The 56643-nt window shown below is 72.3% G+C and carries 51 protein-coding genes and 1 pseudogene (1 of these 52 running past the window's edge); 37 read left to right on the top strand and 15 right to left on the bottom strand.

The features are described 5' to 3' along the window. The 3 genes from ACYVOO_RS12615 to ACYVOO_RS12605 all read left to right on the top strand — a co-directional run. Nucleotides 1-42 carry the final stretch of a TetR/AcrR family transcriptional regulator gene (locus ACYVOO_RS12615; RefSeq protein ID WP_461015745.1) on the top strand. 498 nt of this gene lie to the left of the window's left edge, so only the last 42 of its 540 coding nucleotides appear in the window; its start codon lies beyond the left edge, outside the window; the stop codon is at nt 40-42. 137 nt (nt 43-179) lie between these two features. Next, nucleotides 180-1169, top strand: a complete 990-nt coding sequence (gene dapD, locus ACYVOO_RS12610; RefSeq protein ID WP_461015744.1) for a 2,3,4,5-tetrahydropyridine-2,6-dicarboxylate N-succinyltransferase — start codon at nt 180-182, stop codon at nt 1167-1169. Between the two features lie 96 nt (nt 1170-1265). Then, nucleotides 1266-2120, top strand: coding sequence for an EI24 domain-containing protein (locus ACYVOO_RS12605; RefSeq protein ID WP_461015743.1), 855 nt, complete (start codon nt 1266-1268; stop codon nt 2118-2120). A 56-nt stretch (nt 2121-2176) separates the two neighbouring features. On the opposite strand, the gene ACYVOO_RS12600 is transcribed toward ACYVOO_RS12605, so the two are convergent. Both ACYVOO_RS12600 and ACYVOO_RS12595 read right to left on the bottom strand, forming a co-directional pair. Then, nucleotides 2177-2878 carry a response regulator gene (locus tag ACYVOO_RS12600; protein WP_461015885.1) on the bottom strand — a complete coding sequence of 234 codons (702 nt, stop codon included), beginning with the start codon at nt 2876-2878 and terminating at the stop codon, nt 2177-2179. Between the two features lie 122 nt (nt 2879-3000). Next, complete coding sequence (locus tag ACYVOO_RS12595) at nt 3001-4200, bottom strand: sensor histidine kinase (RefSeq protein ID WP_461015742.1); 1200 nt, start codon at nt 4198-4200, stop codon at nt 3001-3003. A 204-nt stretch (nt 4201-4404) separates the two neighbouring features. On the opposite strand from ACYVOO_RS12595, the gene ACYVOO_RS12590 reads away from it, so the two are divergent. Both ACYVOO_RS12590 and ACYVOO_RS12585 read left to right on the top strand, forming a co-directional pair. After that, nucleotides 4405-5346 carry an ABC transporter ATP-binding protein gene (locus ACYVOO_RS12590; RefSeq protein ID WP_461015741.1) on the top strand — a complete coding sequence of 314 codons (942 nt, stop codon included), beginning with the start codon at nt 4405-4407 and terminating at the stop codon, nt 5344-5346. A 1-nt stretch (nt 5347) separates the two neighbouring features. After that, entirely contained in the window at nt 5348-6127 is a 780-nt protein-coding gene (locus tag ACYVOO_RS12585) for an ABC transporter permease subunit (RefSeq protein ID WP_461015740.1), read from the top strand. A 102-nt stretch (nt 6128-6229) separates the two neighbouring features. Here the strand turns inward: ACYVOO_RS12585 and ACYVOO_RS12580 are convergent, their stop codons facing one another. After that, complete coding sequence (locus ACYVOO_RS12580; RefSeq protein WP_461015739.1) at nt 6230-8128, bottom strand: endonuclease/exonuclease/phosphatase family protein; 1899 nt, start codon at nt 8126-8128, stop codon at nt 6230-6232. Between the two features lie 178 nt (nt 8129-8306). Here ACYVOO_RS12580 and ACYVOO_RS12575 point away from each other — a divergent pair, with 178 nt between their 5' ends. Beyond that, nucleotides 8307-9851, top strand: coding sequence for a hypothetical protein (locus tag ACYVOO_RS12575; RefSeq protein ID WP_461015884.1), 1545 nt, complete (start codon nt 8307-8309; stop codon nt 9849-9851). Nucleotides 9852-10006: 155 nt separating this feature from the next. On the opposite strand, the gene ACYVOO_RS12570 is transcribed toward ACYVOO_RS12575, so the two are convergent. Both ACYVOO_RS12570 and ACYVOO_RS12565 read right to left on the bottom strand, forming a co-directional pair. Continuing rightward, complete coding sequence (locus ACYVOO_RS12570) at nt 10007-10468, bottom strand: hypothetical protein (protein WP_461015738.1); 462 nt, start codon at nt 10466-10468, stop codon at nt 10007-10009. A 74-nt stretch (nt 10469-10542) separates the two neighbouring features. Next, entirely contained in the window at nt 10543-11724 is a 1182-nt protein-coding gene (locus ACYVOO_RS12565; RefSeq protein ID WP_461015737.1) for a chymotrypsin family serine protease, read from the bottom strand. Between the two features lie 474 nt (nt 11725-12198). Between ACYVOO_RS12565 and ACYVOO_RS12560 the strand changes: the two genes are divergently transcribed. Beyond that, complete coding sequence (locus ACYVOO_RS12560) at nt 12199-13689, top strand: alkaline phosphatase PhoX (protein WP_461015736.1); 1491 nt, start codon at nt 12199-12201, stop codon at nt 13687-13689. A 45-nt stretch (nt 13690-13734) separates the two neighbouring features. Here ACYVOO_RS12560 and ACYVOO_RS12555 read toward each other — a convergent pair whose 3' ends face one another. Then, the gene (locus tag ACYVOO_RS12555; protein ID WP_461015735.1) at nt 13735-14376 is read right to left on the bottom strand and encodes a chorismate mutase; all 642 of its coding nucleotides are present in this window, start codon (nt 14374-14376) and stop codon (nt 13735-13737) included. 90 nt (nt 14377-14466) lie between these two features. Beyond that, the gene (locus ACYVOO_RS12550; RefSeq protein WP_461015734.1) at nt 14467-16221 is read right to left on the bottom strand and encodes an amidohydrolase; all 1755 of its coding nucleotides are present in this window, start codon (nt 16219-16221) and stop codon (nt 14467-14469) included. A gap of 154 nt (nt 16222-16375) precedes the next feature. Here ACYVOO_RS12550 and ACYVOO_RS12545 point away from each other — a divergent pair, with 154 nt between their 5' ends. Further along, nucleotides 16376-16603 (top strand): putative leader peptide, encoded by a 228-nt coding sequence (locus ACYVOO_RS12545; protein ID WP_461015733.1) that lies wholly within the window; start codon nt 16376-16378, stop codon nt 16601-16603. A gap of 209 nt (nt 16604-16812) precedes the next feature. Continuing rightward, complete coding sequence (locus tag ACYVOO_RS12540) at nt 16813-18264, top strand: sulfatase family protein (RefSeq protein ID WP_461015732.1); 1452 nt, start codon at nt 16813-16815, stop codon at nt 18262-18264. 112 nt (nt 18265-18376) lie between these two features. On the opposite strand, the gene ACYVOO_RS12535 is transcribed toward ACYVOO_RS12540, so the two are convergent. Further along, a complete protein-coding gene (locus ACYVOO_RS12535; RefSeq protein ID WP_461015883.1) occupies nt 18377-19201 on the bottom strand; it encodes a crotonase/enoyl-CoA hydratase family protein in 825 nt (274 codons plus the stop codon). Nucleotides 19202-19603: 402 nt separating this feature from the next. Here ACYVOO_RS12535 and ACYVOO_RS12530 point away from each other — a divergent pair, with 402 nt between their 5' ends. The 9 genes from ACYVOO_RS12530 to ACYVOO_RS12490 all read left to right on the top strand — a co-directional run bounded on the left by ACYVOO_RS12530 (nt 19604) and on the right by ACYVOO_RS12490 (nt 25719). After that, nucleotides 19604-20884, top strand: coding sequence for a YeeE/YedE family protein (locus ACYVOO_RS12530; protein ID WP_461015731.1), 1281 nt, complete (start codon nt 19604-19606; stop codon nt 20882-20884). 222 nt (nt 20885-21106) lie between these two features. After that, a complete protein-coding gene (locus tag ACYVOO_RS12525) occupies nt 21107-21736 on the top strand; it encodes a dihydrofolate reductase family protein (RefSeq protein WP_461015730.1) in 630 nt (209 codons plus the stop codon). Nucleotides 21737-22106: 370 nt separating this feature from the next. Then, nucleotides 22107-22649, top strand: a complete 543-nt coding sequence (locus ACYVOO_RS12520; protein WP_461015729.1) for a hypothetical protein — start codon at nt 22107-22109, stop codon at nt 22647-22649. A gap of 191 nt (nt 22650-22840) precedes the next feature. Then, nucleotides 22841-24025, top strand: a complete 1185-nt coding sequence (locus tag ACYVOO_RS12515; protein WP_461015728.1) for a helix-turn-helix domain-containing protein — start codon at nt 22841-22843, stop codon at nt 24023-24025. 202 nt (nt 24026-24227) lie between these two features. Further along, nucleotides 24228-24563: a hypothetical protein gene (locus ACYVOO_RS12510; protein ID WP_461015727.1), complete on the top strand. Its 336-nt coding sequence runs from the start codon at nt 24228-24230 to the stop codon at nt 24561-24563. Nucleotides 24564-24589: 26 nt separating this feature from the next. After that, on the top strand, nt 24590-24754 hold the full coding sequence (locus ACYVOO_RS12505; RefSeq protein WP_461015726.1) for a hypothetical protein: 165 nt from the start codon (nt 24590-24592) through the stop codon (nt 24752-24754). Beyond that, the gene (locus tag ACYVOO_RS12500; protein WP_461015725.1) at nt 24751-25029 is read left to right on the top strand and encodes a hypothetical protein; all 279 of its coding nucleotides are present in this window, start codon (nt 24751-24753) and stop codon (nt 25027-25029) included. Before ACYVOO_RS12505 ends, ACYVOO_RS12500 begins: the two co-directional genes overlap by 4 nt. After that, a complete protein-coding gene (locus ACYVOO_RS12495) occupies nt 25026-25214 on the top strand; it encodes a hypothetical protein (protein WP_461015724.1) in 189 nt (62 codons plus the stop codon). Before ACYVOO_RS12500 ends, ACYVOO_RS12495 begins: the two co-directional genes overlap by 4 nt. 16 nt (nt 25215-25230) lie before the next feature. Then, entirely contained in the window at nt 25231-25719 is a 489-nt protein-coding gene (locus ACYVOO_RS12490) for a hypothetical protein (protein ID WP_461015723.1), read from the top strand. A gap of 166 nt (nt 25720-25885) precedes the next feature. Here the strand turns inward: ACYVOO_RS12490 and ACYVOO_RS12485 are convergent, their stop codons facing one another. Both ACYVOO_RS12485 and ACYVOO_RS12480 read right to left on the bottom strand, forming a co-directional pair. After that, entirely contained in the window at nt 25886-27136 is a 1251-nt protein-coding gene (locus ACYVOO_RS12485; RefSeq protein ID WP_461015882.1) for a TerD family protein, read from the bottom strand. After that, the gene (locus ACYVOO_RS12480) at nt 27087-28163 is read right to left on the bottom strand and encodes a DMT family transporter (RefSeq protein ID WP_461015722.1); all 1077 of its coding nucleotides are present in this window, start codon (nt 28161-28163) and stop codon (nt 27087-27089) included. Before ACYVOO_RS12480 ends, ACYVOO_RS12485 begins: the two co-directional genes overlap by 50 nt. 145 nt (nt 28164-28308) lie before the next feature. Here ACYVOO_RS12480 and ACYVOO_RS12475 point away from each other — a divergent pair, with 145 nt between their 5' ends. Beyond that, the gene (locus ACYVOO_RS12475; RefSeq protein ID WP_461015721.1) at nt 28309-28917 is read left to right on the top strand and encodes a TetR/AcrR family transcriptional regulator; all 609 of its coding nucleotides are present in this window, start codon (nt 28309-28311) and stop codon (nt 28915-28917) included. A 75-nt stretch (nt 28918-28992) separates the two neighbouring features. On the opposite strand, the gene ACYVOO_RS12470 is transcribed toward ACYVOO_RS12475, so the two are convergent. Further along, nucleotides 28993-29604 carry a TetR/AcrR family transcriptional regulator gene (locus ACYVOO_RS12470; RefSeq protein WP_461015720.1) on the bottom strand — a complete coding sequence of 204 codons (612 nt, stop codon included), beginning with the start codon at nt 29602-29604 and terminating at the stop codon, nt 28993-28995. Nucleotides 29605-29701: 97 nt separating this feature from the next. Between ACYVOO_RS12470 and ACYVOO_RS12465 the strand changes: the two genes are divergently transcribed. Then, nucleotides 29702-30634, top strand: a complete 933-nt coding sequence (locus ACYVOO_RS12465) for a zinc-binding dehydrogenase (protein WP_461015719.1) — start codon at nt 29702-29704, stop codon at nt 30632-30634. A 57-nt stretch (nt 30635-30691) separates the two neighbouring features. Here the strand turns inward: ACYVOO_RS12465 and ACYVOO_RS12460 are convergent, their stop codons facing one another. Next, on the bottom strand, nt 30692-30964 hold the full coding sequence (locus ACYVOO_RS12460; RefSeq protein WP_461015881.1) for a GlsB/YeaQ/YmgE family stress response membrane protein: 273 nt from the start codon (nt 30962-30964) through the stop codon (nt 30692-30694). 172 nt (nt 30965-31136) lie between these two features. Next, nucleotides 31137-31946, bottom strand: a complete 810-nt coding sequence (locus ACYVOO_RS12455; RefSeq protein WP_461015718.1) for an NAD-dependent epimerase/dehydratase family protein — start codon at nt 31944-31946, stop codon at nt 31137-31139. A gap of 359 nt (nt 31947-32305) precedes the next feature. On the opposite strand from ACYVOO_RS12455, the gene ACYVOO_RS12450 reads away from it, so the two are divergent. From ACYVOO_RS12450 to ACYVOO_RS12385, 14 genes and pseudogenes are all read left to right on the top strand, one after another. Next, the gene (locus ACYVOO_RS12450; protein ID WP_461015717.1) at nt 32306-33343 is read left to right on the top strand and encodes a 5-dehydro-4-deoxyglucarate dehydratase; all 1038 of its coding nucleotides are present in this window, start codon (nt 32306-32308) and stop codon (nt 33341-33343) included. Continuing rightward, entirely contained in the window at nt 33343-34581 is a 1239-nt protein-coding gene (locus ACYVOO_RS12445; protein WP_461015716.1) for a hypothetical protein, read from the top strand. Before ACYVOO_RS12450 ends, ACYVOO_RS12445 begins: the two co-directional genes overlap by 1 nt. A gap of 308 nt (nt 34582-34889) precedes the next feature. After that, nucleotides 34890-35669 (top strand): GntR family transcriptional regulator, encoded by a 780-nt coding sequence (locus ACYVOO_RS12440; protein ID WP_461015715.1) that lies wholly within the window; start codon nt 34890-34892, stop codon nt 35667-35669. Beyond that, nucleotides 35666-36592, top strand: a complete 927-nt coding sequence (locus ACYVOO_RS12435; protein WP_461015714.1) for a dihydrodipicolinate synthase family protein — start codon at nt 35666-35668, stop codon at nt 36590-36592. The genes ACYVOO_RS12440 and ACYVOO_RS12435 overlap by 4 nt, the downstream gene beginning before the upstream one ends. Beyond that, on the top strand, nt 36589-38391 hold the full coding sequence (araD, locus tag ACYVOO_RS12430) for an L-arabinonate dehydratase (protein ID WP_461015713.1): 1803 nt from the start codon (nt 36589-36591) through the stop codon (nt 38389-38391). The genes ACYVOO_RS12435 and araD overlap by 4 nt, the downstream gene beginning before the upstream one ends. Nucleotides 38392-38647: 256 nt before the next feature. Further along, nucleotides 38648-39601, top strand: coding sequence for a carbohydrate ABC transporter permease (locus ACYVOO_RS12425; RefSeq protein ID WP_453345138.1), 954 nt, complete (start codon nt 38648-38650; stop codon nt 39599-39601). A gap of 41 nt (nt 39602-39642) precedes the next feature. Continuing rightward, entirely contained in the window at nt 39643-40509 is an 867-nt protein-coding gene (locus tag ACYVOO_RS12420) for a carbohydrate ABC transporter permease (protein WP_453345311.1), read from the top strand. Further along, entirely contained in the window at nt 40509-41783 is a 1275-nt protein-coding gene (locus ACYVOO_RS12415) for a Gfo/Idh/MocA family protein (protein WP_461015712.1), read from the top strand. Before ACYVOO_RS12420 ends, ACYVOO_RS12415 begins: the two co-directional genes overlap by 1 nt. Nucleotides 41784-41914: 131 nt before the next feature. Beyond that, nucleotides 41915-42754, top strand: a pseudogene (locus ACYVOO_RS12410) (DUF6807 domain-containing protein); the annotation flags it as partial. Between the two features lie 137 nt (nt 42755-42891). Further along, nucleotides 42892-44601 carry a glycoside hydrolase family 43 protein gene (locus tag ACYVOO_RS12405; RefSeq protein ID WP_461015711.1) on the top strand — a complete coding sequence of 570 codons (1710 nt, stop codon included), beginning with the start codon at nt 42892-42894 and terminating at the stop codon, nt 44599-44601. After that, nucleotides 44598-45938 carry an ABC transporter substrate-binding protein gene (locus tag ACYVOO_RS12400; protein ID WP_461015710.1) on the top strand — a complete coding sequence of 447 codons (1341 nt, stop codon included), beginning with the start codon at nt 44598-44600 and terminating at the stop codon, nt 45936-45938. The genes ACYVOO_RS12405 and ACYVOO_RS12400 overlap by 4 nt, the downstream gene beginning before the upstream one ends. A gap of 179 nt (nt 45939-46117) precedes the next feature. Continuing rightward, nucleotides 46118-46936 carry a rhamnogalacturonan acetylesterase gene (locus ACYVOO_RS12395; protein ID WP_461015709.1) on the top strand — a complete coding sequence of 273 codons (819 nt, stop codon included), beginning with the start codon at nt 46118-46120 and terminating at the stop codon, nt 46934-46936. A gap of 89 nt (nt 46937-47025) precedes the next feature. After that, nucleotides 47026-48330 (top strand): pectate lyase family protein, encoded by a 1305-nt coding sequence (locus tag ACYVOO_RS12390; protein ID WP_461015708.1) that lies wholly within the window; start codon nt 47026-47028, stop codon nt 48328-48330. A gap of 125 nt (nt 48331-48455) precedes the next feature. Then, nucleotides 48456-49631: a serine hydrolase domain-containing protein gene (locus ACYVOO_RS12385; protein ID WP_461015707.1), complete on the top strand. Its 1176-nt coding sequence runs from the start codon at nt 48456-48458 to the stop codon at nt 49629-49631. A gap of 73 nt (nt 49632-49704) precedes the next feature. Here ACYVOO_RS12385 and ACYVOO_RS12380 read toward each other — a convergent pair whose 3' ends face one another. Continuing rightward, entirely contained in the window at nt 49705-51156 is a 1452-nt protein-coding gene (locus ACYVOO_RS12380) for a peptidoglycan D,D-transpeptidase FtsI family protein (RefSeq protein WP_461015706.1), read from the bottom strand. A 234-nt stretch (nt 51157-51390) separates the two neighbouring features. On the opposite strand from ACYVOO_RS12380, the gene ACYVOO_RS12375 reads away from it, so the two are divergent. After that, on the top strand, nt 51391-51744 hold the full coding sequence (locus ACYVOO_RS12375; protein WP_461015705.1) for a DUF4333 domain-containing protein: 354 nt from the start codon (nt 51391-51393) through the stop codon (nt 51742-51744). A gap of 129 nt (nt 51745-51873) precedes the next feature. Here ACYVOO_RS12375 and ACYVOO_RS12370 read toward each other — a convergent pair whose 3' ends face one another. Continuing rightward, nucleotides 51874-52644, bottom strand: a complete 771-nt coding sequence (locus ACYVOO_RS12370) for an IclR family transcriptional regulator (protein ID WP_461015704.1) — start codon at nt 52642-52644, stop codon at nt 51874-51876. 123 nt (nt 52645-52767) lie between these two features. Here ACYVOO_RS12370 and ACYVOO_RS12365 point away from each other — a divergent pair, with 123 nt between their 5' ends. After that, the gene (locus ACYVOO_RS12365; protein ID WP_461015703.1) at nt 52768-54300 is read left to right on the top strand and encodes an aldehyde dehydrogenase (NADP(+)); all 1533 of its coding nucleotides are present in this window, start codon (nt 52768-52770) and stop codon (nt 54298-54300) included. A gap of 205 nt (nt 54301-54505) precedes the next feature. Then, the gene (locus ACYVOO_RS12360) at nt 54506-56314 is read left to right on the top strand and encodes a CocE/NonD family hydrolase (protein WP_461015702.1); all 1809 of its coding nucleotides are present in this window, start codon (nt 54506-54508) and stop codon (nt 56312-56314) included. Nucleotides 56315-56643 lie beyond the last annotated feature (329 nt).

Here is a 56643-nt window from a genome sequence, read left to right as displayed (position 1 = left end):
CCCGAGGAGGTCAGGGCCGCGCTCGCCCGCGTCATCGGCTGAGGGGTGGGCGGGGTTGCGGGGGTTGGTCGACGGGGGTGGCCCGGGGCCCGAGGGCGGCTCGGGCCGAGGTGGGGGCGGGTGCCCGCATGGCAGGACCGGTTCGTCATCGCGGCGCGAATCCGGATAGCGTTCGACGTATGACCGAAGCACCCAGCACTCGTACCACCGGCGCAGTCGCCGCCGGGCTCGCCACCGTCGCCGCCGACGGTACCGTCCTCGACACCTGGTTCCCCGCGCCCGAGCTGGCCGCCGAAGCCGGTCCCGCCGGTACCGAGCGGCTGAGCCCCGAGCGGGCCGCCGAGCTGCTGGGGGAGGCGGCGCCCAAGGCGCTGGGTCCCGACCCGGTGCGCGGGGTGGAGATCGTGGCCGTACGGACGGTCATCGCCTCCCTCGACGACAAGCCGCTGGACACCCACGACGTCTACCTGCGGCTCCACCTGCTCAGCCACCGCCTGGTGAAGCCGCACGGGCTGAGCCTGGAGGGCCAGTTCGCGCTGCTCGCGAACGTGGCCTGGACCACGCTCGGGCCTGTCGCCGTGGACCAGATCGAGCAGGTGCGGCTGGCCGCGCGCGCCGCGGGCAAGCAGGTGAACGTCACCAGCGTCGACAAGTTCCCGCGCATGACCGACTACGTCGCGCCCAAGGGCGTGCGCATCGGCGACGCCGACCGCGTCCGCCTCGGCGCGCACCTGGCCGAGGGCACCACGGTCATGCACGAGGGCTTCTGCAACTTCAACGCGGGCACCCTCGGCACCTCCATGGTCGAGGGCCGCATCAGCGCGGGCGTCGTCGTCGGCGACGGCTCCGACATCGGCGGCGGCGCGTCGATCATGGGCACCCTCTCCGGCGGCGGCAAGCAGACCGTCTCCATCGGCGAGCGCTGCCTCCTCGGCGCCGAGGCGGGCATCGGCATCTCGCTCGGCGACGACTGCATCGTCGAGGCGGGCCTCTACGTCACCGCGGGCACGCGCGTCTCGCTGCCCGACGGCAAGATCGTCAAGGCGGCCGAGCTGAACGGCGCGAGCAACCTGCTCTTCCGCCGCAACTCCACCTCCGGCAAGGTCGAGGTGCTTCAGCGCACCGGCTCCTGGGGCGGCCTGAACGAGGCGCTGCACAGCAACAACTGACGCACTCCCCGGAGTTCTCGCCGAGGTTCGCGGGAACTCGCGCCCCGGCAGGGGTTCCCGCCACCGCGCATGCCCGTAGGCCATAGGCTTACGGGCATGCGCGATCTTGCAGCGGGAGTACGGTACTTGGGCCGCGGACAGCGGTGGGTCCTGAGCCACGGGCGCTGGTTCGGCTTCGGGCTGCTGCCCGCGCTGGTCACGCTCGTGTTGTACGGGGTGGTGCTCACCGTCCTCGCCTTCTGGACCGACAACATCGCCGCATGGGCCACGCCCTTCGCCGACGACTGGTCCGAGGGCTGGCGCACCACCCTCCGCGCCCTGTTCGCCGTGCTGCTGTGGGCGGGCGGACTGCTGCTGTCGGTGCTCACCTTCACCGCCGTGACGCTGCTCGTCGGTGACCCCTTCTACGAGAAGCTGTCCGAGCAGGTCGAGGAGTCCGAGGGCGGCTGCCCGGAGGGTGTCGACCGGCCGCTGGCCAGCGAACTGTGGATCTCCCTGCGCGACAGCCTCTATGTCCTGTGGCGCGCGATGCTCCTCGGCGTACCCCTCTTCTTCCTCGGCTTTGTGCCCGTGATCGGGCAGACCGTGATCCCGGTGCTCGGGTTCTGCGTCTCCGGGTTCTTCCTCACCCTGGAGCTGACGTCCGTCGCGATGCAGCGCCGCGAGATCCCGGTGCGGGAAAGGCTGCGGGTACTGCGTGGCCGCAAGGCCCTCGCGCTCGGATTCGGGGTGCCCCTGGTGCTGTGCTTCCTGGTGCCCTTTGTCGCGGTGCTGCTGATGCCCGGCGCGGTGGCAGGCGCGGCACTCCTGGTCCGCGACGTGACGGGACACGACGACACACCGAGGCACGACGGTATGGCGAACCCCGGCGGTGTGACAGGGCACGACGGTGCGACGGGCCCAGGCGGTCCGGCAGGGCAGGGCGGCGTGACGGGGCCCGGCGTCTACTGACCATGCCGGGCCGATGGTGGCTCCCCCACTCCATCCGACCCCACCACGACGGGGCATCACGGCAAGGCGGTCGGTGCGGACGGACCCGCCGCCTTCACCAGGCCGTTCTCGTAGGCGACGATCACCAACTGCGCGCGGTCGCGGACTCCGAGCTTCGTGAGCAGGTGGCTCACATGCGTCTTCACGGTCGCTACCCCGAGATACAGGCGCTTGGCGATCTGGCTGTTGGACAGGCCACGGGCAACGAGTGTCAGCACCTCCCGTTCGCGTTCGGTCACGCCGTCCAGGTCCTTGCCCAGCAGAGGAGAGGGCTCCGGGCGACGGGCGAACTCCGCGATCAAGCGCCGTGTCACGGCGGGAGCCAGCAGCGCGTCACCCGCGGCGACGACGCGGAGGGCGGCCAGCAACTCGCCCGGCGGAGTGTCTTTGAGCAGAAAGCCGCTGGCACCGGCGCGCAGCGCCGCGTACACATAGTCGTCCAGGTCGAACATGGTCAGGATGAGCACCCGAGTGTCCGGCGTCTCAGGCGCGCCGCAGATCTGCCGGGTCGCCTCGATGCCGTCCATGTCGGGCATCCGTACGTCCATGAGGACGACGTCCGGTGGGTCCTGACGGGCCAGCCGCACCGCTTCCTCGCCCGTCGCGGCCTCCCCCGTGACGGCGAGTCCGGGCTCGGCGTCGACCAGGACCCGCAGACTGCCACGCAACAGCGCCTGATCGTCGGCCAGCAGGACGCGGGTCGGCACGGGAGCGGACATCGGCGCGGAGCTGGACGCCAAGGCGGGTGCTGGGCCTGCCTCTGGACCTGGACCCGACTCGGGACCGAGACCGGAGCCTGGACCGGGTGCGGGGTCGTTGTCGGCCGACGCGTCCGCGTCGTTCACTGCGCCTCCTTGTACGGCAGGGTGGCGGTCACCGCGAAGCCGCCTTCGGGGCGCGGTCCCGCGGTGAACGTACCGCCGTATGCCGCGACCCGCTCCCGCATCCCGAGAATGCCGTGGCCACCGACGGGTTCGGACTGCTGCGCCGACCGCGCCGGGCAACGGCCGTCGTCAGTCACCTGGATGCGCACCTCGCGCCCGCTCCCTTCGACCACCACGCGGCAGGGCGTCCCCGGCGCCGCGTGTCTGGCCACATTGGTGAGTGCCTCCTGCACGATCCGGTGAACGGTGAGCCCTATCCCCTCCGGGAGCCCTTCCACTCCGCGTATGGACAGTTCCGCGCCTGCCCGCTCCGCCAGTTCAGGCAGCGTGTCGGGGCCGGGCGCCGGGCCGAGCGCGGACGGGGGCAGCCGTGCGCCGTCCGTCTCGGAGCGCAGGACGCCGAGCATCCGCCGCATGTCGGCGAGCGCCTCACGGCTGGTGGTCTCGATGACGCGCAGCGCGTCGTACGCCTCCTCGGGACGTGTGCGTATGACGTGGTTGGCGACACCCGCCTTGACCGCGATCAGGCCCATGCTGTGAGTCACCACGTCGTGCAGCTCGCGGGCGATGCGCAGCCGTTCCTCGGTGACGGCCCGCTGCGTGAGGTGCTCGGCCGTACGCGCCGCGTCCGCGCGCCGCTGCCGGACAGCACGCCCCAGCTCCCACGCACCGAGCAGCGCCGCGAAGCCGAGCAGCAGCAGACCGGGGCCGCCCGCCCACCAGTACGCCGGCTCCGCGCGCACCGGCCCCAGCGCCGCGGCGACGCAGAGCAGCGCGATGGCGAGGGCGCGGAGCCACCGCTCCCACCAGCGGCGCAGTGAACTCGTGAGCGCGACGGTATAGAGCGCGAAGGCCGCGGGGAGAAGGGGATCCCACATCGCGTCCCTGGCCACCGCCAGCGCGGTCACCAGGACCACGGCGATGAACACCGGCAGCGGCCGGACCCGCCTGAGGGTGAGCGGCACGGTGGCCGCGACCATCAGCACGAGCTGCTCCCACGGCGGGGCCCCGCCAGACACCGGGCCGGATCCGGGCGTGGTCTCGGCTGGGCCGGTGGCAAGCAGCACTGCCGTGTACCCGGACACGATCACGCCGTCCACCACGATCAGCCGACGCCTGTTCAGCCATCGGGCCAAAATGGGGTATTGCTCTTCCACGTCCATTTTTCTCCCCCTGTTCACCGCAAGACCGTAGTCGCAGCGGGCTGACCGCCGCTTCCGTCTCCGGGCTGTCCTCCCGGCTCCTCCTCGGGACGGATACGCGGGCCGCTTCGACGGGGTCGCTCAGCCTCTGGGTGGAGCTGTTTCGCTCCGGCTGTGGACTGATGTGCCGGGTCCGGTCGGTGCGGGATCGTCATCGGCATGATCGAAGTCTGCGAACTGACCAAGCGCTTCGGCCGGATCACCGCGGTCGACGGACTGTCCTTCCAGGTACGTCCGGAGCGGGTGACCGGCTTTCTCGGGCCGAACGGCGCGGGCAAGTCCACCGCGATGCGCATGATGCTGGATCTGGACAGGCCGACCAGCGGCCATGTCCGCATCGAGGGCCTGCCCTATCGCCAACTGCGGGAACCGCTGCGCACCGTGGGTGCCCTGCTGGACGCCGGATCGGTGCACGGAGGGCGGTCGGCGCGCGCCCATCTGCGCTGGCTGGCGCGCAGTAATCGGATAGCCGGGCGCCGGGTCAGCGAAGTCGTCGAGCTGACCGGGCTGGAGAGCGCGATCAGTCGGCGGGCGGGGAAGTTCTCGCTCGGCATGAGACAGCGGCTCGGCATCGCCGCGGCACTGCTGGGTGATCCGCGGGTGCTGCTGCTGGACGAGCCGGTCAACGGCCTCGATCCGGAAGGCATCCTCTGGTTCCGGGGCCTTATGAAGGCCCTGGCAGCCGAAGGGCGGACGGTTCTCGTCTCCAGCCACCTGATGAGCGAGGCGGCACTGACCGTGGACCACCTCGTCGTCATAGGCCGAGGACGGCTGCTCGCCGACACCAGCACCGCCGAGTTCATCGACCGCCATACGCGCTCCTGCGTGCGCGCCCGCACACCTGAACCCGAGCGGTTACGCGAGGTACTGACCGGCGCCGGCATCCGCGTCGAGGAGGGGCCCCACGGCAGTCTGGAGGCCATCGGCGCGGAGCCGGCACGAATAGGCGAGCTGAGCGCGGCACATGGAGTGACGGTGCACGAGGTGGCGCGGCAGGCGGCCTCGCTCGAAGAAGCCTTCATACGGATCACCGGCGAGTCCGTGGACTACCGGGGCACGGACTGCCGCAGCAGCGACCACGGCAACGGGGAGGTGAGATGACATGCGGGACGACATGGCATTCGGACGGGCAGTGCTCGCCGCCGAGTGGATAAAGATCCGGAGCGTGCGGTCGACGGTCTGGGCCCTGGGGCTGGCCCTGGTCCTCAGCGCAGGTCTCGGCGCGCTGATCGCACGCAGCTTCCGCGCCGACATCGAGGATGTCGTGAACTTCCATCCGGTCGTCGCCGGGCTGTACAGCGTGACGATCGGACAGCTCGCCCTCGTGGTGTTCGGGGTGCTCCTCGTCGGCTCCGAGTACTCCTCCGGGACGATACGGGCCTCGCTGGCAGCGGTGCCGATACGTGGAGCGTTCTTCGGCGGCAAGGTGCTGGCGGGCGGGGTGGTGGCGCTCGGCGTCTCGGTGGTCACCGTGCCGGTCACGTTTCTCGTGGCGCAGGCGGCACTCGGGCCGTACGGCACCACGCTCGGCGCGGACGGAGTGCTGCCCTCGCTGGTGGGCGCCTGCGTCTATCTGACGCTCATATGCGTGTTCTCCATAGGGGTGGCGACGCTGCTGCGCAGCTCGGTGGTGTCGCTGGGGATCCTGCTGCCGCTGCTCTTCCTCGGCTCCCAGGGGCTCGGGAACGTCCCGGTGCTGAAGAGCGTCCTCCAGTACTTTCCTGACCAGGCAGGCATGGTGCTCATGCGCATCGGAGGCCCGCAGGAGGACCCACGCTTCGGCCAGGACTACGGCCCATGGGGTGCGCTGGCGCTCTTGGTGGCGTGGACGTCCGTCGCACTTCTCGCCGGTTACGTGACGCTGCGCCGCCGTGACACCTGACCCCTTCGCGGCCGGCCTACCCGCGGCGGGGGGATGAGAGAGCGTGCTCCGTCACCTCCCCCGCCTCGGGTCGTGCCCCTTGGGCTACGCCCCGCAGTCGGGTCAGGAGAGGGGGAGACGGACCACCGACGGGTCGTGGTCGCTGGACTGGTCGTGGAATTCCGCGTTGATGTGGACGACGTCGTAGTCCACCCGGCCCGCGCCGGGGCTGGTCAGCACATGGTCCAGAGACTGCGAGTTCCCGTTGAACACATAGCCGTACCGCTCGTTCGCGGGCAGCCGGTTCATCGGGCTGGTCAGTGCGCGGCCCGCGCGCAGTGCGTCGAGAGTGGGGGAGAAATTGAAGTCATTGAAGTCGCCCGCGGCGACGACCACCGCCTTGGGGTCGATCGCGCGCAGATCCTTCACGAAGGAGTTCACCAGCTTTCCCTGCTCGATGCGCTGCGGCTCGGAGTACCGGTTGGGCGGCTGGATGCGCCCCTCCAGCGGCTGGTCGCCCTCCAGGTCGCCACCGCCCTTCGAGCTGAAGTGGTTGGCGATCACGAAGACGGGGCGCCCACGGAAGCGGAACTCGCCCGCCAGCGGCTTGCGGCTCGCCTCCCATGCCGCGTCCTGCGGCGCGATGCGGCCGGGGGAGGCGGACAGGGCGGGGGCGCCGTCCCGCTCGACGGCCTGGACGGGGGTGGTCGCGTCGCCGCCCGGGCGGTCGGTGAAGGAGACCCGCTGGGGGTTGTAGAGGAAGGCGACGCGGATGTTGCCGCCAGGCTGGCCGCCGTCGGCGTTGTCGGCCGGGTTGATCTGGCGCCACTCGTACGCGGGCCCGCCCGCGTCCTTGATGGCGGCGGTCAGCTTCTCCAGCGTCGCGTCGGCGGCCACGGTGCCGTCGTCGGCCGGGCCCGTGTTGTCCTGGACCTCTTCCACGGTCACGATGTCGGGGGAGGCCAGGTTGGTGACGAGGGCTTCGGCGAGGCGCGTGAACTTGGCGGGGTCCGTCTTGGGGGAGAGGTTCTCCACGTTGTAGGTGGCGACGGAGAGTTCGTCCTCGCGCTGGGGGCGGGTCTTCTCGCGGGCGAGGCCGCGGTCCTTCAGCTCACCGAGTGTGGTCGCGCGTACCGCGTAGCCGCCGAACTGGTCGTAGTCCAGGGGGCCCGCGGTGGTGCCCTTCAGCGCGTCGCCGACGTTCGCCTCAGGGAAGGGGCGCTCGGAGAAGGGGATGAGGGAGGAGACCTTCATCCGGGCACCGTTCTGCTGGGTGTACGAGCCGTAGAGGGTGCCGCCGCGCGGGGTGCGGTTCTCATGGGGGTCGGCGGTCACCCACAGCTCGTTGTACTGGGTCGTGGGGCCGGTGACCGGCGCGTTCCTGACGGAGGTGCGCATGCCTTCGAGGGACTCGTACAGGTCCAGTGCGTAGCTGCGGGGGCGCAGGGTGAGGGGTTCGATGTTTCCGTCGTCGTTCTTGGCGCGCGGCGCGTATCTGCCGGGGACGCGGTCGGCGTCGAGGTGTTCGGCACGGGGCAGCCGGTTGCCGTGGGACTCCACGGTCCAGGTCGCCTTGGAGAGCTGGGTGAGGGACTGGCCCCCGGAGCCCGCGCCGCCGGGGTAGAACTCGCTGACGTCGCCCGTGACGCGCAGCGCGTCGCCGACCGAGACATCGGGGGTGGTTCCGCCGGTGTAGACGAAGATCCCCTCACTGGTCGACGGGTCGTCGTCCGGTGAGGGGTCCTGGAGCCAGAAGCCGCGGGCCGAGCCGAAGCCGCGTATCGCGGTGACGACGCCGGGTACGTCCGTCACCCGCTCGCCCTTGAGGGGCGAGACGCGGGTGGGGCCCTGGATGTCGTGGACGCGGGTGCCCTCACCGGCTCCGCTCGCGGCGGCCGACGAGGCGGAGGAGGGAAGGACGAAGAGCGTGGAACACAGCGCGGCGAGGGTGAGCGCGCAGGTACGTGCGAGGCGAGACGACAACGGTCCCTCCGAGGGGGTGACGGACGTGGTGCCGGGCATTCTCTACGCGCGTAAAGTCTGCTGGCGAAACGGGAGTTGTCAAGGACGTGACGTATCTTCGGGTCCGGGCGGCCGGAGCGGGTCATTGGTAAGTGCACGATTCGGGCAGCGGGGGACAGATCCCGTCTACCCTGGGGGCCTTGCACCGTCCGTACCCCTGTAGGAGATGAACGCGCAGATGACCGGTGACGACCGTCCCACGATGCCGCCCGTACGGCTGCCTTCCGAGGCCGAGCTGGCACGGGACGCGCTCGCCGCGCCGCTCTTCGCGCGGGCCGCGAGGCTCGCGCGCTGGGCGGAGGCAGGGGTCCCCGTCGGTGCGGGCGGAGAACTGCTCTCCGACCAGCTCAAGGCCGCCGTGGAACATCTCGGCATCGACGACGACGCGGAGGCGCCCGCGCTGGCGGCCGAGGCGTGGAACCTCGCCGTGGACACCGGGCTGCTGGAGGTCGACGAGGACGAGGAGAGCGGGAACCCGGAGTCGGGGGACGGGGGCGGGGACAGGCCCGTGCTGTCCACGGACGAGCCCGTGGGCACCGCGACAGCGGGCGAGGAGCTGGAGCTGCTGACGGGCAAGGGCACCCCGGCCGAGGTGCTCGACCTGTGGCAGGGCGGCCTGGAGACCGTGCTCGCCGACGCGGCGACGCCCAGCTTCGAGGAACTGCTCGGCGGCCTGGAGAGCGCGGTCGGCGAGGACGGGCAGATCGACCCCGACTCCATCGACCTCGACTCCATGGACTGGAACCCCGAGGAGGAGGCCGACTTCCTCGACAGCGCCCTGGGCAACCTCTATCTGCTGACGGTCACCGACAGCGCCGTCGCCGGGGGCGCGATGGTGCCGCTGCCCGTCCTCGCCGCCTCGATGATCGTGCCCGAGGACATGGACGAGCCGACCGACGACATCCTCGAAGAGGTCTCGGCGGCGATGATGAAGCTCGACGAGCAGTTCCGCATCCTGGAGCCGACGGGCCTGCTCGCGTACCAGCCCGTCGACGAGGCGCTGACGCAGGAGGCCGAGGAGGGCGGCGAGCTGCCGGAGGAGCTGGACGAAGAGGACGTCTCGCGCTACGGCATGGTGCGGCTGACCCCGCTGGGCCTGCACGGGGTGCGGGTGCGGATGCGCGACGCGGGGATCGAGGCGCCCGCGGTCGGCGATCTCGCGGAGGCGGACGCGCGGCGGCTGCTCGACGCGCTGCCGCTGTACTCGGAGGCCGACGCGCAGACCGAGAGCGAGACGTGGCTCGCGGCCCGCGCGCCCGTCGACGCGGCACGCGAACTCCTCGCCGCGGCACGCGGCGCCGACGAGGACGCGCCCGCGCGCCGCCTCGGCTGTCAGCAGGCGCTCTCCCTCGCGGGCGCCGAAGCGGAGCCCGCGCTGCGCGAGGTGCTGGACGACAGGGAACTGGGCGGGCTGGCGCGGGTGTGGCTGGCCGAACGCGGCGCGGGGGACGTGCCGCAGCCCGATGAGGAGATGGTCTTCTGGCTGACTGTCGACACCATCGCGGCGCAACTGGCCATGGCGGGCGAGCCCTCCGAGTCGGACGAGCTGCAAGGCTTGGTGCAGGGTCTGGTCGATCAGCACGCGGGGTTCTTCGACAAGGTGTGGAAGGTGGAGCACCCCGCCACGGGCGACGTCCTGGAGGCCATGGGCCGCGTCCACCCCGACAAGCGCACGGCCAAGGAGGCCCGTAAGGCCGCCTTCAAGGCCCGCAGCCGCGCCTGACGGCCCCCAGCACCCCAGCGCAGCGCCCCACCATCCCGCCCCCGTCGCCTCGCCGCCCCCGGGCCTGTCCTCTTCCCGGCCCCGCTCCGGCACGCCTCCGCCGTCCCGGCCCCCGCCGGGGGAGAGGGGGACCGGGGAAGGCCGGAGGGGGGGCGTCAGACGCCGAAGCGCGTCGTGTGGCGGAAGGAGGACGCGGCTCCGTCGAACCCGTACGTGCCGCGGTAGGCGGGCGGATTCTGGTATTCGCCGACGATCACCAGCGTGTCCGCGCAGGACCCCTGTCCTCCGGTCCGCTTCGCGTCCAGGCGCAGTTGCTGGCCGATGGACCCGCCGGTGATCTCCCAGGGCGCGCCGCAGATGCCGCAGGTGATCCGGCCGCCGGTCACCACGTGCGGATACGTGTTGGGGTTGTACGTCACCTCGATGGCGAACGTGACGGCGCCGTTGTGCAGCGCCAGCGTGTTCGTGACCTCCAGCGCCTCGGCCGGGACCTCCGTCTGCGGTGAGGCGAACGCCTCGTCCCGCGTCTTGACCTCCGCACCCTGCGGGTTGATGAAGCGGTGTTCCTTGCGGACGGCTGTGGTGCCGCCCTTCTTCTTCTGCGCGGCCGTGGCCATGGCGCGTCCCCCTTCCGGGACGGGGCGGTACGGGCGGTACGAGCAGTACGGGCGGTACGGGGCCGGGGCGGTGCTCAGGCCAGTTGTTCGGCGATCTCGACGCGCAGCAGGGCGCGCACCGTCTCGATGTGGTTGACGACGGTGACGACGGAGGAGCCCGCGAAGAGGAGCCCGAGGGCCACGTTGTCCGGCGAGGTGACCAGGGAGCCCGAGTCGCCGCCCGCCGAGATGTTGGTGGTCAGGATCTGGTCCTTGAAGCGGGCTGTTCCGGCCGTGCCGTAGTCCACGTCGATGGTCGCGTCGATCGCGATGACGCGGCCGAAGCTGATGTTGGTGGTGCGGCCCGTCTTCTTCACCGGGTCGCCGACGGCCACGTTGGCCTTGCGGCGCCAGCTCAGCGGCGCGCCGCTGAAGTACTGCTCGCGGGTCGCGTCCTGGAAGTCGACGCGCCCGAGCGCCGCGTCGACCACGTTGCTGTGCCGCTCCAGCGGGATCTGCGGCGCGAACTGGATGGTCACGAAGCGGTCCAGCGTCGCGATCCGGTCCACGGGGTCCTGCCCGCCGTCGAACACGCCCGGCTGCACGATGGCGCTGCCGGGCTGGGCGCGGTTGGAGTCGGCGAGGACGTGGTTGTTGGACAGGATGTAGAACCGCGACGGGGAGCCGAGGCCCGGCGCGGGAGGGTCGACGGTGGCGTCGGGCAGCAGGTCGTAGACCACGCTGCCGAGCGTGCCTGCCGTCACCCGTACGTTCCCCACCGAGAAGCCGGAGGGGCAGGGGCGCAGCCTGCGGATCAGGGCCTGCGCGTCCCGCGTCGAGCTGAGGCCGCGGCTGATCTGGCCCAGCTCCTCCAGCAGCGGCGTCGAGACGCCCGACAGCTGCTCGACGACCGAGGCGTCGGGGCGGTATCCGCCGGGCTGGTCGTCGGCCCGCCGCCCGCCAGGGCGGGACTGGCTGGCCTGGCGCTGCGCCGACACCTGGCCGACGGCGACCACGTCCGTGGGGGTGCCGTCGTCCATCACGGGCGGTACGACATCGCGTTCGGCGAGCATCGACTCGGGGACCTTCTGCGTCACGAAGACGAGTACGGCTTGCTCGCCCGTGGGCCGTCCGCCGGTCCACTTCACGCCGTGGCCGAAGCCGACGACGTTCGCGAGCGGTGCCTGGGGGCGCAGGAAGTCCGACGTCGCCTGCTGGCGGGAGGTCTCGCTGACCTTGCCGCCGGTGGGTCCTCGCATCATCTCGGGCTGGCTCACGCCAACCACCTCTTCTCTTCGCCTGGCCGGTCGGCCGGTCCGGGGCATCGGCGCCAGGGCTGCGACGCCGGGGCTGCGGCGCCAGAGCATCGGTTCCGGGGCGCCGGGGCGCCGGGGCGCCGGGGCGCCGGACCCGGGGCATCGGCGTGGAGCGGGACGTGCTGCCTGTCTCCTGCCTGCCTATTGCCGGGCCGCGGGGCGGTCAAGGCGGTACGTCATAAATCATGCTGTTGAGCGGCTCTTGCCGCCGATGACCTTGTTTGCCATGGTTCTTTGCGCAGAGTGTCTTCCAGTGCGTCCGAGCACATCCGCCCCCGCGCCACCCGCCGCGCTTCGGCCCCGCGCCACCCGCCGCGCTCCGGAGAATGCGGGCAAACAGCGCCCGGACTTCGTGCGGTGTTCAGCGACGGTTCGCCGTGGGGCGCGACCGTGTCGGGCGCCATCGCTCAACGGTGCCGCCCATGAGGAGTGAAGATGTCGCTCAGCCGCAGAGACTTCGCCGTGCGTTCCGCGCTCACCGGAGCGGGGGTCGCGATCGTCGGCAGCGCCGGTGTCCTGGCCACGGCCCCCGGCGGGCTCTCCAGCGCGGCGGCCGAGCCGCTGGACGCGGCGGGGAACGGCTCGGGTGCGGGCAACGGCGAGCGCGGCACCCGCGGTTATGGCCCCCTGGTACCGGACCCGGACGGGCTCCTCGCGCTGCCCGCTGGCTTCGCGTACCGCGTGCTGACCCGCAGCGGCGAGACCACCCTGGAGACCGGCGAGTCCACCCCGTCCAACCACGACGGCACCGCTACCTTCGAGGGTCCTCGCGGCAGCGTCCTGCTGGTCAACAACCATGAGCTGAAGGGCCCGCGCGCCAACTGGAAGCACCCCGTCCCCCTGACCGAGGGCCTCGTCTACGACCCCGCGGCCTCCGGCGGCTGCACGGTCGTCGAGGTCGCGGGCGGTGCGGGAAAGGGCGGCGGGCGCGGAGGACACGTCACCGAGTGGGTCGGCATCGCGGGCACCTCCACCAACTGCGCGGGCGGGCGCACACCGTGGGGCACGTGGCTGACCTGCGAGGAGAACACGGACAGGGCCGGCGAGAACGGCATGACCAAGGACCACGGCTACGTCTTCGAGGTCGACCCGTACGACCGTCGCGCCAACCGGAACCCGAAGCCGCTCAAGGCCCTCGGACGCTACGACCACGAGGCCGTCGTCGTGGACCCCAAGCGCGGTCACCTGCTGCTGACCGAGGACGCCTCAGGCCCCAACGGGCTCCTCTACCGCTGGGTCCCGCCGCACGGCTTCCGGCACGGGCGCGGCAAGCTGCGCGGGCTCGCCGACGACGCGGGGGTGCTCCAGGCGATGAAGTGCTCCGACTCCGGCGGCCGTTTCGTCGACGACCTCTCGCGCGCCACCAGGCCGGGCACCGTCTACGGCGTCGACTGGGCCGAGGTCCCCGAGCGCGACGCGCGCGAGACCGACGTGCGCGCGCAGTTCGGGGACGGCGAGGTCACCCGTGCCAGAAAGCTGGAGGGCATGTGGTGGGCCGACGGGGGCGCGTACGTCGTCTCCTCGTACGCCCGTGAGGACGACAGCCCCGGCGCGCCGCACGACGGCCAGGTCTGGTTCTACGACCCGAGGCACCGCACCCTCACCCTCAAGGTGCTGCTCAGCGTCAACGCCGACCCGTCGAAGGACGGCGCGTTCGACGGCCCCGACAACATCACGGTCTCGCCGTACGGCGGGCTCGTCATCGCCGAGGACGGCGAGGGCGTGCAGCACCTCTTCGGCGCGACGGATGATGGCGCGACGTATCCCATCGCCCGCAACGAGCTGAACCTCGGCACGCCGGACGACCCCTCGTACAGCGAGTTCACCGGGGTCGTCTTCTCGCCGGACGGGAAGACGCTCTACGCCAACATCCAGGACCCCGGGATCATGTTCGCGATCACGGGGCCCTGGCGCAGGCAGCGCTGACGGCAGGGCCGCCCACGGGGGTCAGCCCGGTCAGCCCCGTGCGGCTCAGTACTCGCGGACGCAGACGGAGGGCACGGCGCGGGCGAGTCCCGCGCCGTGCAGTGCGTCGAGGCGCTGGGTGAGCGCCGCACGCGCGGAGCCGTGGACGAGGCGGGCGGCGCAGGACGGGGCGTGGCGCGCGTCCTCGGTCTCCTTGAGCCGCTCCAGCAGCCCGGTGGTGATCCGGTCGAGGGCCGGGCGTACCTCCTTGGCCAGGTCGGGCCGCTCGGTGGGCCGCTCCTCGGGGTGTGCCTCCCAGCGGGCGAACAGCCCGCGCTGCACCAGCTTGTTGGCCTCGATCTGGTCCCGGAAGACGGCGGTGGCCTCCGCCGGATCGATGCCCATCCCGGCGGACCGCTCCGCCACGTCCGCCAGCACCTGGCGCTCCCGCGCCGGGTCGTCGATGGGCTGGTCTGTGCCCCACTTCGCCGCCGCGACCTTGTCGGCCAGCCGCACCCGCTCGGCCGAGAGCCCGGCGATGGCCGGGATGCCCTCGGTCGCCGGGGCGGTGGCCGAGGCGGTGACGGGGCCCTGGCCTGGGGCCGGGGCGGCGGCGGACGTGCCCGCGCCGAGCGCGGTCAGCGAGGCCGCCGCGACCGCGACGGTGAGGGCGGCCCCGAGCTTGCGGGGGAACGGGTGAGTGATCATGCGCGCATGTCTACCCCACGTCCCCCCGCGCCCAGTCCAGCCGGTCCAGCCGGTCCGGCACCGGAACGTCCCCGCACCGGAACGTGAACGTCAGGTCTGCGGCTCCAGGTCCGGGCCCAACGAGGAGAACTTCTCCTTGCTGATCACGCGTACGGGCGGCCAGGTGATGTTGTCCGGCGGCCAGCTCTGCCCCGTCTTGCGCAGGAACCAGGCGGGCGGCTCGTACATCGGCGGCTCGTAGCCCTCGGGCAGCGCCGTCTTCCAGTCGACGTCCTTCGTCCGCTCGGCGAACTCCTCCTTGAGGCCCTTGAGCAGCTTCGGCTGCGTCAGCAGATCGACGGCCGTCGCCGCGAGGTACTTGGCCGCGGCCAGCAGCGCCGTGTGCCCCGGCGACGAACCCGCGCAGGAGGCGGTCGACCAGGTGTGCATCTTCGAGCCGACCGGCGCCAGCGCCGTCCCCAGCGAGACGGTGGGCACCTGCCAGCTGATGTCGGCCACATCCGTCGAACCCCCGCCCATGAACACCGGGTTGGGCGGCGTCAGATCCGCGATCTTGTCGTGCAGCCCCTTCTCGGGGAGGCCCAGCGACTTCTGGAGCTGCTTGGCCAGGTTCTGCGCCTCGTCGGAGAACTTCGGCGGGCCGATCTGCCGCATGTTGTCGTGCATCAGCTCGGCGAAGGACTTCGAGGGCAACTGGTTCCAGCAGGCCGACGTGATCTTGTGCCGTACGGACGTCCTGCTGGCCTTGGCCGCGGCCTCGGAGACGGCGATGACCTTGTCCAGCAGCGACTGGACGCGGGCCGGACTGCCCTCGCGCACGTAGTAGGAGATCTCCGAGATCTCGGGGGTGACGTTGGGGATGTCGCCGCCGTTGACGATCGCCCAGTGGAGGCGGGCCGAGGGCGCCATGCTCTCCTCGCGCAGGAACTCCGACATCGTCGCCATCATCACCGTGGCGTCCAGCGCGCTCTTGTTGCCGAGCGGGGTGCCGCCGTGTCCCGCGACGCCGAGGAAGGTGAAGGTGATCGCGGTCATGGCGTTCGTGCTGCCCCAGCCGGTGGCGTTGCCGGTGGAGGGGTGCCAGTCCAGGAAGGCGTCGAGACCGTCGTACACGCCCTCGCTCACCGCGTACGTCTTGCCGATGAGCTGTTCCTCGGCCGTCGAACCGAAGAACTTCACGGTCACGTCGAGCTTGTGCTGCTTCGCCGCGCGCGCGACGGCTGCCGCCGCCGCCGCGGCAGCCGTGCCCAGCGCGCAGTGGCCGCAGCCGTGGCCCGGGCCGTAGCCGGGGGAGAAGGGGTCGTGGACGTAGTCGAGCGGATCGTGCTCGCCGACGCCCTTCTTCTGGGAGAGCCCGGGCAGCGCGTCGTACTCGCCGCTGAAACCGATCACCGGGCCGCCGCTGCCCTGGCTGAAGGTCGCCGTGAACGCGGTCGGGAAACCGGCCGTCCCGAACTCCACCTCGAAACCGGCCTCTCTGAGGAAGTCCGCCTCCGCGATCGAGGACTTCCACTCGCGCAGGCTCAGCTCCGCGTTCTCCCAGATCTCGTCGTTCAACCCGGTGATGCGGGACTCGTGCCGCTCGATCCACGCGAGCGCGGAGCGCTTGGCCGCGGAGTCCTGGGCGAGGCCCTCCGGGGGCTCGTAGCCGCCGTCGCCCGCCACGGAGCCGGTCGCGGCACCGGTCGCGGCCATCACGGGGTCGGCGGCGACGGCGGTCGCGGTCGCGGCGGTCACTCCGGCGGCGCCGAGCAACTGCATGATCTGGCGTCGGCTCATCCCACTCGCGGCCAGGGCCTCTTCGGCCTGCTGAGTGTGCTCGTGATGGTCATGCAGATCGCACACGGGCGCCTCCGGATTCGTGTATGGCTAAACAATCGGCTGCCGTGCGCACTCTGATCTGGTGTTGTTGCCGCGTCAAGAGGTGCGTATGGCGGTCGTGTTACGCGTGGGCCCCAAGCGTTGACGCCGTCACCAGGGCCGACAAGACTCGGCGCCCATGCGGAGACTGACGCGACGGCCCGGAAGAGGGCCCCTCGGGCGACGGGACGCGCGGTGTGCGCGGCCCGGACGGTCCGTGTCCGCCGTGCCCGCTGTGCGACGTCGGCCCGCTGACCGTACCGCCGACCGGCCCGTACGGAGCAGAGGGCGCGTCCTCGTGCGCCGCCGTCATGTCGACCTGCGGCGCGTGGCCAGCGCGGTGTGTCGCCCCGCTCCCACCGTGTGACGTGCGGCGTGTGACGCGTACGGGGTGACGGGCGGCACGCGTTGCCCGTACACGGGCCCGTACCCCTGATCGGCGCCGCGCGCCTCGTCGTCCCGCCTCTCGCAACGCAACGCAACGCGATGCGATGCGACGTGACGCGGCACGCCCGTGCCCGCGCAGAGCAACCCCGTGCCTCAGCACCCTCATCCGACCTCTTCCCGGGGAGAACCATGTCCGCAGCCCTGTCCCGTCGCGCGTTCGGCGGGCTCGTCGGTACGTCGGCGGCCACTGCCGCGATGGGCACATCCGCCGCGACGGCCGCGCCCGCCACCGGAACCGCGGCCCCGCACGCGCCGGAGGAGCGGCCGTTCCGGGCCGGCACCGGGCGCAGGTCCCGGCGCCCCAACATCCTGTTCATCCTCGGCGACGACCTCGGCTGGGCCGACCTCTCCTCCTTCGGCTCCGACCGCATCCGCACCCCGCACCTCGACGCCCTCGCCCGCGAGGGCGTCCGCTTCACCCAGGCGTACGCGGGCTCCGCGACCTGCTCGCCCACCCGCTTCTCCCTCTACACGGGCCGCTATCCGGGCCGTACCCGCGGCGGCCTCGCCGAGCCCATCGCCGACCGGAGCGAGGGGCTGGAGCCCGGCCACCCCACCCTCGCCTCTCTGCTGCGCGACGCGGGGTACGACACCGCGCTGATCGGCAAGTGGCACTGCGGCTACCTCCCCGACTACAGCCCCACCAAGTCCGGCTGGAACTCCTTCTTCGGGAACTTCGGCGGGGCGCTGGAGTACTACTCCAAGCTGGGGCTCGGCGGCGAATACGACCTCTACGAGGGCGACGCCGAGTACAAGGACCTGCGCTACTACACCCGCGTCCTCACCGAGCGCGCCGTCGACCACCTGCGCGGCAAGGGACGTAGCGGCGGCGACGCCGAGGGGGGTGGCGGGCGCGAGGAGCCCTGGCTGCTGAACCTCAACTTCACCACCCCGCACTGGCCCTGGATAGCGGAGGGCGACGAGAAGGACGCGGCACGGATCGCGAAGCGCGTGGCCGCGGGGGACTCGCGCGCGCTGCGGCACGAGGACGGCGGGTCGCTGGAGAAGTACGCCGAGATGGTCGAGGACCTCGACCGCTCGGTGGGGGAGGTGCTGGCGGCGCTGCGCGCCTCGGGCCAGGAGCGCGACACCCTCGTCTTCTTCGCCAGCGACAACGGCGGCGAGCGCTGGTCGTACCAGTGGCCGCTGTCCGGCGCGAAGGCGTCGCTCCAGGAGGGCGGCATCCGGGTCCCTGAGATCGTCCGCTGGCCCGCGCGGCTCGACGGCGGGCAGGTCAGCCACGTCCCCCACTACTCCCCGGACTGGACCGCGACCCTCCTCGAACTCGCGGGCGCGCGCCCCGCGCCTGGACACCCGCTGGACGGCCACAGCCTCGCGGGCTATCTGCTGCGCGGCGAACGGGCGCCGGAGCGCGACCTGTTCTGGCGGGTACGGGGGGAGCGCGCCCTGCGCCGCGGCGACTGGAAGTACTACCGGGGCAAGGACGGCACCGACCACCTCTACGACCTCTCCGCCGACCCCAGAGAGCTGGCCGACAGGGCGGCGGCGCAGCCCGAACGCCTCGCACGGCTGCGCGCGGCCTGGGAGAAGACGGACGCGGGACTGCTGCCGTACGCGTGACGGACGTGACGGGTGCGACGGACGCGGCGGGTGCGGCAACCGCGACGGGCGCGACGGGCGCGTTGAGAGGGCCACCGGCTCCCTCGTCGCACCCGCCCCCCTCGCCCCCCCCTCACCCGTCGCCGAGGTCGCCGAAGTCCCCGTGCCGCCCCGCGCCCGCCGCGAAGCGGGCCGCCCCCTCAGCCGCCTCGGCCAGCGCGGCCCGCCCGTGGCGCAGCTCGGCCGCCATGGCCGCCTCCTCGGAGAGGCCGTCCTGCTCGTGGACGGAGGCGAGGTCGCCGCGCAGGCAGGTCTGCGGGAAGCGGGCCAGCTCCGCGGCCAGCTCCTCCGCCGCCGCGCGGGCGCGGCCCGCAGGGACGAGCCGGTTGGCGAGGCCGATGTCGTGCGCCTCGTGCGCGTGGACGGGGCGGCCGGTGAGGATGAGGTCAGTGGCGCGGCTCGTGCCGATCAGCCGGGGCAGCCGGACCGTACCGCCGTCGATCAGGGGCACGCCCCAGCGGCGGCAGAAGACCCCGAAGACGGCGGTCTCCTCCGCGACGCGCAGATCGCACCAGAGGGCGAGTTCCAGCCCGCCCGCGACCGCGTGCCCGCTGACGGCGGCGATGACGGGCTTGGACAGCCGCAGCCGCGTCGGACCCATCGGACCGTCCCCTTCCGGCTCGACCCTGTTGCCGCGCTCCGTCCCGATCGCCTTGAGGTCGGCACCGGCGCAGAACGTGCCGCCCTCGCCCCACAGCACGGCCACCCGCGCCTCCGGGTCCGCCTCGAAGGCGCGGAAGGCGTCGGCGAGCGCGGTGGCGGTCGGCCCGTCCACGGCGTTGCGGGCCCCGGGCCGTGAGAGGACGACGGTCGTGACCGGGCCGCTGCGCTCGGTGCGCACGGCGGAAGAGGCGGTGGGGGAGGTGGGGGACGTGACGGGAGAGGTGGCGGTGGTCACGGGCTCGGTCACGGGTTCGGTCACGGAAGAACCGACCTCCAGCGGGCGCACGGGGACAGGAGCGGGCCCGACCCTACCGGCGGCTGTCCATTTTCGGTCTCGGTAAATGAGACAGGCCGGGGTGGCCGGAACTCGATGGTCTACCGTGGCACTCATGTTCGGACCCGCACGCCTGCTGGCACTCGCGCTCTTCGCGGCCACGGCGTGGAGCGTCGACGACGCGCTCTGTCGCCGCTGACGGATCTCCCCGTGGCCCCCGCCACCCCGGCGGGTGGCCGCACGGGCCGGTGACCAGGCGCTCCCGCGCGCCGCCCCCGCTCACCCGGCCCCTCACTCCCTTCCCCTCCTCTTCGTAGCGCCGTCGGCACACCCGTGTCCGGCCCCCTTCCCACGGAGACGCCCGTGACCACCGCTCCCCCCGCCGGGGCGCCGCCCCGTACCGTTCTGCTCACCCCCTCGCCCACCCATGTGCCCGCGCCCGAGGCCGCACCGGCGCCGCGCGTGCGCCGTCTGCCGCTCGCCGTCGCCGGGGTGATCGGGGTCGCGCTGACCGCGTATGTGTGGTCGGCGCATGGCGCCAAGCCCGGTGTGCTGCTCCTGCTCGGCATCGGTCTCGGCGTCGCCCTCTTCCACTCCCGCTTCGGCTTCACCTCAGCCTGGCGGCAGCTCATCGCGGTCGGCAACGGCACCGGACTGCGCGCCCACACCCTGCTGCTGGGCACCACGGCTACCCTGTTCGCGCTGATCATCGGCACGGGCAGCGGACTCTTCGGTTCCGTGCCCGCGCCCAGCGCGGGAACCCTCGGCATCGGGCTCCTGGTGGGGGCCTTCCTCTTCGCCGTCGGCATGCAGCTCGGCGGCGCCTGCGCCTCCGGCACGCTCTTCGCCGTCGGCTCGGGCCAGAGCACGATCGTGCTGACCCTCGGCGGCTTCATCGCGGGCTCGACGCTGGCGGCCTGGCAGTACGGGCTGTGGCGCGACCTGCCCGCGATGGACCCGGTCGTCTTCGCCGACCACGTCGGCTGGTTCGGTTCCTGGGTGCTGACGGTGGCGCTGCTCGCGCTCGTCTGGCTGGTCGCCCGCCGGATCCAGGCGCGGCGCACCCCGCCGCCCGTCGGCACGCCGCCGTCCGCGCGGGGCGCGCTGGCCCGCGTCCTGCGCGGCTCCTGGCCGCTGGCCGTCGGCGCGCTGGTACTGGCCGTGCTCGGCGCGGCCGTGCTGCTGGTCTCGGGCGGGGCCTGGGGCGTCACCAGCGCCTTCGCGCTGTGGGGTTCCAAGCTCGTGGGCGCGCTGGGCGGTTCGCCCGAGGCGTGGGCGTTCTGGCAGGAGCCGAAGAACGCGGCGCAGCTCTCCGGGCCCGTGCTGGCGGACAAGACCAGCCTCACCGACATCGGCATCATGGTCGGCGCCGCCGTGGCCGCTGCGGCGGGCGGCGTGTGGAAGCTGCACCGCGGCATGCCGTTGCGCACGGCGGTCGCCGCGGTCCTCGGCGGCGTCCTGATGGGGATCGGCGCCCGCATGGCCGGGGGCTGCAACATCGGCGCCTACCTCGCGGGCATCGCCTCCGGCAGCCTGCACGGCTGGATCTGGGGCGCGGTGGCCCTCGTCGGCACCTGGGCGGGCCTGCGGCTGCGCCCCCTGTTCGGCCTGGGCAACCCCAAGCCGACGGACAGCGTCTGCTGAGCGGTCCCGGCGGGCCCGGGTGCCGGATGGCGTGAATCCGCTGGTCCGCGACGAGTTCCGCGCCGGGCGATGAGTTCGGGGCGCCCGGCGGGTCACCCTCTTGAAGGAACCACGCGTGGCCCGTGCCGTGCCGCGCTGCTCCGCTCAGCTCAGCTGGCACGTCGACGGAGCGGACCGGAACGGCACGGCGCGGGCCACGGACTCCCGAGAGAGGGCCCGGCCATGACGAAGATCACGCTGACCACCTTCCTGACGCTGGACGGCGTCACACAGGGACCCGGTGGCCCGGGCGAGGACCCCAGCGGGGGGTTCGACCTCGGCGGATGGCTGGTCCCCTACGCCGACGAGGACATGGGCCGCGTCATCAGCGGCTGGTTCGAGGCGGCCGACGGCTTTCTGCTGGGCCGCAGGACGTACGAGATCTTCGCAGCGCACTGGCCGCACGTCACCGACGAGAACGACCCCGTCGCGAGCCGCCTCAACTCACTGCCCAAGTACGTGGCCTCCAGGACCCTGCCCTCGGTCGACTGGCACGGCTCGACGCTGCTCTCCGGCGACGTCCCCAAGGCGGTCGCGGAGCTGAAGGCGGAGGGGAGCGGGCCCGGCGGGGAGATCCAGATCCACGGGAGCTGTGTGCTCGCGCAGTCCCTCATGGCGCACGACCTCATCGACGAGTACCGGCTGCTCGTCTACCCCGTCGTCCTCGGCCGGGGCAGGCGGCTGTTCGCGGACGGCACGCTGCCTACGGCGCTGAAGCTGACCGGCTCGCGGACGACGAGCGCGGGGGTCGCGGTGCACACGTACGTGCCGCAGGGGCGGCCGACCTACGGCACGATCGGGACGGAGCCGTAGCCCGGCGCCGTAGTCCTCCGGCCCCTTCGCGGGCCGTGAATCCGCCGCGCGGGGCCGTGAGGTGGGGCGGGGGCCGGTGTGGACGGCGGGGTGGTGACCGCGTGGTAATCCGGACTGCCAGTATTTTTTCGCGAGGGCTCACCACAACCGCCCTTCGTCTGCCACACTATGAGTGAAGGGCCCCGCCGTTCCCCCGTCGGCGGGGCCCTTCTTCATGCCCTGTTGTCTCTATGCCCTGTGTGGTGGGCGTCTTCCCTGCGCACGCGTTACAGGCCTCCTACCCACCAGTCCGACCACGGATTGGCCGCGCCACTCGACCGGGTGATTCCGCGCAAGCTGACGCCGAGCTGCGCGTTACCATCGCCAGGCCATGACCGATTTCGCCGACGAGGCCCGCTCGCGCGAGGCCCGTCTGTTGCGCATGGCGGCTGGCCACACCGATGATCCCGTCGAGGAGGCCCGGCTGCGCGCACAGATCCTGGACTACGCCCAGCACACCCCGGAGCCGCCGAACATGACGCTGCACGGTCTCAGCACGCGGGGCTGCCCGAAGTGCGACCGCACGATGTGGCACCAGAGGTCGGGGAATGATCACTACTGGGTGTGCGCGTCGTGCGGGCATGTCGAGGATCTGGTGATGACCTGCCCGACGTGCGGGGTGCTGATGAAGCCTCCGATCACCTCGTTGGTCGACCGGTGGTCATGCCCCTCGTGTGGGGTCACGGCGGCGAGCGGGGAATCGGCTCAGGAGATTCTGCGCCGCGATGACGAGGTGGAGCGTGCGAAGCGCATGCTGGACGAGGTCATCGCGGAGCGGAATCGGGATCAGGGAGGGGATTGTGGGCCAGAGGATCGCGACGAAGGGCTGCGGGTCGTGCGGCGGGACGATGTACAAGACGATCGAGACGGATGATCAGGGCAACCCGACGGGCGAGTCCCAGTGGGTGTGTTCGAACCCGCAGTGCGGGGCCATGGAGTAGCACGGCTGTGCGTGCCCGGCATGACGAAGGCCCTCACCGGGTGCGGTGAGGGCCAACGACTGTCTCCCGGCGCGGCGCCAGGCGTACGGTTCTGAGTGTCTGACGCTCAGAACGGGAGTCCAGTATGCACGCACTCACGCCGCAGAACACCGGCGCACGTATCGCACGCGCCCGAAAACTCCGCCGTCTGAGCCAGCGCGAGCTGGCCAGCCTCTCAGCCGTCTCCTACTCCACCTTGACGAAAGTGGAGCAGGACCGGCTGCCCGCGAGTCCGAGCGTGCTCGGCGCCCTCGCCCGAGCGCTCTCGATGCCCGTCGAGGACCTCACGGGCCAGCCGTATATAGAAGATCTCCAGGCCGACGCTCTGGACGGGCTGATCCACCCCATCCGCGAGGCGATGAACCTCTATGACGTCGGAGTTGACGTCGAGGTACGGCCCCGTCCGCTCGGCGAACTCGCAGACCAGGCTGAGGCTCTGTGCGCGGAGGTCCGCGCGACCAACATCAAGAAGGTGGCAGCCGAGCTTCCGTCCCTCATCATCGACGCCACGGCCATTGCTCACACCGAGACGTCCGACCGGGCTTGGCAGGTCCTGGCCTCGTCCTACCGCACGGCCTACGACGTGACCGCCAAGTTGGGGTATCTCGATCTGTGCACGGTTGCGCTGGACCGGCTGGACTGGGCGGCGCACCGTGCTTCGGACCCGATCCTGTCCAGCATGCGCCAGTACATGAGGGCCCTGGCTTACCTCCGCTCGGCCGACTACGCAACGGGGAAGCGGCTGATCGCGATGGGCCAGCGGATCCTGGAGCAGGCGCCCGCTGGCCGCGAGAGGGACGTCATCGCCGGGCAGCTACACCTCGGAGCCTCGGTGCTCGCGGGCCGGGACAAGGACAAGGACAAGGCCGAGCACAACCTGTTCGAGGCGGATCGACTGGCCAAAGCGACCGGGCCAGCTGAGAAGGTGCACTGGCTGTCGTTCGGGCCACTCAACGTCGCCGTCCACAAGACCTCGGTGCTGGCCGAACTGGACGACTACCAGGGGGCCGTGGACTCAGGGCAGAAGATCAAGCTGCCCGACACGTGGCCGCGCTCGCGATCCGCTCACCACCATGCGGAGATGGCGCGCTCGCTGATGTGGACAGGGCGCGCGGAGGGTGCGTTCAAGGCGCTTCAAGAGGCTCGGCGGCTGGCACCTCAGCAGACGCGGTACCACCCGACGGTGCGCGAGACGTATGCCCACCTGGACGCCCAGAAGCGCCGTCTACCGGAGACCTTCGCGGGGTACGGGGCGTGGCTGGGGCGATAGCACTGGGTGAAACTGTGGCCCCAACTGTCAGTGAGGACTGATAGTTGGGGCCTATTCGCGCCCCCACGATGTGACGGTCAGCACACGGTCCGTCATGGGGTCTCACATGGGCTTGAACTCCGCTATTGCCGAATACTGGTCACCGCCGTCCGGGGTGGCCGCCGAATTACTGCCCGCTGGGGTCCATTGGGATGGGGTGTGCGTGCCCACATATCTGGGTGACCGCGTCCTGGCCCGGCTCGGGAGAGAGTCGGGCGCGACCATCCGCGACCCCTACGGGCATCGGCTGATCTGGCTGGTTGATCCGCTTGCGACCCGAGGGTGGGTGGTCGCCGCCATCTCGTGCGTGCAATTGCTCAGCGCCACGCAGTACCTGACGGTCCCGCCCGGCTGGTGCACCCGCTCCATGTCCCCCCACTGGCTGAGGCCGTGGGCGGAGCATGGGCTGACCGACGCACGGTTGCTGTACGTGGTGCTGGACGCGGTGATCCGGGCCGAGCACGGGCCTCGCGAGTACGAGAGCGGGGCCGGGCGGTGAGTCCGCGCTGTTTCCGGTGCTGTCGGGTGCCAGGCACGCAGACGGTCCTTGAGCTGTACTCCGGTGACGAGCGGGGCGCGACCCCGCAGACACGTACGCGCATCGTTCCCGTGAAGGTGTGCGACGGGTGCGCGGCCGACATCGCCGCTGAGGACGAGGCCCGCGCCCAGAACCCGGAGGCGGCACCGTGAGCGCGCCGCGTGAGTGCGAGGTGGAGGGCGGCGGCCATGTGGGTCCCGTCATGCGCTACCTGCCCACCGCGCGCTATCCGTGGCACGAGCCGGTGTGGCTGTGCCCCGGGCACGGTGCCTACCTCCCCCTCGCCGCGATCCGCGCAGAGGTCACCGGGGAGACCGTCGCCCGCGCCATCACCGTCTTCACCGGCGCCGGGAAACGGAGCGCCGAACCCGAGCCCGACTCGGAGGCCGAACCGCCGCCCGCCCTGCGGGTGGTGGGTCCGCCGTGAGCGGAGTGTGCGGCCGGTGCGGCTGCTGGACGGCAGAGGGACGCGTCGTCCAGTGGCACAGCCCGGAACAGCCCGTCCTTGCCTGCCCCCTCTGCCCGCCAGGCCGGGCCGAGCAGATCGCCTACGTCGCCGTCCTGCTCGCAATGATCGTTGTCCTCGTCTACGCCACCGCCACCCGCCGCTGAGCCCTGGAGCAGCCCTGTGCCTCGTGACCACACCGTTCTCATCCCCGCCGACCCCGAGGATGTCTTCTACGACCCCCACGGCTGGGCAACAACCTCCGGGTTCCCCGTCGCTGTCCTGGAAGGACAGCAGGCGCGCTTCGTGATGCGCCGCATCCAGGACCGTGCCGTACGGCTGATGTATGAGCTGCCGCAGGGGCCCGCGTTCCTCACCAGCTATCCGCGCCCGATGCCGTCCGGGCAGGTCATCGAGATCATGGAAGGCAACCTCGCGACGCTCCTCACCGGCTACGCGTGCCACGCCCTGCGCCTGCGCGAGAAGGGTGAGCGGATCGCGGTGGACGGCGAACCCCGTGACTGCCTCTCCACCCTGCTCGCACCTCGGCACTGGTGGCAGGCCCGCCACACCCGTATCGGCAAGGCCCTGGAACTCGACGGCCGCACGGTCATCCTCACCGCACCCCTCGTCGGCGGACGCACCCTCCAACTCACCACCGTCGCACCCTGATCGCCCGTCCCCTGGGGAACCGTCGGCAGCGGTCCAGGGGACGGGCCCCGCGTCCGCCTCGGTTGTACGGCGCCCGGCGCCCGGACCCCGCGCCGGGACCGAGGCGGGCACCCCGGCCGTCCGCACCCCCGCCCCGCCCCGGCGCGGACGGCCGGGCTTACTCCCGTTACAGCGCGGCGCCCGCTGGCTTCACCATGCCGCGGACGGTGCGCGAGTCGACGTAGTCGCCGAGCGCCGTCATCTCCCACTCGCCCGAGAACTGGCGGATCAGCTTGCACATCAGGACGCCCGTGCGCGGCTCGGCGTTCGTCAGATCGAAGCGGACCAGCTCCTGGCCCGAACCGCCGTCCAGCAGGCGGCAGTACGCCTTGGCGACCTCGGTGAACTTCTGGCCCGAGAAGGAGTTGACCGTGAAGACCAGCCCGGTGACCTGCGGGGGGATGTCGCCGAGGTGGACGGTGATGACCTCGTCGTCCCCGGCGCCCTCGCCCGTGAGGTTGTCACCGGAGTGCTGGATCACGCCGTTCAGGATCGCGAGCTTGCCGAAATAGCAGGCATCGACCTTCTTGCGGTTGGCGTCGTACGCGATGACGGAGGCGTCGAGATCGATCTCCTTGGCGCGGCGGCCCGCGCGGAAGACGGGCTCCCAGCCGAGGCCCATCCTGACGGAGGTGAGCATCGGCTTGCCGCCCTTGACCAGCGAGACGGTCTGGTGCTTCTGGAGGCTGACCTTGCCCTTGTCGAGGTTGATCTTCCCCGCGCCGGGAGCCGGTGCCGGTGCCGGTGCCGGAGCCGGGGGAGCGGGCGGTGCGGGTGCGGCCTGCGGAGCCGGAGCCGGAGGCGCGGGCGGGGCCGGAGGCGCGGGCGGGGCCGGAGGCGCGGGCGGGGCCGGGGGAGCCTGCGGGGCGGGAGCCGGTGCCGGCGCTGCGGCGGGTTCCTCTACATCGACGCCGAAGTCCGCCGCGATGCCGCCCAGCCCGTTGGCGTAACCCTGGCCCACCGCGCGGACCTTCCACGCCCCGCCCCTGCGATAGACCTCCACTACGACCAGCGCGGTCTCGGCGCCGAGCTGGGGCGGGGTGAAGGTGGCGAGGACGGCGCCCGAGGCGGCGTCGCGGACGGTGGCGGTGGGTTCGGTGCCCGCGAAGGTGCCGCCCGAGGCGTCCAGGCTCGCGGTGACGACGACCTTCTCCACATCGGCGGGCACGGCGGCCGTGTCCACCGTGATGGTGTCGGCCGCGCCGCTGCTGTGGGTCACTCCCTGGCCGCTCGGCTGGTTGTAGAACACGAAATCGGCATCGGAGCGCACCTTCCCTTCGCTGCCGAGCAGCAGACCCGAGACATCGAGCCGGGTGGGTGAGGTGACGTCAACCGCAACGCGGGTCGCGGTCAGGGGAAGGTTCGAGCCAGGAGTCATCGCGGTCATGTCGTTCGTAACGAGCGGGGCTCCTTTGCGGTTCCTTTGCCTCCCCCGTCCGCACCGGCCGACCTGCCGGTTCCGCCTGCCCCGTCCGCGTCGTCGCGGGACTCCGCCGTACGGCCACGACCACGCCCGCCAGCGAGACCGCCATCCCGGCCAGCGCCAGCGGCCCCGGCGCCTCGCCGAACATCGCGTACGCCCACACGGCGGTGGTGGGAGGGGTGAGGTAGATGAGGGCGCTGGTGCGGGTGACGCCGTCGCGGCGGAGGCTGAGCCAGTAGAAGCCGTAGCCGCCGACGGTGGACAGCAGCACCACCCAGGCCACCGCGAGCCAGAAGCCCGCCGTCACCGGAGGGGCCGCGTGCCCAGGACCGGCGGCCAGCGCCACGCCCGTGAAGACCAGCGCGCTCACCAGGCAGTGCAGCGGCAGCGCATCGGTCGCGGGGAGCGGGCGCCGCGCGCGCCGCTCCAGGAAGCTGGCCGCGAGGAGCCCGGCCATCCCGGCGAAGGGCAGCGCGTAAGCCCAGCTCTGCACCGCGGCGGAGGCCGAGAGGTCGTCCCGTACGACCATGGCAACGCCCGCCAGGCCGATGGCGAGCCCCGCCCACTGGCGCCGCGACACCGTCTCGCCGACGAGCCTTCCCGAGAGTGCGCCCGCTGCCAGTGGCTGGAGCGCCGCGATCAGCGCGGAGGTGCCCGGCGGGACGCCGAGGCCGACGGCCCAGACCGTCGAGCCGAGGTAGACGCCCTGGGAGAGCAGCCCGACCACGGACTGCTCCGCCACCGCGCGTGCCGGGAGACGGCGTCGACGCAGCAGCAGCCAGAGGCCGCCGAGCAGCGCCGTCGCGACGAGGAAGCGCCACATCAGGAGGGTGTCGGCGCCCGCGTAGCGGGTGCCGAGCCCGGCGCCTATGAAGCCGGAACTCCACATGACGACGAGACCGGCCGCGACGAAGGTACCGGCAGGGACGACGGCGGCGGCCGGGGCGCGGTCCGCGGGGCCGTGGGGGAGGGCGCCGGGCATCGGGAGGACTCCTCACCGCAGGGCGAGCTGCGTAGGGGCTATCGAGGTAAACCGATCTGTCTACCTCTCGGAGTTGTAGAGTGAACTAGACAGATCGGTTTACCGCAAGGGTGTTTTGCGGACGAGGAGAGGCGGCGGTGCCGGAATGACGGACACGGCGGAGCCGGAGGTGCCGGTGGTCAGGGCCCTGACGCCGGGTGCGCGGAAGATCCTCGACGCGGCCGAGGAACTGTTCTACGGGCGGGGCATCACGGCCGTCGGCGTGGACCTGATCGCGAAGGAGGCGGGGGTCACCAAGAAGACCCTCTACGACCGCTTCGGTTCGAAGGACACGCTGGTCGCGGCGTATCTGAGGGCGCGCGACGAGCGGTGGCGCGAGTGGCTCACGGAGCGGGTGGCCCGGAGCGGTCCGGGCGCGCACGCGCGCACGCTGGCCACCTTCGACGCGCTGGCCGAGTGGATGAGCGAGCGCAATCCGCGCGGCTGCGGCTTCGTCAACGCGGCAGCCGAGCTGCCCGACCCCGGCCATCCGGGACGCAAGGTGATCGCGGAGCAGAAGCGCTGGCTGCGCGGCCTGCTGCGGGGGCTCGCCGAGGAGGCGGGCGCCCGTGATCCAGGGCTGCTCGCGGACGAGCTGGCGCTGCTGCACGAGGGCGCCATGGTGCTGCACGGGCTCGCGGTGGTGGACGACCCCGTACGGGTGGCCCGTTCCATGGCGGAGCCGGCGATGGAACGGGCGGGCTGCGTGCGCTGAGCCTGTCTCTTACGGCTCGATACGGCCCGGGCCGGTTCCGGTGCGCGCGGGCGGGACGGTGCGGTGCGGTGCGGGTCAGGCCGGGAGGGACAGGTCGAGGGCGGCGCTCATGGACGAGCAGGTCCGGCGCAGGAGCGCGGGCAGTTCGCCCGGTGCGCACTCGGGCAGCCACTCGTCCAGGGCGCAGCGCCAGGACGCCACGAAGAACTCGATGAGGAGCCGCAGTTCGAGACCGTCGGGCCCGCTGTGTCCGCCGAGTCTCCGGGTGATCTCGGCCTGGATCTCGGCGCAGTGCCGCAGCGAGTGCCCGTCGAGTGCGGGCGAGCCGTCGATCAGCCGCAGCGTGAGGGGGAAGCGCCGGTACCAGTCCTCGTCCATGCGCTCCAGGGTGGTCAGCATGGCGTCGAGGAAGACGTCGGCCAGCGGCCCGGACTTCTCGGTGCTGTCCAGGACGTCCAGATAGACGTCCCAGAGCTGCTTGACGGCGGTGAGGGCCACGTCCTCCTTGGAGCGGAAGTTGCGGAAGAACGTCCGCCGGGACACCTCCACCCGCTCCAGCAGCGCGTCCAGTGGAGTGCCGTCGAACCCGCGTTCACCGAAGAGCGTGACGGCGGTGTCGGCCAGCGCCTGGCGAGTGCGGAGCTTCTTCCGTTCGCGCAGGCCGACGGGCTGTTCGGAGGGGGTCACCGTCGGCAGTTTAGCAAGCGCGCCGAGACTGCGCATATGCTCTACTGGAGCAAACGCCACACTGTGGCACTTCACGCTTCGTGAAAGAGGTCTTCCCGTGCGCGCACTTGTCGTCGACCACGCCTCGCCCGGACATCTGGCACTGGCGGACGTCCCCGCACCGCGGCCCGCCGCCCACGAGGCGCTGGTGCGGGTCGAGGCGGTGTCGCTGAACTTCGGCGAGGTCCATGAGGCGGTCCGTCCGCAGACGCCGGGCGGCACCGTGCCCGGCTGGGACGCGGCGGGCGTGGTCGTCCAGGCGGCTGCCGACGGCTCGGGCCCGGCCGAGGGGGAGCGGGTCGTCACCCTCGGCGAGAGCGGCTGGGCCGAGCTGCGCGCCGTACCCGAGGCGCTGCTCGGCACCGCACCGCAGGACGCCGACCCCGGCGCACTGAGCACCGTCCCCGTCGCCGGGCTGAGCGCCCTGCACGTGCTGCGCCGGATGGGATCGCTGCTCGGCCGCCGCGTGATGGTCACCGGCGCCTCCGGCGGAGTCGGCCGCTACGCCGTCCAGTTGGCCGCCCGCTCGGGCGCGCACGTCGTCGCCATCAGCCGGAATCCCGCCCAGACGGACGGGCTGCGGGCCCTGGGCGCCGACGAGGTGCACCCGGAGCCTGCCGCCGTGGGGCAGCCCGTGTCCGCCGTTCTCGACAACGTCGGCGGACAGTACCTCGTCGACGCCTTCGCCGCCCTCTCGGCGGGCGGTGTCCTCTACAGCGTGGGCCGCTCCTCCGAGGCCGACGTGGTGCTGCCACCGGATGCCCTGCTGGGCGACGGGGGGCGGCACGACCGGTCGATCCGCACCTTCTTCCTCCTCGGCGACCCCGCCGCCGACTTCTCCGCCGATCTGACCTGGCTGGCCGGAGAGACCGCAGCGGGCCGCCTCGATCCGGGCATCAGCTGGCGCGGCCCCTGGACCCGGCACGCCGAGGCGGTACAGGCCCTGCTCGGCCGTCGGCTGCACGGCAAGGCCGTCCTCGATCTCACGTAACCCGAGTAACGCTCAACCCGGGCAAGGGGCCGCGCGCACTGAGGGGCTGAAGGCGCGTCAGCGGCGGTGGCGTTCGCGGGAGTGGCCGAACAGCAGCCGGTAGGCGATCAGCAGCACCAGCGAGCCCGCGACGGCCGCCACCCACAGGGCGGGGTCGACGAAGTTGTGCTCGACGGGGCGGTCCAGGAACGTCGCGGAGAGCCAGCCCCCGATGAACGCGCCCGCCACGCCTATCAGCGCGGTGCCGACGATGCCGCCGGGGTCGCGCCCCGGGAGGATGACTTTCGCGACGGTGCCCGCGATCAGGCCGAGGATGAGCCAGCTGACGATGCCGGAACCGGCGAGGTCCGAGAGCGCGGAGCCGAGGTCCCCGTCCGTGTCGGCTCCGGCTCCGGATTCGGCGAGGTAGGCGGCGGCGTGCGCGGAGTGCGCGGCGTACATGGTGGAGGGCCCTCCCCGTGGGTGATCGGTTGCCGCTCCATCATGCACGCCGCCTCGCGCGTCAGTGCGGCCAGATGGGCGGGTCCGTGACGAACGTGCCGCCCAGGTAGGCGTGTCCGGGCTCCGAGGGGTCCAGTTCGCCCTGTTCCGCGAGGAGTTTGGCGGCGTACGGCTCGGAGTCGTCCCTTGGCTCGTAGCCCAGCGCGCGGGCCGAGGAGAGGTCCCACCACAGGCGGGTGTTGGCGGACGAGCCGTAGACGACGGTGTGGCCGACGTCCGGCGCGGTGAGCGCGGCGTGGAAGAGGCGGGCTCCGTCGGCGGGACTCATCCAGACCGAGAGCATGCGCACGGTGGTCGGTTCGGGGAAGCAGGAGCCGATGCGTACGGACACGGTTTCGATGCCGTGCTGGTCCCAGTAGAGCTGTGCCAGGTCCTCGCCGAAGCACTTGGAGAGCCCGTAGAAGGTGTCGGGGCGGCGCGGGGTGTCCACGGGGATGAGCGGTTCGCCCTCCTTCGGGTACGGGGTGAAGCCCACCGCGTGGTTCGAGGAGGCGAACACGACGCGCTTGACCCCCTCCTGACGGGCCGCCTCGTAGAGGTGGTACGCGCCCTCGATGTTGGCCCGCAGGATCTTCTCGAACGGGGCTTCCAGCGAGATGCCCGCGAGGTGGATGATCGCGTCCACGCCGCGCACCGCCTCCCTGAGCGCGGCGGCGTCGCCGAGGTCGACGGTGAGCGCTTCGGGCGCCCCCTCGACGGGGCGCATGTCCAGGAGCCGCAGCCCGTACCCGTACGGAGGCAGCAGATCCCGCATCAGGGTGCCGAGGCCACCCGCGGCGCCGGTCAGCAGGACGGTGCGGGGAACAGGCATCGGCGAGTCTCCAAACATGGACGCGATTCATATATGAGGACTTGGACACGCTAGGGAGCGGTCGGGGCCGAGTCAAGGCCCGCGACGGGTGCCGTGCGGGTGCCGCACGGATGCCGTGCGGGTGTCCCGGGAGAGTGCTGACGGGGTTGGGCGCGAGGGGTCAATTCCGGCCGACTGGAGGCGGTTTCGTGCTTGACCGCCCCTGAGTGGCTGTCCTAGCGTGGCGGCGTTCAGAAATATAGACGCAAATCAGAAACGTGCACGTCCGGTCGGGCGGCAGCAGGTGCGGCGGACGCGGCGCGGTGAACAGCGCGGCACAGCGGCCCGGTTCCGTGCCGACCCTCATCAGGGAGCGCTGCATGACCTCACCTTCCTCACCTTCCTCACCCCCTCCGCCTTCCCCGGGCCCGCGCGGGCCCGCGCCGCTCGCGGAGCGCCTCGACGGGCTGCTCTTCTTCCCCGTCACCGCCTACGGGCCCGACGGCGCGCTCGACCTCGACGCCTTCCGCACCCACGTGCGGCGCGGCGTCGAGGCGGGCGCGGGCGCGGTCTTCGTCTGCTGCGGCACGGGTGAGTTCCACGCCCTCGCGCCGGGCGAGTTCCGCGACTGCGTCGCCGCAGCCGTCGAGGAGACGAGGGGTGAGGTGCCGGTCGTCGCGGGCGCCGGTTACGGCACGGCGCTGGCCGTGGAGTTCGCGCGCCTGGCCGAGGAGGCGGGCGCCGACGGGCTGCTCGCGATGCCCCCGTACCTCGTCGTGCCGGGCCAGGACGGGCTGCTGCGCCACTACACCGCGCTCGCCGGGGCGACCGGGCTCGACGTCATCGTCTACCAGCGCGACAACGCGGTCTTCACCCCCGAGACGGTCGTCGAACTGGCCAGGGTGCCCCGCGTCATCGGGCTCAAGGACGGCTACGGCGACCTCGCCCTGATGCAGCGCATCGTCAGCGCGGTCCGCACGGAACTGCCGGGCCGGGACTTCCTCTACTTCAACGGGCTGCCGACGGCCGAGCTGACCGAACCCGCCTACCGCGCCCTCGGCATCACGCTCTACTCCTCCGCCGTCTTCTGCTTCCTGCCCGAGGTCGCCCTCGCCTTCCACCGCGCGCTGACGAGCGGCGACGACGCGACCGTCGACGCGCTCCTCGACGGCTTCTTCCGCCCCCTCGTCGAACTGCGCGACCAGGGGCGCGGCTACGCCGTCTCGCTGGTCAAGGCGGGCGTGCGGCTGCGCGGGCTCGACGTCGGAGAGGTGCGCGCGCCGCTGGCCGAGCCGACGCCCGCGCATGTGAAGGAGCTGGCCGAGCTGATCGAACGGGGCCTGGCGCTCGTCGGGGAGACGGGCCCGCCGCGGCCGGCTCAGTCGGCCCAGTCGGCCCGGGAGAGGGAGGGCGCGTGATGCGGGCCTCCGCCTTCGTCTACCCCTGGGACGTGGTGGGCGACCCGGACGCGCCCGGCCGCCTCGCCGCCCTCGGCGTCCAGCAGGTCACCCTCGCCTCCGCCTATCACTCCACCCGCGCCCTCACCCCCCGCCACCCGCGCCACCGCATCGTCACGGCCCGGCACTCGGCGGTCCTCTACCCGCCTGACCCCGTGCGCTGGGAGGGACGGCGGCTGCGCCCGTACGTGCAGGACTGGGTGGTGAGCGACCACGAGGGCGGGGCCTACGGAGAGGCCGCCGAGGCCCTCGCCGAGGCCGGGCTCGACGTCCACTCGTGGGTCGTGCTGGCGCACAACTCCCGCCTGGGCGCCGAGTTCCCCGAGGTCACCGTCCGCAACGCCTACGGCGACCGCTACCCCTGGGCGCCCTGCGCGGCGCGCGCTGAGGTGCGCGAGTACGCCGTCACGCTCGCCGCCGAGGCGGCCGTCCCACCCGGTGGCCGCACACGGGGCACCGAGCTGGAGTCCTGCGGCTGGTACGGCTTCGCGCATCTGCACGCGCACGACAAGACCGCGGGGGTCGCGCTCGGCGGGGTCGGCCAGTACCTGATGTCGCTGTGCTTCTGCGACGAGTGCAGCGCCGGATACGCGGCGCTGGGCGCGGAGCCCGAGTCGCTGCGGGCCGCCGTGACGGGCGCGCTGGAGCCGCTGTGGGCCGGACGCCGGGATCAGGGTGCCCCCGGGGCCGCCGCCCGTGAGGCGGAGCTGGCCGGGGTCGAGGCGGCGCTCGGCGCCGAGCCGGCGGCCGTCTTCGCGGCCTGGCGCGGCACGGTCGCCGCGCGCTTCCAGCGGGAGGCCGTCGCCGCCGTACGGGCCCGCGCGGGCGCGGACTTCCGGGTGCTGCTGCACGCCGATCCCGCGCCCCACAGGGTCGGCGCCAACGCGGGTGTCGATCCCTCGGACGTGCTGGAGCACGCCGACGGGCTCGTCCTGCCCTGCGCGGGCGGCCAGGGCGAGGGTGCCGCCGCCGAACGCGCCGCCGTGCTGGACCCGTTCGCGCCGCACCGCCGCGAAGGCTCGACGCTCGCGGCCAACTTCACCTTCGTGAAGGGCATGGGCGGCTCGCCCGGCACCCTCGCCGACGACATTCGGCACGCCCGTGAGCACGGCGCGACCGAGGTCAGGCTCTACCACGCGGGGCTGGCCTCGGCGTCGGACTTGAGCGCGGCGGGCGCTGCACTCGCCGCCGTGGGCTGAGCGGGACGGACCGAACGGGCTGAGCGGCGGAGCCCTCCGGGAGCCCTTCGAGCGGGCTCCCGGAGGGTCGCGTAAGACGCCTGGAGAGCGGTCTGTAGTAAGGGCTTGCTGTGCCGCTGGCCTGGTACTTTTCGCGAGTTTTGTCAGATGCGTTGACGAACGCTTGGGGCCGTCCTACTTTTCTGCGCACCGCACCTCGTACGCCATACGCGATACCTCGTACGCGATACGCCGTGCACCGTGCGTCATATATGAGACGCCATATGCGAGATCCGCGAGAGTCACCCAGAGAGACCCTTGAGAGCCGCATGGAGACAGTCCAGCCACCGCAGCCCATCCCGTCCCGCACGCAGTTCGTGCTGGAGGCCGTGAAGCACGCCATCCTCACCGGGCAGTTGTCCTCGGGGCAGCCGCTCGTGGAGACGGAACTGGCGGCACGGTTCGGGGTGTCAAAGACCCCGGTCCGCGAGGCGCTGAAGACCCTCGCGGGCCGTGGGCTCGTCGTGATGAACGAGTACCGCGGCGTGACCGTGCGCACCGTGGACGCGGGCATGGCCCGCGCCGTCTACGACGTACGGCTCCTGCTGGAGCCCGAGGCGCTCCGCCGCGGCGTCATCGCGTCGCGCTCGGCGCTCGGCGGTGCCAGGTCGGCCCTGGAACGGGCCGACCAGGCCGCCGACCGCGCCGAACGCTCCCTCGCCAACCGTGACTTCCACCGCGCCCTCTATCTGCCCTGCGGCAACCCGCTGCTGACGCGGATGCTCGACGAGCTGCGCGACCAGGCGGCGCTGGTCTCCACCGTCGCCTGGCAGGCGGTCCCGTCCTGGGAGCGGGAGGCGGCCGAGCACCGTGAGATCCTCGCCCGCGCGCTGGACGGCGACGCGGACGGCGCGGCGCGGCTGCTGTACGCGCACATCGAAGGCTTCGTGCGGCGCGCCTTCCCCGAGGCGGACGCGGAGGCGGCTCTTCCGGACGAGGCCCCTCCGGGCACGGCTCCCGCGACACCCGCGGCCTCCGCCGCTCCGGCAGATGCCGCCCCGGCGACGGCGGCCCCCGCCGCCCCCACCCGAACGGAGAGACGTCCATGAGCGACCTCACCGCGGCGCGCGACGCGCTCGCCGGGATCGTGGCGATCCCGGTGACGCCCTTCGGGGCCGACGGCGCACTCGACGCGGGCGCGTACCGCGCGCTCTTACGCCGCCTCCTGGACAGCGGCGTCCGGGCCGTCACCCCCAACGGCAACACCAGCGAGTTCTACTCCCTCACCCCGGAGGAGCGGCGCGCCGAGGCCGAGCTGACGGTCGCCGAGGCGGGCGGCGAGGCCGAGGTCATCGTCGGCGTCGGGCACGACGTGACGGCCGCCGTCGCGGCGGCCGAGCACGCACGCGACGCGGGCGCGGGACTGGTCATGGTCCACCAGCCCGTGCACCCCTACGTCGCGCGCGACGGCTGGATCGCCTACCACCGCGCCATCGCCGAGGCCGTGCCGGGGCTCGGGGTCGTCCCGTACGTGCGCAACCCGCTGCTCGACGGCGCCGCGCTCGCCGAGCTGGGCGAGGCGTGCCCGAACGTGATCGGGGTGAAGTACGCGGTGCCGGACGCCGCCCGCTTCGCGGCCGTCGCGCGCGACGCCGGGCTCGACCGTTTCGTCTGGGTGGCGGGCCTGGCCGAGCTGTACGCGCCCGCCTACTTCGCCTGCGGCGCGACCGGCTTCACCTCGGGCCTGGTCAACGTCGCACCCGGCGTCTCGGCCGAGATGCTGGACGCGCTGCGCGCCGGGGACTTCGCGGGGGCCATGAAGGTCTGGGAACGCATCCGCTCCTTTGAAGCCATGCGGGCGGCGGGGCAGTCGGCGCACAACGTCACCGTCGTCAAGGAGGCGCTGGCCCAGCTCGGCCTGTGCCGCCGCGACGTCCGCGCCCCCAGCGCCGAGCTGCCCCCGGCGGAGCGGGCCGAGGTGGCACGCATCGTGGAGGCGTGGGGCCTCGGCGGAACGGAGACCCCGTCATGACCGGGCCCGAAAACCCCGCACTCGACGGGACCTACGCGCACGGCGGCGCCCCCGCACCCGACGGGACCCGCGCACCCGACGGGACGACCCCCGCGCTGCGCAGCGACCAGTGGTACCGCACCGACGGGCTGCGCTCCTTCAGCCACCGGGCCAGGACCCGGCAGCTCGGCTATCTGCCCGAGGAACACCTCGGCAAGCCCGTCATCGCGGTCCTCAACACCTGGTCCGACATCAACCCCTGCCACCAGCACCTGCGCGAGCGCGCAGAGGCCGTGAAGCGCGGGGTGTGGCAGGCGGGGGGCTTCCCCCTCGAATTCCCGGTCGCCACCCTCTCCGAGACCTTCCAGAAGCCCACCCCCATGCTCTACCGCAACCTCCTCGCCATGGAGACCGAGGAGCTGCTGCGCTCCTACCCGGTGGACGGTGCCGTGCTGATGGGCGGCTGCGACAAGACCACGCCCGCGCTGCTCATGGGCGCCGCCTCCGTCGATCTGCCCGCCGTCTTCGTCCCGGCCGGGCCCATGCTGCGCGGCCACTGGCGCGGCGAGACCCTCGGCTCCGGCACCGACATGTGGCGGTACTGGGACGACAAGCGCGCCGGGCTCATCGGCGAGCGTGAGCTGTCCGAGCTGGAGTGCGGCCTCGCGCGTTCGCCGGGCACCTGCATGACGATGGGCACAGCGTCCACGATGACCTCCGTCGCCGAGGCGCTCGGGGTGACCGTGCCGGGCGCCGCCTCGCTGCCCGCCGTCGACTCCGGGCACGCGCGGATGGCTGCGGCCTCCGGGATCCGCGCCGTCGGCCTCGTCCGCGAGGAGGCGCGGCTCTCCCGCTTCCTGACCCGCGAGGCGTACGAGGACGCCATCGCCACGGTCTGCGCGCTGGGCGGCTCCACCAACGCCGTCATCCACCTCATCGCCATGGCGGGCCGCTCCGGGGTCACCCTCACCCTGGACGACTTCGACGCCGTCGCCCGCCGCGTCCCCGTGCTGGCCAACCTCCGGCCAGGCGGCGCCCACCTGATGGAGGACTTCCACTACGCGGGGGGTCTGCCGGGGCTGCTCGGGCGGCTCGGCGAGAAGCACCTCCACCTCGACCGCCCCACCGTCGCCCACGCCACGCTCCGCGAACAGCTCGACGGGGCGCTGGTCCACGACGACGACGTGATACGCGGGCTGGACGACCCGCTCGCGCCCGAGGGCGGAATCGCGGTGCTGCGGGGCAACCTCGCCCCTGACGGCGCCGTCATCAAGCACATCGCCGCCGAGCCCCGGCTGCTGCGGCACACGGGCCCCGCCGTGGTCTTCGACGACTACCGCGCCCTCCAGGCCACCATCAACGACCCGTCGCTCGGCATCACGGCGGACAGCGTGCTGGTGCTGCGCGGCTCGGGGCCGCTGGGCGGTCCCGGCATGCCGGAGTACGGGATGCTGCCGATTCCGGACCACCTCCTTAAGGAGGGGGTGCGGGACATGGTGCGGCTCTCGGACTCCCGGATGAGCGGCACCAGTTACGGCGCGTGCGTGCTGCACATCGCGCCCGAGTCGCACGTCGGCGGGCCGCTCGCGCTCGTCCGCACCGGTGACCTGATCACGCTGGACGTCGCGGCGCGCCGACTGAGCCTCGACGTGGACGACGCCGAGCTGGCCCGCCGCCGCGCCGCGTGGACGCCACCGCCGGAGCGCTACGGGCGCGGCTACGGCGCCCTCTACCAGGAGCACATCACGCAGGCCGACACCGGCTGCGACTTCGGCTTCCTCGCCAGGAAGGGCGAGGTGCCGGAGCCCTACGCGGGCTGAGCCGCCCGTACCACCGCGCGACCGCGACACGGAACGGCCGGGATACCGAACGACGTTCGACGGTGATTCGACACCCCGATCACCGAGCCGCCGCACCACCCAGCACGGCCCCGCACCGCCTCGTACGGCCCCGCACGTCGCGCCACCCAGCACCGCCGCACCGCCGCACCGCACGACCCCGTACCGACGTACAGAACGCACCGTCGCACCGACAGAACCTACGCACCGTCGCACCGACAGAACGGAGCACCGGCAAATGGCCCACGCCGTGCCGACCAAAGCGCCGCCCGGCGCGGCGCCGCGCCCTCCGCGCGCGGCCCGCCGCTCGCGCGTGACCGGAACGCGCGCCCTGCCGTACTGGCTGATCGCCCCGGCGGGGCTGCTGATGCTGGGCTTCATCGCGTACCCGATGCTCAGCGTCCTCTACTACAGCCTCCAGCACTACAACGTGGCCAAGCCCTGGAAGAACGGCTTCGCCGGGCTCGACAACTTCCGGGAGATCTTCACCGCCGACCCGCTCTTCTACGACACGCTCGTCTTCAGCGCCAAGTGGGTCTTCACCGAGGTCGGGCTCCAGTTGCTGCTGGGCCTGATGCTCGCGCTGATCGTCAACCAGACCTTCGCCGGCCGGGGCTTCGCGCGCGCCCTGGTCTTCTCGCCCTGGGCGGTCTCCGGCGTACTGACCACCACCATCTGGATCCTGCTCTACAACCCCTCCACGGGGCTGAGCCGCTACCTCGCCGACGCGGGCATCGGGGAGTACGGCACCTCCGTGCTCTCGGACACCGGAACCGTCTTCTGGGCCGCCGTGGTCGCCGACCTGTGGCGCGGGGTGCCCTTCTTCGCGATCCTCATCCTCGCCGACCTCCAGTCCGTCTCGAAGGACCTCTACGAGGCCGCCTCGGTCGACGGCGCCGGACGCCTGCGCCGCTTCGTGCACATCACGCTGCCCCACCTGCGCGACGCGATCGTCCTCTCCACGCTGCTGCGCGCGGTGTGGGAGTTCAACAACGTCGACCTCCTCTACACCCTCACAGGCGGCGGCCCTGCGGGGCAGACCACCACGCTGCCCCTCTACGTCGCCAACACCGGCATCCAGGGCCACGACTTCGGCTACGCGTCCGCGCTGACGACCGTCGCCTTCGTGATCCTGCTCTTCTGCTCGATCCTCTACCTGCGGCTCAGCAAGTTCGGGGGCGACGACAAGTGACCACCACGCTGACCGAGCGGAACGGCGGCGCCCCCGCCGAACTGCGCCCCCTCGCCGCCGGGAACGGCCGCGCACGCACGCGACGGCGGCGGCCCGTGACCGACGACATCCCGCGCTGGCAGCTCCTGCTGCCCCTCGGGCTGTATCTGCTGTTCACGCTCGTCCCGTTCTACTGGATGCTGCTGTTCGCGCTGCGCCCGGCCGGCTCGACCTCGCTGGTGCCGTGGCCGGTCACCACCGAGCACTTCGAGAAGGTGTGGAACGAGCGCAGCTTCGGGATCTTCTTCCAGAACAGCGTGCTCGTCGGCCTCGCCTCGATGCTGATGACGCTCGTCGTCTCGCTCGCCGGTGGCTATGCCCTCGCCCGCTTCCGCTTCCGGCTCAAGACGCCGTTCATGCTGGCGCTGCTGTGCTCGCAGTTCATTCCGGGCGCGCTGATGCTGGTGCCGCTCTTCGAGATCTTCAAGAACCTCCAGATGATCAACTCCCTGGGGAGCGTCATCATCGCGGAGGCCGTCTTCCAGCTCCCGCTCTCCATGATCCTGCTGAGCGGGTTCGTCAAGAACGTGCCGCCCTCCCTCGAAGAGGCGGCGTGGGTGGACGGCTGCGGGCGCTTCCGCGCGTTCTGCGCCGTGGTGCTGCCGCTGCTGCGGCCCGGGATCATCGCCGTCGGCTCGTTCGCCTTCGTGCACAGCTGGAACCACTTCCTCTTCGCGCTGATGTTCCTCAGCTCGCAGGAGAAGCAGACGATCCCGGTGGGCCTCAACACCCTGCTCGGCGCCGACAGCGTGGACCTCGGCGCGCTCGCGGCGGGCGGGGTGATCGCGGCCGTGCCCGTCGTCATCATCTTCGGCTTCATCCAGAAGTGGCTGGTCACAGGGTTCAGCGCGGGGGCGGTGAAGGGCTGATGACCGAGCGGACGACCGAGCGGACGACCGAGCGGACGACCGAGCGGACGACAAGAGCCGCGACACGGCCGACGGAACCCCTGAGCGTCGTGCTGGCCGGGGCCCGGGGGCACGGCCGCTGGCACCTGCGCAATCTGCGGCGCCTCGCCGACGAGGGCGTGATCCGCCTCGCGGGCATCTGCGACGTACGGCCGCTGCCGGGGGAGGAGCTGGCGGAGTACGGCTTCGACGGCTCGGACCCGGGCGGCACGGAAGCGGGCGGCGCGCCCCTGGAGCAGTCCGCCGACTTCGGCGCGCTCCTCGACCGTACGGGTGCTGACCTCGCCGTCCTGTGCACCCCCATCCAGACGCACACGGCCCTCGCGCTCGCCGCCGCGCGGCGCGGGGTGCACCAGCTCCTGGAGAAGCCACCGGCCTCCTCCTGGTCCGGCTATCTGCGCATCGCCGAGGCGGTACGCGACTCCGGCACCTCCTGCCAGGTCGGCTTCCAGTCCTTCGGCTCGCAGGCCGTGCCCGCCATCCGCACCCTGCTCGACGAGGGCGCCATCGGCGCGGTGCGCGGCATCGGCGCGGCGGGCGCCTGGGTGCGCGACGACGCGTACTGGCGACGGGCTCCCTGGGCCGGGCACCGCGTCCTCGACGGCGAGGAGGTCATGGACGGGGTGCTCACCAACCCCCTCGCGCACGCCGTCGCCACGGCGCTGCGCCTCGCGGGCGCCGACCACGCCGAGGACGTCGCGGGCATCGAACTGGAGCTGTACCGCGCCAACCCCATCGAGGCGGACGACACCTCGTGCGTCCGCCTGCGCACCACGGCGGGCGGCGAGATCACCGCCGCCGTCACCCTGTGCGCCGCGGAGAACCACGAGCCGTACGTCGTCGTGCACGGCGAGAAGGGCCGCATCACGCTCTGGTACAAGCAGGACCGGGTGCTGCTGGAGCGGGACGGGCACGATCCTGAGACCACCGAGCACCCTCGCACCGACCTGCTCGAAGACCTCGCGGCGCACGTACGCGACCGCGCCGCGGGCCGCACGCCCAGGCCCCTGCTCGCCCCGCTGGAACGCGCCGGCGCCTTCATGCGGCTCGTGGAGGCCGTCCGCACCGCACCGGAGCCGCTCCCCCTGCCCGGCTCCGCCTGGGAGCCCGCGCCGGGACGGCGCGTCGTCACCGGCATCGACGGCCTCACCGCCGACAGCGCCGCCGGGCTCTCGCTCTACTCCGAACTACGCGCCCCCTGGGCCGTACCCCCGCTGGAGGTGACCGCTCCATGAACGCGTCACACCGCACATCCCGCGCCACCACCGTCCCCACTGCCGCCACCGTCCCCGCTGCCCCCGCGGGCCCGCCCGCGCCCGGTGCGCCGGGCGCACCGGGAGCCTCGCGCCTGCTCCGTACCCCCCGCATCCCGCGCACGGGCGCGGCCCGCGAGGCGAACCGGACCACGACCGTGCTGCGCTGCGACGGGCGGCCCGTCGCCGGGTACGTGTACCGGCCCCGGCTGCCCGCAGAGCACGCGCCCCGCCCCTACCTCCACCCCGTCCGCACCCTCGGCGGCGTCACCGTCACCGAACTGCGCCCCGAGGACCACCGGCACCACCTCGGCGCGGGGCTCGCCGTCGCGGACGTGGCGGGGTTCGACTTCTGGGGCGGACGCACCTATGTGCGCGGCCGGGGACCCACCGAGCTGGACAACCACGGGACCCAGCGCCACCAGGGCTGGATGCTCTGCTACCCGGACGGCTTCCTGGAGGAGCTGGACTGGGTCGCGGGGGGACGGCTGCTGCTCACCGAGCGGCGCACCGTCGCCGTGCAGCGGCTCTCCGACGACCGCTGGGCGCTCGACTTCACCACCGCGCTCACCAACGCCACCGGCGAGGAGCTGTCCCTCGGCAGCCCCGCCACCAACGGCCGCGCGGGCGCCGGGTACGGCGGCTTCTTCTGGCGCGCGCCCCTGGGCGACAGGGCGCCCTCCGTCTTCACGCCGCACGCCGAGGGCGAGGCGGCGGCGCACGGCCGCACCGCCGACTGGCTCGCGCTCAGCGGCGCCGACTGGACCCTCGTCTTCGCGGGCGCTACCGAGGAGACGCGCGCCGACCCCTGGTTCGTGCGCGCCGCCGACTATCCCGGCGTCGGCTCCTCGCTCGCCTGGGACCGGCCGCTGGCCCTGCCGCCGGGGGAGACCGTCACCCGGCGCGTCGTCACGGCCGTCGCCGACGGGCGGCTCAGCCGCGCCGAGGCGGCGCGCACGGCGGCCCAGCTCACGGACGCGCCGTCCGAGGCGCCGTCCGCCGCGCCGTCCGACACGCCGTCCGAGGCGCCGTCCGACACGCCCGCCGCGTCCACCGGGGCGGCGCGGCGCACCGGCAAGGGGGCCGCCCGATGAGCCGCCCGATGAACGGCACCCCCGCATGGCGGGCCGACCGGGGCGACGGCACCTACCGCAACCCCGTGCTGCACGCCGACTGGTCCGACCCCGACGCCATCCGCGTCGGCGACGACTACTACCTGACCGCCTCCAGCTTCAGCCGCGTCCCCGGGCTGCCGATCCTGCACTCCCGCGACCTCGTCAACTGGCGGCTCGCGGGCCACGCGCTCGAACGGCTCGTGCCCGCAGGCGCTTTCACCGTGCCGCGCCACGACCGAGGCGTGTGGGCGCCCTCGCTGCGCCACCACGCGGGCCGCTTCTGGATCTTCTGGGGCGACCCCGACCACGGCGTCTTCCAGGTCGACGCGGCGGACCCGCGCGGCCCGTGGAGCGAGCCGCTGCTGCTCAAGGAGGGCAAGGGCCTCATCGACCCCTGCCCCCTGTGGGACGAGGACGGGCACGCCTACCTCGTACACGCCTGGGCCAAGTCCCGCTCCGGCGTCAAGAACCGCCTCACCGGGCACCGCATGGCACCCGACGGCACCCGGCTCCTGGACGAGGGCCGCATCGTCGTGGACGGCGACCTCCTGCCGGGCTGGTTCACGCTGGAGGGTCCCAAGCTGTACCGCCAGGGCGGCTGGTTCTGGATCTTCGCGCCCGCCGGAAGCGTGGAGACCGGCTGGCAGGGCGCGTTCCGCTCGCGGGAGTTCGACGGCCCCTACGAGGAACGCGTCGTCCTGGAACAGGGCGACACCCCCGTCAACGGACCGCACCAGGGCGCCTGGGTGGACACCCCCGAGGGCGAGCACTACTTCCTCCACTTCCAGCAGCGCGGCGCCTACGGGCGCGTCGTCCACCTCCAGCCGATGCGCTGGGGGGAGGACGGCTGGCCGGTCATCGGCGACGGCGGCGTCCCCGTCGCCGCGCACCGCAAGCCGTACGGCGCGCCCGCGCGGCCACCGGAGGCGCCGGTCACCGACGACGACTTCCCCGGCGGCCGGTTCGGGCGCCAGTGGTCATGGCTCGCCAACCCCGAGCCCGGCTGGACCGTCCCGCACGACGGCGACGGGCTGCGGCTCGCCTGCGTCCGTACGGACAGGGCCCACGACCTGCGCACCCTGCCCAGCGTGCTGACGCAGCGGCTGCCCGCCGAACGCTTCACGGCGGAGGTGGAGCTGTCCCTCACGGGGGACGGCACGGCAGACGGGGCGAAGGCCGGACTGGCTGTGCTCGGCGACGACTTCGGCTGGATCGGCCTGGAGCGCGCGTACGCGGAGGGCACGCCGGGTGACGGCGCCTCCGGCGCGGGACCGGGGGTGCGGCTCGTGCACCGGTTCGCCGAGTCCGTCGCCGAGCACGAGCGGGACGCGGCACCTTCGCGCCCCGCGCCGTTGGGCCGGGCGCTGCTGCGGGTCGAGGTGCGGGAGGGCGCCCGCTGCCGCTTCTCCGCCGACACCTTCGACGGCACCGGCATGCGGCCCTCGGGCCAGGTCTTCGCCGCGACGCCGTGGCGCTGGGTCGGCGCGCTGCTCGGCCTCTTCGCCACCGCTCCGGCCACCCCGACGTCCACGCCGAAGCCCACGTCAGCAGCCCCGTCAGCAGCCACGCCCGTGACCGCCGCCTTCACCGCTTTCCGGGTGACGGGCCCGGACCCGGACCCGGGCCCGGTGCACCCCCGCACGTCCCACAACGACCCACACCACCGACAGGAGTCCGACCGATGAACAGAGCTGAGAGCCGCGGCAGAAGGCGTGCCGGTGCGGCACTGGCCATGGCGGGGGCGCTGGCCCTGACCGTCACCGCGTGCGGCGACGACGGGAGCGTGTCCGGCAGCGAGGGAGACGGCAAGGGCAAGATCGTCTTCTGGGACAACAACGGGGGCGAGCGCACCGAGGTCTGGAAGGAGATCATCGCCGCGTTCGAGAAGAAGAACCCCGACATCGACGTCGAGTACGTGGGCATCCCCATCAACGACGTCCAGTCGAAGTACGACACCGCCATCCAGGGCGGCGGCGACAGCCTCCCCGACGTCGGCATGGTCGGCACCGCGTACCTGGCGAACATGGTCGCGCAGAACGCGCTCGAACCGCTCACCGAGCGCGTCGACGACAGCCCGCTGGGCGGAAAGCTCGTCACCGGTATGCGCGACAGCGTCTCCGCGGCGGCCGGTGACGGCAAGAAGCTCTACACGGTCCCCACCTCAGCGAACCAGGGCACCCTGTGGTGGCGCACCGACCTCTTCGAGAAGGCCGGACTCGACTCGCCGGTCACGAGCTGGGACGCCTTCTACAAGGCCGCCGACGAGCTGACCGACAAGGACTCCAACAAGTTCGGCTTCACCATCCGGGGCGGCGAGGGCTCCGTCGCGCAGGCCCTGGACATGATGTACGCGCAGTCCGGCATCGACTCCTTCTGGCGCGGCGAGAAGACCACCGTCAACGACCCGGAGAACGTGAAAGCGCTGGAGAAGTACGTCGGCCTCTACAAGAAGGCGACGCCCTCGGCCGACCTCAACAACGACTTCGTGAAGATGGTCTCGCAGTTCGACAGCGGCGAGATCGGCATGCTCCAGCACAACCTGGGCTCCTACCAGGACCACGTGAAGGCGTACGGCGAGGAAAACATCGACGGCGCCCCGCTGCCGCCCAGCGAGGAGGGGCAGCCGCGCACGATCGTGTCCAACCCGGTCGACGGCATGGGCATCTTCAAGAAGAGCGACAACAAGGCCGCCGCCTGGAAGTTCATCGAGTTCGCCACCTCGCGCGAGATGAACAGCAAGTGGAACGAGTCAGCGGGCGCGATCCCCGCGCGCTCGGACGCGGGCGACGACGCCTGGATCCAGAAGGCCCGGCCGACGAAGGCCGCGCTGGAGTCCCTGGACGACCCGAAGACGAAGGTCGTGCAGCTCCCGTACTACCTGCCCGACTGGAACAACATCAGCAAGGCGGACACGGAGCCGAACTTCCAGAAGGTGCTGCTCGGGAAGATGACGGCGAAGGAGTTCGCCGACGATCTCGCGAAGCGGCTGAACGAGGCGCAGGCCGAGTACGAGTCGCGCTGACGCGCGCTCCCGCACGATACGGCGCGCCACCACGCCACCTTGCCACCAAGCCCCGCCTCGGTTCCGGGCCCTCGGGCCCGGGCCGCGGCGGGCGGTGGCGTTCTCGCGGCGAGGGACCGCCGTGGCCGGGGGATGTCCGAGGAGAAGCGGGGAGCGGAGGAGTGGGGATGGGGATGGGGATGGGGACAGGGATTTCGCGAAGACGGGCTGTGCTCACTGCCGGGGTGCTCCCGGTCGCGTACGGCACCGTCAGCACACAGACCGCGCACGCGGCACCTCACCGGACCGTCGTGTACATCGCGGGGGACTCGACGGCGGACACCAAGCTGCCGCAGTACGCGCCCGAGGCGGGCTGGGGCATGGCGCTGCCCGTGTTCCTCGGGGGCGGCGTCACCGTCGCCAACCACGCCATGAGCGGGCGCAGTTCGAAGAGCTTCTACGACGAGGGGCGACTCGCGCCGATCCTGGAGGCGATCCGTCCAGGTGACCTGCTGCTCGTGCAGTTCGGGCACAACGACGAGAAGACCGGGGACCCGGCGCGCGGCACCGACCCGTACACCACCTACCAGGGCTATCTGCGCCACTACCTCAAGGGCGCCCGCGACGCCGGGGCGCGGCCCGTGCTGGTGACGTCCGTCGAGCGGCGCCGGTTCTCGGGCGGAAGGGCGCAGCCCACGCACGGGGATTACCCGGCAGCGATGCGGGCGCTCGCAGCCGAGGAGCGGGTGCCGCTGCTGGACGTGCAGGCGGCCAGCCTGCGGGAGTGGGACAGGCTGGGGGAGGAGGGGACGCTGGGCGTCTTCCTCCACCTGCCGCCAGGCGTGTTCCCCAACTACCCGGACGGCGTCGCCGACAACACCCACTTCCAGCCGCACGGGGCCATCGAGGTGGCCCGGATGGTCGCGCGCGGGCTGCGCGACGAGCGGCTGCTGCGAGGCGTACGGCGCCTCGGCGAGGACATTCCGGACGATGTGATCACCTGGTCGGAGGCGAAGTGAGCATGCGGACAACGGAACACGCGGGGGCACGGAGACGGGCACGGACAGGGGCGCGGGGACGGAGCCGGAAGCCGGGGTACGGGTGGCCCGTGGCGGTCGCGGTCGTGTGCGCCCTCCTCGCGCCCGGCACCCTGGCGCACGCCGACACGCACACCGGCACATCAGCGGCCCGGGGTGGCGGCGGCCCCGATGACATCGTGTTGCCCGAGGGCGACGGCTGGGCCTCCCTGGAGGGCGGCACGACGGGCGGCGCCGGGGCCGACAAGGCGCACACCCACACCGTACGCACCCGGGCCCAGCTCGCCGCCGCGCTGGAGAAGGCGGGCGACGAGCCGACGGTCATCAAGGTCAAGGGCACCATCGACGGCAACACCGACGACCGTGGCAGGTCGCTGAGCTGCGAGGACTACGCGACCGACGGCTACACCCTGGAGAAGTACCTCGCCGCCTACGACCCGGACACCTGGGGCGAGAAGGACCCCGAGGGGCCGATGGAGGACGCGCGTCTCGCGTCGTCGGCCCGGCAGAAGGAACGGGTGGCACTGCGGGTGCCCTCGAACACGACCCTCGTCGGCGTGGGTGGCAAGGCCCGGCTGCTCGGGGTGAGCCTCCAGATCGCGGACTCCGAGAACGTCATCGTGCGCGGCCTGCGCTTCGAGGACGCCTTCGACTGCTTCCCGCAGTGGGACCCGGACGACAACACGACCGGCGCGTGGAACTCCGAGTACGACAACCTCGTGGTCACCGGCTCACGCCACGTCTGGGTCGACCACAACAGCTTCACCGACGGCCGCCGCCCCGACTCGGCCCAGCCCCACCACTTCGGCGCCCTCTTCCAGCAGCACGACGGCCTGCTGGACATCGTGCGCGGCGCCGACCTGGTGACCGTCTCCTGGAACGAGCTGTACGACCACGACAAGTCCGTCCTCATCGGCAACAGCGACGGCGCGGGCGCCACCGACCGAGGCAAGCTGCGGGCCACCTTCCACCACAACCTCTTCCGCGACCTCAACGAACGCGTGCCGCGCGTGCGCTTCGGCAAGGTCGACGTCTACAACAACCACTACAAGGAGAGCGGCCAGGCCCCCTACGGCTACAGCTGGGGCCTGGGCTTCGAGTCGGCGCTCGTCGGGGAGCACAACGCCTTCACGCTCCCTGACACCATCGCGCCGTACCGCGTCATCCACCCCTGGGTGAAGGGCGCCGCGATGACGGAGTCGGGCAACTACGTCAACGGCGACCCCTTCGACGTGCTGCGCTACTACAACACGCAGAACCCCGTCGCACTCGTCGGCGACGACGCGGGCTGGACCCCGAGCCTGCGCCCGCACGTCGACGACCCGGCCGACCTGCCCCGTCTTGTCGCGCGCGGCGCGGGTGCTGGCAAGGGCTGACCCTCGGGGTGCCCCCGGGGCGCCCTCCGGGGCGGCGGAGGAATATCCGTGGCCCCTACACGGCTGGAACGCGTACGGCCGGGCCCCCGGCCGTACGCGTCGGCCCACGCCCCCAAGGAGCGCCCATGAGCGGCCAGTTGCCCGTCGTGCACGGCACCGTGGCACCCGGCTACGAGCCGGTGGCCCAGGAGTTCGCGGCCGTGGCCGCCGTCGAACCGGGACACGGCGCGCAGCTCGCCGCCTACGAGCACGGCGAGCGCGTGGTCGACCTGTGGACGGGCCAGGACCTGGAGGCCGACTCCCTCCTCGGCGTCTACTCCTCCACCAAGGGCGCCGCCCACCTCGTCCTGGCACTGCTGGTGCGCGAGGGCACCGTCGAGCTGGACAGGGAAGTCGCCCACTACTGGCCGGAGTTCGCCGCGCACGGCAAGGACGGCATCACCGTGCGGACGCTCCTCGCGCACCGCGCCGGACTCGTCGGCGACGCGGAGGGCCTGGACCCGGACCAGCTCGCCGACGACCGCCTGATGGCGGCCCGGACAGCCGGGCAGCGCCCCTTCTGGCGCCCCGGCAGCGCCTTCGGCTACCACGCCCTCAACATCGGCGCGCTCACCGGCGAACTGGTGCTGCGCACCACGGGCAAGACGATGCAGGAGTTCTACGAGGCACGGGTGCGCGCCCCTTACGGGCTGGACTTCTGGATGGGCCTGCCCGAGGAGCAGGAGCACCGGGTGCTGGACATCCACCCCATGTACCCGACGCCCGAGCAGCAGGCCGAGCTGGACGCCGCCGCTTCCGCGCCCGACAGCCTGAGCGGCATCGCCTTCAACCGGCACCACCCGCGCAACCCGCCGATCGACGCGCTGGTCAACTCGCGCGCGGTGCGCGCGGCGGGCCCCGCCTCCTACGGCGGCGTCGCCTCGGCGCGCGGCCTGGCCCGCTGCTACGCCGCCGTCATCGGCGAGGTGGACGGGGCCGAACCCCTGCTGGACCCCGGCACGCTCGCCGAGTTCGGGCAGCTCCACTCGACGGGTACGGACCTGGTCTCGCGCCAGTACAAGGAGTTCGCGCTCGGCTTCCAGGCGTACGGGGCGACCATCCCGGTCCTGGGCCAGGGCAGCATCGGCCACAGCGGCGCCGCCGGGTCCCTGGGCCTGGCCGACCCCCGCGCGGGCCTCGCCCTCGGCTACACCCGGCGCCGCTACGGCTTCCCCGGCGGCATGGGCCCCGACGCGGTGCGGCTGGCCCGTGCGGTGCGGCTGAGCAGGGACGCGCGGGTGCGGGAGGGCGTCACGGGCTGAGCCGCGCCGGGCCGGGGCGGGCCGACGGTGCGACCGCGCCCCGTCAGCGGCCAGCCGTCACTCGTAGCCCGTGTCAGCCGAGGGCCGCGCTCATCAGCTTCTTGGCGATGGGCGCCGCCAGCCCGTTGCCGCTGACCTCGGCGCGTGCCGCGTCCGAGTCCTCGACCACGACGGCCACCGCGACCTGCTTGCCCTCGCTGTTCTTCGCGTAGGACGTGAACCAGGCGTACGGCGTGCCGCTGTTGTCCACGCCGTGCTGGGCCGTGCCCGTCTTGCCGCCCACCGTCATGCCGGGGATCTTCGCGTTGGTGCCGGTGCCCTCGTTGACGACGGTGCCCATCGCGGACCGGAGCTGGGACGCGGTGTCCTCGCTCATGACCTCCTCCGCGTCCCCGTCCTCGTAGCTCTGGAGCGTCGAGCCGCCGGAGTCCTGCACCTTGGAGACCATGTGCGGGTCGACCAGCTTGCCGTTGTGCGCGATGGCCTGGGAGACCATGGCCATCTGGAGCGGCGTCGCGGTCACCTCGTACTGGCCGATGCCGGACAGGCCCGTCTGCGCGGAGTCCATCTTCTTCGGGTACAGGCTCGTGTACGCGCGCACCGGCACGTCCTGCTTCTCGTTGTTGAAGCCGAACTTCTCCGCCTGCTCCCGCACCTTGTCGGCGCCCAGCTCGGTGGCCATCTTCGCGAAGACGGTGTTGCAGGAGTAGCGCAGCGCGGTGCGGATGGAGGCGTTCTCGCAGGGCGCCGAGGCGCTCTCGTTCTTCAGGACCGTGGAGCTGCCCTTGAGCGTGTACGGGTCGGGGCTGTCGGTGCGCTCGTCCACGGAGGAGTACAGCCCGTCCTCCAGCGCCGCCGCCGCGACGACCAGCTTGAACGTCGAACCGGGCGGCACAGGCTGGCGCAGCGCCCGGTTGAGCATGGGCTTCTCCTCGTCGGCGCTCAGCTTGTTCCAGTGGGCGGTGTCGCTCTCGTCGCTGCCGCTGATCTTCGACGGGTCGTACGAGGGGGTGCTGACCAGGCCCAGGATCTCGCCGTTGTCCGGGTCGATGGCCACGGCGGCGCCCTTCTTGTCGCCGAGCGCGGAGTAACCGGCCTTCTGCACCTTCGGGTCGATCGTCGTGATCACGTTGCCCGGCTTGGTGTGCTCACCCGTGACCAGGTTCAGCGGGTTCTTGAGCCGGTCGTCCTTGCCGTCGAGCACGTCCGTGTAGATCCCCTCGAGCTGGGTCGAGCCCCTGACCTGCGAGCTGTACCCGGTGACGGCGGAGTACAGGGACCCGTCGGTGTAGGTCCGCTTGTACTTGAGGTCTCCGCTGTTCACCTCCGACGACCCGGTCACGGGCTTTCCGCCCACGATGATGTCGCCGAACGGGTGCCCGTACTGCTCGATGGCGTTCCGCCGGTTCTTGTCGTCCTCCGCGAGCGCCTGGCCCTCGACGACCTGCACCCACGTCACGCGTCCGAGGAGCGCGAGCACGAGGGCCAGGATCACGACGGAGGCGCGCCTTACTGTCCTGTTCATCCCGCGGAAGAACGCCCGAAGCGGTAGTCGTGGTTCCCCACGCTGCCGGTTCTCATCGAACATTCATCTCAGGGTGGGGCGAGACGGGAGGGTCTGGGCCGCCCTCACGATCTTGTTGCCCGCAACCCGGAACCTGATCGTCCGGACCGGACGTCTCCCACTGCGTTCCACGCGCCTCCGGGAGCTCACGGGGGCCGGGAGTGACCGGCCATAACAGGATTCGAGGAGCACCGAATGAAGCGCAAGAACATCGTCATCATCGTCGTGGCCGTGGTCGCCGTCCTGGGCATAGGCGGGACGGTCGCCTGGAACTCGATGCCCGACGGGGCGACCGCCACCGCCAGCGGCCCTGGACACACCGTGCCGAAGGCCGACCTGGAGGAAGCGGGCAAGGAGTTCGGCCGCCCAGGCTCCGGTGACACGCCGGACAAGGTGAGCTGCCCGGGCGGGCTGAAGGCGAAGGTGGAGGAGAAGGTGGACTGCACCGCCACCTTCGGGGACGAGAGCAAGCCGATGGAGATCTCCGTGGGCGGTGTGGAGGGCGACGAGGTGTCGCTCACCTTCGGCGTGCTGGAGAAGAAGGCGTGACGTACTGACGTACTCACGTACTGACGACCGGCGCGCTTACGCGGGCGGTGTGGTGCGGCGGCCTCCCCGGCCGCCGGGGGCGACCACACCGCCGCGCCGTTTCCGGGGCCCTGTGGGGCCCCGAGGTTTTTACAGGCGCCGGGTGGCCAGCGTGAGCCGGTCCCGCGCGTCGAAGAGCGCGTCCTTGATCATCTGCTCGTGCGCCGGCGTCAGCCGGGCCACCGGCACCGAGCAGCTGATGGCGTCCCGCGCGGGCGTCCGGTAGGGGATCGCGATCCCGAAGCACCGCAGCCCGAGCGTGTTCTCCTCGCGGTCCACCGCGTACCCCTGCTCACGGACCGCGTGCAGTTCCTCGATCAGCTTCTCGCGGTCCGTGATCGTGTGCTCGGTCAGCGACGGCAGCGTCTCGGGCAGCATCTTGCGGACCTGCTCGTCGTCGTACGTGGCCAGCAGCGCCTTGCCCAGCGAGGTCGAGTGCGCGGGCAGCCGCCGCCCCACCCGGGTGAACGGTCGCAGATAGTGCTGCGACTGACGGGTGGCGAGATAGACGACGTTCGTGCCGTCGAGCCGCGCCATGTGGATGGTCTCGGTCGTGTCGTCCGAGAGCCGGTCCAGGGTGGGGCGGGCAGCGGCGACGACCTCGTCCCCGTCGATGTAGGACGTGCCCACGAGCAGGGCGCGCACACCGATGCCGTACCGCGTCCCCGTGGAGTCCGTCTCCACCCAGCCGAGGTCCACGAGCGTGCGCAGCAGCATGTAGAGGCTGGACTTCGGATAGCCCACGGCCTCCTGCACCGCCGCGAGGGAGTGCATGCCGGGCCGCCCCGCGAAGAACTCCAGCAGCTCCACCGTCCGCACCGCGGACTTGACCTGCGAACCGCCCGTCTCGCTAGCTGACATCGACCTTGACCCCTCTGTTGCGGCGCTCATAGAGTCCCTGCCAGTGATTCACTCACAGAGACGGCGTTCAGCATATCGAACGCGAGGGCTGTGAAGACAACCACCTGGCAGGAGGAACTCGCGGTGGCAGCAACACCAGTGTGGAGCGTTGACCCCCGGACCGGAAAGCAGCGGGAGCAGGTCGGGGTGGAGGCGAGTGCGGCCGACGTCGACGCCGCCGTGCGCGCCGCGCACGCCACCCGAGGGGCGCTCGCCGACCGCGACCGGAGGATCGCCTTCCTCCGCCGCGCCGCCGACGAACTGGAGGCGGTCCGCGACGAACTGGTGCGCACGGCCGACGCCGAGACCGCGCTCGGCGAGGCCCGCCTGACCGGCGAGGTCGGCCGCGCCGCCGGCCAGTTCCGCGCCTTCGCCGACGAGGTGGCCGACGGCGCCTACCTCGGCGTCATCATCGACCACGCCGCGCCCGACGCGACCCCGCCGCGCCCCGACCTGCGGCGCTACCGCGTCCCGCTCGGCGTCGTCGCCGTCTACGCCGCCTCCAACTTCCCGCTGGCCTTCTCGGTGCCGGGCGGCGACACGGCCAGCGCCCTCGCCGCCGGCTGCCCCGTCGTCGTCAAGGCCCACCCGGGCCACCCGGCCACCTCCTCGCTGACGGGACAGGCGCTGCGCCGCGCGGCGGCCGGGGCCGGACTGCCCGAGGACGTCGTCTCCGTCGTGCACGGCTTCGAGGCGGGCGTCGAACTCGTCAAGCACCCGCTCGTCTCGGGCGCGGGCTTCACCGGGTCCGTGCGCGGCGGCCGCGCCCTGTACGACGCGGCGGCGGCGCGCCCCACGCCCATCCCCTTCCACGGCGAACTCGGCTCCCTCAACCCCGTCGTCGTCACCGAGGCGGCGGCCGAGGAGCGGGCTGAGCAGCTCGGCGCCGGGCTCGCCGGGTCGATGACCATGGGCGTGGGCCAGTTCTGCACCAAGCCGGGCCTCGTCCTCGCGCCGGAGGGCGCGGCGGGCGACCGGTTCCTCAAGACCCTCACGGAGAAGGTGGCCGAGGCCCCCGGCGGCCCGCTGCTGACGGAGGACATGCGCGAGGCGTTCCTCGCCGGGGTCGCGGAGCGCGCCGGACTCGACGGCGTCGAGGCGCCGGTGGCCGCGGGCCCGGGCGAGGGCAACGCCGTGGGCGCGGGCTTCCTCACCGTCGCCGCGGAGAAGCTGGCCGCAGCGGGCCCGCACGAACTGCTGCTGGAGGAGTGCTTCGGCCCCGTCACCGTCGTCGCCCGCTACCGCGACGAGGACGAGATCACCGCCGTGCTCTCCCGCCTCCCCGGCAACCTCACCGCCACGCTCCAGCTCAGCACGGCCGAGACGGAGGGCGCCTCAGGGGCCGGGGCCAGGCTCGTCGAGGAGGTCACCCCGCTCGCGGGCCGGGTGCTCGTGGGCGGCTGGCCCACCGGCGTCGCCGTCGTACCGGCCCAGCAGCACGGCGGCCCCTACCCGGCGACGACCTCCACCTCGACGTCCGTCGGCGCCACCGCGATCGAGCGCTGGCTGCGGCCCGTCGCCTACCAGGACGCGCCCGCCGCGCTGCTCCCGGCCGAGCTGCGCGAGGACAACCCGCTCGGCCTGCCCCGCCGCGTGGACGGCACCCGCGAGGGCTGACCCCGCCCACCTCCCACTGATGCGGCCCGGCCGCCGGACACCGTCCACCCCGCGAGGGGGACCGTCCGGCGGCCGGGCCGCGACGTGTGCCACACCCTCCCCAACTTTCCCTCCCCGCACGTCTATTGACAGGTATTCGACAGACGAACGACATTACCTGGCAGGGCATGACCGACTGTTCAGTCGGACCCAACGGGGAGGCGTCATGGCACGACGACCGGGAAAGTTCCTGCTCACCGCCGCGAGCGCGGCACTGGGCGCGCCGCTCCTGGCGGCCGTACCCGCACACGCCGAGGACCCGGCGCCGACTCCCGCCACGGCCGACGTGCCCGCCTACGCCGTCACCCCGCTGAAGTTCACCGTCGAGGTGGGCGGCGACGGGCCCGGCGGCACGGGGGAGGGCGCCCACCGGTGCGTCGTGGACGCCGACCTCTACCGCCCGGCCGGCGCCGACGCGGACCACCGCGTGCCCGCCGTGCTCACCACCAACGGCTTCGGCGGCAGCAAGAACGACGCGGGAACGGTCGGGGTCGCCAAATCCTTCGCCGAGCGCGGCTACGCCGTGCTCTCCTACTCGGGGCTCGGCTTCGGCAAGTCGGGCTGCCGCATCACCCTGGACGACCCCAAGACGGACGGCGAGGCCGCCTCCGAACTCGTCGGCTTCCTGGGCGGTGAGCGCGCCGCCGACGACGGCACCCGCGCCGACTTCATCACCAGCGACGGCGAACACGACCCCCGCGTCGGCATGATCGGCGGCTCCTACGGGGGCGCCGTACAGCTCGCCACGGCGTCGGTCGACGAACGGGTGGACGCGCTGGTCCCGATGATCACCTGGAACGATCTGACGTACTCGCTGGTCCCCAACAACACCGACCAGACGCACGGCGTCACCTCCGGCATCCCCGGCGCGTACAAGACCCAGTGGACGAACGGCTTCTATCTCCTCGGCCAGATCCAGGGCCTCAAGGAACTGGGCACCGACCCCGGCCGGGCGAGCGTCGGCTGTATCAACTTCCCCGAAGAGATGTGCCGGACCAAGCGGATGCTCGACTCCGGGCGCTTCCCGGCAGGCGAGACCCAGGAGTCGATGGACCGCATCAGGGCCGCGTCCCCGGTCTCCTACCTGAAGCGGGTCAAGGCCCCGACCCTGCTGATCCAGGGCCAGAAGGACACCCTCTTCAACCTCAACGAGGCGGTCGCCACCTACGAGACCCTGCGCGACCAGGGCACCCCCACCCGCATGATCTGGCAGCAGTCAGGGCACAGCGGCACCGGCGACGACGGGCAGGACGGCTCGTACACGAACCAGCGGATCGCCGCCTGGTTCGACCACTATCTGCGCGACGACGCCGAAGCGGACACGGGGCCCGCGTTCGCGTACTACCGCGACTGGGCCGAGGGCGAGGGCGCGTACGCCACCTCCGACACCTTCCCCGTCGGTAAGAACAGGCGGCTCTACCTCTCCGGCGACGGGACGCTCGTCGGCTCGCGCGACGAGGTGCGGCGCGGCAGCCGCGAGTACCGCAACTGGCTGCTGGCGCCCAGCAGCTACTCCGAGTCCTCGCTGCTGGCCGCCGCGGGCCTCGACCTCCTGGCACCCTCCGACGCCAAGGGCACGCACCTCGCGTACACGTCGGCGCCGCTGCCGGGGCCCGTCGAGGTCGTCGGCGCCCCGAAGGCCAGGCTGAAAGTGGTCTCCCCGAAGGCCGAGGGGACGCAGGGCGACCAGGACGTGACGGGGAACCTGGTGCTGTTCGCGAAGGTGTACGACGTGGCGCCGGACGGCAGCAGGACACTCGTCAACCGGCTCGTCGCCCCGGCCCGCGTCAAGGATGCGACGCGGCCCTTCACGGTCACGCTCCCGGCGATCGCGCACCGGTATGAGGCGGGGCACCGGCTGGAGTTCGTCGTCGCCGCGGGCGACGCGGCGTACTACGGCAACCGCGGCATCAAGCCCGTCACCCTCACCAGCACCCCCTCCGACACGGGCACGCTTGACCTGCCGGTCGTTTGAAACACGGGGTTGCCGCTTCACCGGTTGCGCCGCTTCACGGGGTTCGGGGTGAAGGCTTCACGGGGTGCTTCTCTCCTGTGAGGGTGCGCCTGCTGTGGGTGCCCCTTTGGGGGTTCGTTCGCGTGGTGCGGGCCGGTGGCACGGGTTGTGCCCACCCGTCCCGCCAGCGGGACGATTGCCCACAACATTTTTGCGCCGCTGCACGGGGCGCTGCGCTGGGCTGGGCGCCGTTCTTCGGTGCGGGCCGGTGGCTTCGGCGCGGCGTGTGGTGACGGTGCGACGCGGCTGGCGCCGCGTGATTCCGGGTTTCCACCGTGGTTATGGGGCCC

This window comes from Streptomyces daliensis, from assembly GCF_054782395.1.
Note: the sequence above shows the minus strand (reverse complement) of the source record. Positions and strands in the feature narration are given on the sequence as shown.

What these genes read in the sequence shown, in the direction of transcription:
- ACYVOO_RS12400 (WP_461015710.1), top strand. Translation starts at nt 44,598, where the DNA reads ATGAACAGAGCTGAGAGCCGCGGCAGAAGGCGTGCCGGTGCGGCACTG.
- ACYVOO_RS12440 (WP_461015715.1), top strand. Translation starts at nt 34,890, where the DNA reads ATGGAGACAGTCCAGCCACCGCAGCCCATCCCGTCCCGCACGCAGTTC.
- ACYVOO_RS12360 (WP_461015702.1), top strand. Translation starts at nt 54,506, where the DNA reads ATGGCACGACGACCGGGAAAGTTCCTGCTCACCGCCGCGAGCGCGGCA.
- ACYVOO_RS12425 (WP_453345138.1), top strand. Translation starts at nt 38,648, where the DNA reads ATGGCCCACGCCGTGCCGACCAAAGCGCCGCCCGGCGCGGCGCCGCGC.
- ACYVOO_RS12555 (WP_461015735.1), bottom strand. Translation starts at nt 14,376, where the DNA reads ATGATCACTCACCCGTTCCCCCGCAAGCTCGGGGCCGCCCTCACCGTC.
- ACYVOO_RS12445 (WP_461015716.1), top strand. Translation starts at nt 33,343, where the DNA reads ATGCGGGCCTCCGCCTTCGTCTACCCCTGGGACGTGGTGGGCGACCCG.
- ACYVOO_RS12455 (WP_461015718.1), bottom strand. Translation starts at nt 31,946, where the DNA reads ATGCCTGTTCCCCGCACCGTCCTGCTGACCGGCGCCGCGGGTGGCCTC.
- ACYVOO_RS12585 (WP_461015740.1), top strand. Translation starts at nt 5,348, where the DNA reads ATGCGGGACGACATGGCATTCGGACGGGCAGTGCTCGCCGCCGAGTGG.
- ACYVOO_RS12575 (WP_461015884.1), top strand. Translation starts at nt 8,307, where the DNA reads ATGACCGGTGACGACCGTCCCACGATGCCGCCCGTACGGCTGCCTTCC.
- ACYVOO_RS12600 (WP_461015885.1), bottom strand. Translation starts at nt 2,878, where the DNA reads ATGTCCGCTCCCGTGCCGACCCGCGTCCTGCTGGCCGACGATCAGGCG.
- ACYVOO_RS12450 (WP_461015717.1), top strand. Translation starts at nt 32,306, where the DNA reads ATGACCTCACCTTCCTCACCTTCCTCACCCCCTCCGCCTTCCCCGGGC.
- ACYVOO_RS12515 (WP_461015728.1), top strand. Translation starts at nt 22,841, where the DNA reads ATGCACGCACTCACGCCGCAGAACACCGGCGCACGTATCGCACGCGCC.
- ACYVOO_RS12435 (WP_461015714.1), top strand. Translation starts at nt 35,666, where the DNA reads ATGAGCGACCTCACCGCGGCGCGCGACGCGCTCGCCGGGATCGTGGCG.
- ACYVOO_RS12485 (WP_461015882.1), bottom strand. Translation starts at nt 27,136, where the DNA reads ATGACTCCTGGCTCGAACCTTCCCCTGACCGCGACCCGCGTTGCGGTT.
- ACYVOO_RS12545 (WP_461015733.1), top strand. Translation starts at nt 16,376, where the DNA reads ATGCGGAGACTGACGCGACGGCCCGGAAGAGGGCCCCTCGGGCGACGG.
- ACYVOO_RS12380 (WP_461015706.1), bottom strand. Translation starts at nt 51,156, where the DNA reads ATGAACAGGACAGTAAGGCGCGCCTCCGTCGTGATCCTGGCCCTCGTG.
- ACYVOO_RS12415 (WP_461015712.1), top strand. Translation starts at nt 40,509, where the DNA reads ATGACCGAGCGGACGACCGAGCGGACGACCGAGCGGACGACCGAGCGG.
- araD (WP_461015713.1), top strand. Translation starts at nt 36,589, where the DNA reads ATGACCGGGCCCGAAAACCCCGCACTCGACGGGACCTACGCGCACGGC.
- ACYVOO_RS12525 (WP_461015730.1), top strand. Translation starts at nt 21,107, where the DNA reads ATGACGAAGATCACGCTGACCACCTTCCTGACGCTGGACGGCGTCACA.
- ACYVOO_RS12395 (WP_461015709.1), top strand. Translation starts at nt 46,118, where the DNA reads ATGGGGACAGGGATTTCGCGAAGACGGGCTGTGCTCACTGCCGGGGTG.
- ACYVOO_RS12375 (WP_461015705.1), top strand. Translation starts at nt 51,391, where the DNA reads ATGAAGCGCAAGAACATCGTCATCATCGTCGTGGCCGTGGTCGCCGTC.
- ACYVOO_RS12560 (WP_461015736.1), top strand. Translation starts at nt 12,199, where the DNA reads ATGTCGCTCAGCCGCAGAGACTTCGCCGTGCGTTCCGCGCTCACCGGA.
- ACYVOO_RS12385 (WP_461015707.1), top strand. Translation starts at nt 48,456, where the DNA reads ATGAGCGGCCAGTTGCCCGTCGTGCACGGCACCGTGGCACCCGGCTAC.
- ACYVOO_RS12605 (WP_461015743.1), top strand. Translation starts at nt 1,266, where the DNA reads ATGCGCGATCTTGCAGCGGGAGTACGGTACTTGGGCCGCGGACAGCGG.
- ACYVOO_RS12580 (WP_461015739.1), bottom strand. Translation starts at nt 8,128, where the DNA reads ATGCCCGGCACCACGTCCGTCACCCCCTCGGAGGGACCGTTGTCGTCT.
- ACYVOO_RS12405 (WP_461015711.1), top strand. Translation starts at nt 42,892, where the DNA reads ATGAGCCGCCCGATGAACGGCACCCCCGCATGGCGGGCCGACCGGGGC.
- ACYVOO_RS12540 (WP_461015732.1), top strand. Translation starts at nt 16,813, where the DNA reads ATGTCCGCAGCCCTGTCCCGTCGCGCGTTCGGCGGGCTCGTCGGTACG.
- ACYVOO_RS12590 (WP_461015741.1), top strand. Translation starts at nt 4,405, where the DNA reads ATGATCGAAGTCTGCGAACTGACCAAGCGCTTCGGCCGGATCACCGCG.
- ACYVOO_RS12475 (WP_461015721.1), top strand. Translation starts at nt 28,309, where the DNA reads ATGACGGACACGGCGGAGCCGGAGGTGCCGGTGGTCAGGGCCCTGACG.
- ACYVOO_RS12520 (WP_461015729.1), top strand. Translation starts at nt 22,107, where the DNA reads ATGACCGATTTCGCCGACGAGGCCCGCTCGCGCGAGGCCCGTCTGTTG.
- ACYVOO_RS12370 (WP_461015704.1), bottom strand. Translation starts at nt 52,644, where the DNA reads ATGTCAGCTAGCGAGACGGGCGGTTCGCAGGTCAAGTCCGCGGTGCGG.
- ACYVOO_RS12570 (WP_461015738.1), bottom strand. Translation starts at nt 10,468, where the DNA reads ATGGCCACGGCCGCGCAGAAGAAGAAGGGCGGCACCACAGCCGTCCGC.
- dapD (WP_461015744.1), top strand. Translation starts at nt 180, where the DNA reads ATGACCGAAGCACCCAGCACTCGTACCACCGGCGCAGTCGCCGCCGGG.
- ACYVOO_RS12480 (WP_461015722.1), bottom strand. Translation starts at nt 28,163, where the DNA reads ATGCCCGGCGCCCTCCCCCACGGCCCCGCGGACCGCGCCCCGGCCGCC.